This window comes from Sandarakinorhabdus sp. AAP62, from assembly GCF_000331225.1.
Lineage (GTDB): Bacteria > Pseudomonadota > Alphaproteobacteria > Sphingomonadales > Sphingomonadaceae > Sandarakinorhabdus.
Genome location: NZ_ANFY01000005.1, coordinates 1 through 57,671, shown reverse-complemented (window position 1 = coordinate 57,671; position 57,671 = coordinate 1). Strand labels below are relative to the sequence as shown.

49 protein-coding genes, 1 tRNA gene and 1 pseudogene (1 of these 51 running past the window's edge) are annotated in these 57,671 nt (G+C 66.0%); 20 read left to right on the top strand and 31 right to left on the bottom strand.

Going from position 1 to position 57,671, the window contains the following annotated elements; all coding sequences use genetic code 11:
- Together D619_RS0104850 and D619_RS0104845 are read right to left on the bottom strand one after the other, a co-directional pair.
- Positions 1-642: the 5' portion of an aspartate carbamoyltransferase catalytic subunit gene (locus tag D619_RS0104850; protein WP_051033455.1), read on the bottom strand. Its footprint begins 348 nt before the window's first position; 642 of the gene's 990 nt are visible here — the first part of the coding sequence; the start codon lies at positions 640-642; the stop codon falls past the left edge of the window.
- 41 nt (positions 643-683) lie between these two features.
- Positions 684-1,952 (bottom strand): DUF4010 domain-containing protein, encoded by a 1,269-nt coding sequence (locus tag D619_RS0104845; RefSeq protein ID WP_017667444.1) that lies wholly within the window; start codon positions 1,950-1,952, stop codon positions 684-686.
- A gap of 62 nt (positions 1,953-2,014) precedes the next feature.
- Here D619_RS0104845 and D619_RS15605 point away from each other — a divergent pair, with 62 nt between their 5' ends.
- The 3 genes from D619_RS15605 (at position 2,015) to D619_RS0104830 (ending at position 5,443) form a co-directional block, all read left to right on the top strand.
- On the top strand, positions 2,015-2,815 hold the full coding sequence (locus D619_RS15605) for a glycosyltransferase family 2 protein (RefSeq protein ID WP_017667443.1): 801 nt from the start codon (positions 2,015-2,017) through the stop codon (positions 2,813-2,815).
- A 43-nt stretch (positions 2,816-2,858) separates the two neighbouring features.
- Entirely contained in the window at positions 2,859-4,163 is a 1,305-nt protein-coding gene (locus tag D619_RS0104835) for an ectonucleotide pyrophosphatase/phosphodiesterase (protein ID WP_017667442.1), read from the top strand.
- A gap of 71 nt (positions 4,164-4,234) precedes the next feature.
- On the top strand, positions 4,235-5,443 hold the full coding sequence (locus D619_RS0104830; RefSeq protein ID WP_017667441.1) for an acyl-CoA dehydrogenase family protein: 1,209 nt from the start codon (positions 4,235-4,237) through the stop codon (positions 5,441-5,443).
- A 4-nt stretch (positions 5,444-5,447) separates the two neighbouring features.
- Here the strand turns inward: D619_RS0104830 and D619_RS0104825 are convergent, their stop codons facing one another.
- From D619_RS0104825 to D619_RS0104810, 4 genes are all read right to left on the bottom strand, one after another.
- Complete coding sequence (locus D619_RS0104825) at positions 5,448-7,508, bottom strand: alpha-galactosidase (RefSeq protein ID WP_017667440.1); 2,061 nt, start codon at positions 7,506-7,508, stop codon at positions 5,448-5,450.
- A gap of 30 nt (positions 7,509-7,538) precedes the next feature.
- Positions 7,539-7,859 (bottom strand): hypothetical protein, encoded by a 321-nt coding sequence (locus D619_RS0104820; RefSeq protein WP_026090725.1) that lies wholly within the window; start codon positions 7,857-7,859, stop codon positions 7,539-7,541.
- Positions 7,860-7,922: 63 nt separating this feature from the next.
- Positions 7,923-8,708: an enoyl-CoA hydratase/isomerase family protein gene (locus tag D619_RS0104815; RefSeq protein WP_033372977.1), complete on the bottom strand. Its 786-nt coding sequence runs from the start codon at positions 8,706-8,708 to the stop codon at positions 7,923-7,925.
- Positions 8,709-8,710: 2 nt separating this feature from the next.
- On the bottom strand, positions 8,711-10,054 hold the full coding sequence (locus D619_RS0104810; protein WP_017667437.1) for an L-serine ammonia-lyase: 1,344 nt from the start codon (positions 10,052-10,054) through the stop codon (positions 8,711-8,713).
- Between the two features lie 118 nt (positions 10,055-10,172).
- On the opposite strand from D619_RS0104810, the gene D619_RS17555 reads away from it, so the two are divergent.
- Positions 10,173-12,059, top strand: coding sequence for an acyl-CoA dehydrogenase family protein (locus D619_RS17555; protein WP_017667436.1), 1,887 nt, complete (start codon positions 10,173-10,175; stop codon positions 12,057-12,059).
- A 204-nt stretch (positions 12,060-12,263) separates the two neighbouring features.
- Entirely contained in the window at positions 12,264-13,064 is an 801-nt protein-coding gene (locus D619_RS0104800; RefSeq protein WP_017667435.1) for a crotonase/enoyl-CoA hydratase family protein, read from the top strand.
- Here D619_RS0104800 and D619_RS0104795 read toward each other — a convergent pair.
- From D619_RS0104795 to D619_RS0104760, 8 genes are all read right to left on the bottom strand, one after another.
- Positions 13,051-13,452, bottom strand: a complete 402-nt coding sequence (locus tag D619_RS0104795; protein WP_152417305.1) for a hypothetical protein — start codon at positions 13,450-13,452, stop codon at positions 13,051-13,053. The genes D619_RS0104800 and D619_RS0104795 overlap by 14 nt on opposite strands.
- Positions 13,453-13,517: 65 nt before the next feature.
- Positions 13,518-14,693 (bottom strand): CoA transferase, encoded by a 1,176-nt coding sequence (locus D619_RS0104790; protein WP_081587055.1) that lies wholly within the window; start codon positions 14,691-14,693, stop codon positions 13,518-13,520.
- 254 nt (positions 14,694-14,947) lie between these two features.
- Positions 14,948-16,144: an acetyl-CoA C-acetyltransferase gene (locus tag D619_RS0104785; protein ID WP_017667432.1), complete on the bottom strand. Its 1,197-nt coding sequence runs from the start codon at positions 16,142-16,144 to the stop codon at positions 14,948-14,950.
- The gene (locus tag D619_RS0104780) at positions 16,144-17,289 is read right to left on the bottom strand and encodes an acyl-CoA dehydrogenase family protein (RefSeq protein WP_017667431.1); all 1,146 of its coding nucleotides are present in this window, start codon (positions 17,287-17,289) and stop codon (positions 16,144-16,146) included. Before D619_RS0104780 ends, D619_RS0104785 begins: the two co-directional genes overlap by 1 nt.
- Before the next feature lie 4 nt (positions 17,290-17,293).
- Entirely contained in the window at positions 17,294-18,094 is an 801-nt protein-coding gene (locus tag D619_RS0104775; protein WP_017667430.1) for a hypothetical protein, read from the bottom strand.
- The gene (locus D619_RS0104770; RefSeq protein ID WP_017667429.1) at positions 18,091-19,299 is read right to left on the bottom strand and encodes a CoA transferase; all 1,209 of its coding nucleotides are present in this window, start codon (positions 19,297-19,299) and stop codon (positions 18,091-18,093) included. The genes D619_RS0104775 and D619_RS0104770 overlap by 4 nt, the downstream gene beginning before the upstream one ends.
- 22 nt (positions 19,300-19,321) lie before the next feature.
- Positions 19,322-20,575 (bottom strand): acetyl-CoA C-acetyltransferase, encoded by a 1,254-nt coding sequence (locus D619_RS0104765; protein ID WP_017667428.1) that lies wholly within the window; start codon positions 20,573-20,575, stop codon positions 19,322-19,324.
- A 73-nt stretch (positions 20,576-20,648) separates the two neighbouring features.
- On the bottom strand, positions 20,649-21,791 hold the full coding sequence (locus tag D619_RS0104760) for an acyl-CoA dehydrogenase family protein (RefSeq protein ID WP_017667427.1): 1,143 nt from the start codon (positions 21,789-21,791) through the stop codon (positions 20,649-20,651).
- Positions 21,792-21,880: 89 nt separating this feature from the next.
- Between D619_RS0104760 and D619_RS15595 the strand changes: the two genes are divergently transcribed.
- On the top strand, positions 21,881-22,723 hold the full coding sequence (locus D619_RS15595) for a hypothetical protein (RefSeq protein ID WP_017667426.1): 843 nt from the start codon (positions 21,881-21,883) through the stop codon (positions 22,721-22,723).
- Positions 22,724-22,837: 114 nt separating this feature from the next.
- Here the strand turns inward: D619_RS15595 and D619_RS0104750 are convergent, their stop codons facing one another.
- Positions 22,838-23,413 (bottom strand): DUF1080 domain-containing protein, encoded by a 576-nt coding sequence (locus D619_RS0104750; RefSeq protein ID WP_017667425.1) that lies wholly within the window; start codon positions 23,411-23,413, stop codon positions 22,838-22,840.
- Positions 23,414-23,535: 122 nt separating this feature from the next.
- Here D619_RS0104750 and D619_RS0104745 point away from each other — a divergent pair, with 122 nt between their 5' ends.
- Complete coding sequence (locus D619_RS0104745; protein WP_026090723.1) at positions 23,536-24,123, top strand: carboxymuconolactone decarboxylase family protein; 588 nt, start codon at positions 23,536-23,538, stop codon at positions 24,121-24,123.
- Here D619_RS0104745 and D619_RS0104740 read toward each other — a convergent pair.
- Entirely contained in the window at positions 24,120-24,686 is a 567-nt protein-coding gene (locus tag D619_RS0104740) for a hypothetical protein (RefSeq protein ID WP_017667423.1), read from the bottom strand. The genes D619_RS0104745 and D619_RS0104740 overlap by 4 nt on opposite strands.
- A gap of 102 nt (positions 24,687-24,788) precedes the next feature.
- Here D619_RS0104740 and D619_RS0104735 point away from each other — a divergent pair, with 102 nt between their 5' ends.
- A complete protein-coding gene (locus D619_RS0104735; protein WP_017667422.1) occupies positions 24,789-27,185 on the top strand; it encodes a zinc-dependent metalloprotease in 2,397 nt (798 codons plus the stop codon).
- A 7-nt stretch (positions 27,186-27,192) separates the two neighbouring features.
- The gene (locus tag D619_RS0104730) at positions 27,193-27,936 is read left to right on the top strand and encodes a class I SAM-dependent methyltransferase (protein WP_017667421.1); all 744 of its coding nucleotides are present in this window, start codon (positions 27,193-27,195) and stop codon (positions 27,934-27,936) included.
- Positions 27,937-27,946: 10 nt separating this feature from the next.
- On the opposite strand, the gene D619_RS0104725 is transcribed toward D619_RS0104730, so the two are convergent.
- The 5 genes from D619_RS0104725 to D619_RS0104705 form a co-directional block, all read right to left on the bottom strand.
- Positions 27,947-30,727, bottom strand: a complete 2,781-nt coding sequence (locus tag D619_RS0104725) for a M14 metallopeptidase family protein (RefSeq protein ID WP_017667420.1) — start codon at positions 30,725-30,727, stop codon at positions 27,947-27,949.
- A gap of 133 nt (positions 30,728-30,860) precedes the next feature.
- Entirely contained in the window at positions 30,861-32,444 is a 1,584-nt protein-coding gene (locus D619_RS0104720; RefSeq protein WP_026090721.1) for an amidohydrolase, read from the bottom strand.
- A 25-nt stretch (positions 32,445-32,469) separates the two neighbouring features.
- Positions 32,470-35,367: a TonB-dependent receptor gene (locus D619_RS0104715; protein ID WP_017667418.1), complete on the bottom strand. Its 2,898-nt coding sequence runs from the start codon at positions 35,365-35,367 to the stop codon at positions 32,470-32,472.
- A 239-nt stretch (positions 35,368-35,606) separates the two neighbouring features.
- Positions 35,607-36,083 (bottom strand): DUF6702 family protein, encoded by a 477-nt coding sequence (locus D619_RS0104710; protein WP_017667417.1) that lies wholly within the window; start codon positions 36,081-36,083, stop codon positions 35,607-35,609.
- The gene (locus D619_RS0104705) at positions 36,080-38,479 is read right to left on the bottom strand and encodes a M1 family metallopeptidase (protein WP_026090719.1); all 2,400 of its coding nucleotides are present in this window, start codon (positions 38,477-38,479) and stop codon (positions 36,080-36,082) included. The genes D619_RS0104710 and D619_RS0104705 overlap by 4 nt, the downstream gene beginning before the upstream one ends.
- 164 nt (positions 38,480-38,643) lie before the next feature.
- Between D619_RS0104705 and D619_RS0104700 the strand changes: the two genes are divergently transcribed.
- From D619_RS0104700 to D619_RS15590, 5 genes are read left to right on the top strand one after another with little or no spacing between them, the layout of a single operon-like run.
- Positions 38,644-38,940 (top strand): hypothetical protein, encoded by a 297-nt coding sequence (locus D619_RS0104700; RefSeq protein ID WP_017667415.1) that lies wholly within the window; start codon positions 38,644-38,646, stop codon positions 38,938-38,940.
- Positions 38,927-39,619 (top strand): ATP-binding cassette domain-containing protein, encoded by a 693-nt coding sequence (locus D619_RS0104695; protein ID WP_017667414.1) that lies wholly within the window; start codon positions 38,927-38,929, stop codon positions 39,617-39,619. The genes D619_RS0104700 and D619_RS0104695 overlap by 14 nt, the downstream gene beginning before the upstream one ends.
- Entirely contained in the window at positions 39,616-40,839 is a 1,224-nt protein-coding gene (locus D619_RS0104690; protein ID WP_017667413.1) for an ABC transporter permease, read from the top strand. Before D619_RS0104695 ends, D619_RS0104690 begins: the two co-directional genes overlap by 4 nt.
- Positions 40,840-40,848: 9 nt before the next feature.
- Positions 40,849-41,322: a DUF3299 domain-containing protein gene (locus D619_RS0104685; protein ID WP_017667412.1), complete on the top strand. Its 474-nt coding sequence runs from the start codon at positions 40,849-40,851 to the stop codon at positions 41,320-41,322.
- Positions 41,319-42,794 carry a serine hydrolase domain-containing protein gene (locus D619_RS15590; RefSeq protein ID WP_017667411.1) on the top strand — a complete coding sequence of 492 codons (1,476 nt, stop codon included), beginning with the start codon at positions 41,319-41,321 and terminating at the stop codon, positions 42,792-42,794. Before D619_RS0104685 ends, D619_RS15590 begins: the two co-directional genes overlap by 4 nt.
- Here D619_RS15590 and D619_RS15585 read toward each other — a convergent pair.
- The 5 genes from D619_RS15585 to D619_RS0104655 are packed head-to-tail and all read right to left on the bottom strand — an operon-like array spanning position 42,791 to position 46,306.
- Positions 42,791-43,354, bottom strand: a complete 564-nt coding sequence (locus D619_RS15585) for a hypothetical protein (RefSeq protein WP_020480386.1) — start codon at positions 43,352-43,354, stop codon at positions 42,791-42,793. The two genes, D619_RS15590 and D619_RS15585, sit on opposite strands and share 4 nt — an antisense overlap.
- Positions 43,355-43,408: 54 nt before the next feature.
- Positions 43,409-43,960, bottom strand: a complete 552-nt coding sequence (gene mauA, locus D619_RS0104670; RefSeq protein WP_017667409.1) for a methylamine dehydrogenase (amicyanin) small subunit — start codon at positions 43,958-43,960, stop codon at positions 43,409-43,411.
- Positions 43,961-43,994: 34 nt separating this feature from the next.
- Positions 43,995-44,600: a hypothetical protein gene (locus D619_RS0104665; protein WP_017667408.1), complete on the bottom strand. Its 606-nt coding sequence runs from the start codon at positions 44,598-44,600 to the stop codon at positions 43,995-43,997.
- A gap of 12 nt (positions 44,601-44,612) precedes the next feature.
- On the bottom strand, positions 44,613-45,143 hold the full coding sequence (locus D619_RS0104660; RefSeq protein ID WP_017667407.1) for a MauE/DoxX family redox-associated membrane protein: 531 nt from the start codon (positions 45,141-45,143) through the stop codon (positions 44,613-44,615).
- An 8-nt stretch (positions 45,144-45,151) separates the two neighbouring features.
- Positions 45,152-46,306 (bottom strand): amine dehydrogenase large subunit, encoded by a 1,155-nt coding sequence (locus D619_RS0104655; protein WP_017667406.1) that lies wholly within the window; start codon positions 46,304-46,306, stop codon positions 45,152-45,154.
- Here D619_RS0104655 and D619_RS18020 point away from each other — a divergent pair.
- The gene (locus D619_RS18020) at positions 46,299-46,520 is read left to right on the top strand and encodes a hypothetical protein (protein ID WP_017667405.1); all 222 of its coding nucleotides are present in this window, start codon (positions 46,299-46,301) and stop codon (positions 46,518-46,520) included. The two genes, D619_RS0104655 and D619_RS18020, sit on opposite strands and share 8 nt — an antisense overlap.
- A gap of 7 nt (positions 46,521-46,527) precedes the next feature.
- Here the strand turns inward: D619_RS18020 and D619_RS0104645 are convergent, their stop codons facing one another.
- Positions 46,528-47,118, bottom strand: a complete 591-nt coding sequence (locus D619_RS0104645) for a TetR/AcrR family transcriptional regulator (protein WP_243442605.1) — start codon at positions 47,116-47,118, stop codon at positions 46,528-46,530.
- Positions 47,119-47,392: 274 nt separating this feature from the next.
- On the opposite strand from D619_RS0104645, the gene D619_RS0104640 reads away from it, so the two are divergent.
- Positions 47,393-47,857 carry a cytochrome c gene (locus tag D619_RS0104640; protein WP_026090716.1) on the top strand — a complete coding sequence of 155 codons (465 nt, stop codon included), beginning with the start codon at positions 47,393-47,395 and terminating at the stop codon, positions 47,855-47,857.
- Here the strand turns inward: D619_RS0104640 and D619_RS0104635 are convergent.
- Positions 47,850-49,925 carry a sulfotransferase gene (locus D619_RS0104635; RefSeq protein ID WP_347574768.1) on the bottom strand — a complete coding sequence of 692 codons (2,076 nt, stop codon included), beginning with the start codon at positions 49,923-49,925 and terminating at the stop codon, positions 47,850-47,852. The two genes, D619_RS0104640 and D619_RS0104635, sit on opposite strands and share 8 nt — an antisense overlap.
- Before the next feature lie 208 nt (positions 49,926-50,133).
- Between D619_RS0104635 and D619_RS0104630 the strand changes: the two genes are divergently transcribed.
- Positions 50,134-52,788 (top strand): TonB-dependent receptor, encoded by a 2,655-nt coding sequence (locus D619_RS0104630; RefSeq protein WP_017667401.1) that lies wholly within the window; start codon positions 50,134-50,136, stop codon positions 52,786-52,788.
- A 132-nt stretch (positions 52,789-52,920) separates the two neighbouring features.
- Here the strand turns inward: D619_RS0104630 and D619_RS0104625 are convergent.
- Positions 52,921-52,997: transfer RNA gene (locus D619_RS0104625), tRNA-Pro, on the bottom strand.
- A gap of 36 nt (positions 52,998-53,033) precedes the next feature.
- The gene (locus D619_RS0104620; RefSeq protein WP_017667400.1) at positions 53,034-55,316 is read right to left on the bottom strand and encodes a hypothetical protein; all 2,283 of its coding nucleotides are present in this window, start codon (positions 55,314-55,316) and stop codon (positions 53,034-53,036) included.
- A 29-nt stretch (positions 55,317-55,345) separates the two neighbouring features.
- On the opposite strand from D619_RS0104620, the gene D619_RS0104615 reads away from it, so the two are divergent.
- The 3 genes from D619_RS0104615 to D619_RS0104605 are packed head-to-tail and all read left to right on the top strand — an operon-like array spanning position 55,346 to position 57,052.
- Entirely contained in the window at positions 55,346-55,894 is a 549-nt protein-coding gene (locus D619_RS0104615; protein WP_206536339.1) for a phage tail protein, read from the top strand.
- 6 nt (positions 55,895-55,900) lie between these two features.
- Entirely contained in the window at positions 55,901-56,392 is a 492-nt protein-coding gene (locus D619_RS17140; protein WP_081587041.1) for a phage tail protein, read from the top strand.
- A 57-nt stretch (positions 56,393-56,449) separates the two neighbouring features.
- The gene (locus D619_RS0104605; protein WP_017667397.1) at positions 56,450-57,052 is read left to right on the top strand and encodes a glutathione S-transferase family protein; all 603 of its coding nucleotides are present in this window, start codon (positions 56,450-56,452) and stop codon (positions 57,050-57,052) included.
- Here D619_RS0104605 and D619_RS15575 read toward each other — a convergent pair.
- A pseudogene (locus D619_RS15575) lies at positions 57,049-57,671 on the bottom strand (TonB-dependent receptor); the annotation flags it as partial. The gene D619_RS0104605 and the pseudogene D619_RS15575 sit on opposite strands and share 4 nt — an antisense overlap.

Here is a 57,671-nt window from a genome sequence, read left to right as displayed (position 1 = left end):
ATCAAGGCCGTCGGGCAGCAGCGTGGCCGGCGCGACGGCGCGCACTTCGGCGCCCAGGCTGGCCAGCAGCTGGAAATTGGATCGGGCGACCCGGCTGTGCAATATGTCGCCGCAGATCGCCACTTTCAGCCCGGCGATGCGCCCCTTGCGGCGGCGGATGGTGAGCGCGTCGACAAGCGCCTGGGTCGGGTGTTCGTGGCGGCCATCACCGCCATTCAACACCGGGCAATCGACCTTTTCCGAAATCAGCTGCACCGCGCCCGACGCGGCATGGCGGATGACGATCATGTCCGGGTGCATGGCATTGAGCGTCAGCGCGGTATCAAGCAGCGTCTCGCCTTTCTTCACGCTGGAGCCGGCGACCCCCATGTTGACGACATCGGCCCCCAGCCGCTTGCCGGCGATTTCAAAGCTCAGCAGCGTGCGGGTGGAGTTTTCAAAGAAGGCGTTGATCTGGGTCAGGCCCCGCAACCGCTCATCATGCTTGGCGGCACGCGCGCGGTTCATTTCCACCCATTGTTCGGCTTCATCCAGCAGGAAGGCAATTTCCCACGGTTTCAGATGGGCGATGCCAAGCAGATGGTCGTGCGGAAACGGGTGCGCACCGTCTGCCAAGGCTGGATGGGAGGGAGTGCGCGCCATGAGGCCCACCCCTAATGGCAGGGGGCCTGCCAATCAACCCATCACGGCAGCAGCGCCGGCACCACCAGCGCATAGCCGGCCAGCATCGCCAGCGCCGCCAGCGCCAGCGACAGCCCGGCCCGGCCGCCGGGCCGACCGGCGGTGACCAGCACCACGCCCAGTTTCAGCAGCGTGTTGAGCAGCACCGGTAGCGCAAGGATCGCCCCGGCAAGATCGGGCGCGATGCTGCCGCGCGGCAACGCCCGCAGCGCGACAATGGCGGCATCCACATCCATCGCGCCGGCCAGCGCCAGGGTGAAGGCCACACCCCGATCACCATAGCGCGCCTGCATCCAGTGCACGACCAGTTGCACCAGCGCCACCAGCAGCGCAAAGCCCAGCGCCGGCAGCAGCGCAAAGGGATTGCCACTGGGCGCTGCGCCGGCCGGGGCCGCGGCCGCCCGCCGGGCCAGCAGCCAGGCCAGGCCCAGCGCCACCAGCGCCGCCGGCCCCACCACCCTGGCAAAGCCCAGGAACGCCATCGGCACCAGCAGCGCCACCAGCAGGCTGACGCGGGCGAACATCACGACACTGGCAATGGCAATGCCGGCGGCCAGTCGCGGACGGCTGTCCGCTTCTGGCCCGATGCGCTGGGCCAGGGCCGCCGTGACCGCCGTGCTGCTGTAGATGGCCCCCACCGCCGCCGTGACCAGCAGCCCCCTGCCCGGCCCAACCCTTGAATCCAGCCGCCGGCCCAGCGCATAGCCGGCAAAACCGATCGCGCACACCACCACCACCACCAGCCACAGTTCACGCGGGTTCCAGGCGTTCATCGGCCCCATGGCGCGATCCGGCAGCACCGGCCACAGCGCTCCGGCGATCACGGCAAACAGCACGACCGCGTGGAAATCGGCTTCGGACAGCCCTTCGATCCAGGCATGGAGTCGTTGCCGCTGCGCCAACAGGAAGGCGGTGACCACCGCCAGCGCCAGCGCCGGCACCGGCAGGCCATGCCCGGCAAGCCAGCCCAGGCCCAGTGTGACCAGCGCGGCGGCTTCGGTGGTGGCGCTGGGGGATTTGTCGCGCCGATAGCCGATGATCACCAGCGCACAGCCAGCCAGAAGCAACACGGCGGAAACCGCCCAGCCGGCCGCGGCATCGGCGACAAAGCCGGCCAGCCCGCCGATCAGGCCGAACAGGCCAAAGGTGCGCAGGCCCGCCACCCGGCTGCCGGGCCGGGCGGTGCGCTGCTGCCAGCCGCGCTCCAGCCCGATCAGCAGGCCAATGGCCAGCGGCATCACCAGCCGCGCCAGATCGGCATTTTCCAGCATCGCCCGCCAGCGTGGCGGTGCAGCGCTTGCCGGTCAAGCAGGCGCGCCGTAAGGCAAGGGCCATGCAAGCCGCGTTCCGCCCCAAATGGGTTATCGTCATCGCCTTCTACAACGAGGCGAACTATATCGCGCCCACCGTGCAATGTGCGCTGACGCAGGATCGCGACGACATCTGCCTCGTGTGTGTGGACAATGCCTCCACCGATGCCAGCCCGCAGATCGTCGCCGATGCGATCAAGGGCAATCCGCGCGCCATATTGGTCACCGAAACCAACCAGGGCCATACGTTTGCCTTGCGCCGCGGCCTCGCCATCGCGCAGGAACTCGGCGCCGAAAACATCGCCTTCTGGGATGCCGACACCTTCTACCCGCCGCACTATATCAGCCGGGCTGACGAACTGCTGGGGAAGGATCCGGGCGTCGTGGGCGTCCAGGCGTTCGACATCTATGGCCCCTACGACAGTTTGAAGAACCGCATCGTCCGCCATCGCATGGCGCTCACCGCCAGCCTGCTCACCGGCCAGGGCCACACCGGCACCTTCGGCCAGTGTTTCCGTATCGCGCCGCTGGTCGCCTGCGGTGGCCCCAAGAGCGATGCGTGGCCGTTCGTGCTGTACGACCATGAACTGATCCACCGCATCCTGAAACAGGGCCGGCTCACCCACGCTGCCGATCATGTCTGCTGGCCCGCGCCGCGCCGGCAGGTGAAGGGCCATGTGCGCTGGAATCTGGTCGAACGGCTGACCTATGCGCTCACCCCCTATGCAGTGAAGGACTGGTTCTTCTACGCCTTCCTCGCGCCCCGGCTGCGCGCCCGCGGCATGTTCGAAGCGGGCCTGCGCGTGCGCGACTGGGAACAATGACTGTCACGTGCGCGCAACATCGGCGCGGCATGGGCAGTACATCATGACGCTCCGCACCCTGATCGCCGCCGCCCTGCTGGCGGCCCCTGCCAGCGCCGCGCCGGTGCTGATGATCGCCATCGATGGCCTGCGCCCGCAGGAATGGCAACGGCGCGACAATGGCCTGGCGCTGCCGGCGCTGCGCGGATTGGCGGCGGCCGGCAGCAGCGCGGCGGTGACAGGCGTGCTGCCCACCGTCACCTACCCCAGCCACACCACGCTGATCACCGGAGCCGCCCCGCGCCGCCACGGCATTGCCGACAATCTCACCTTCGATCCGCTGCGCCAGAACGCCGAGGGCTGGTACTGGTATGCCAGCGACATCAAGGCCGACACACTGTGGCAGGCGGCCAGCCGCGCCGGGCGCTCGGTGCTCAACGTGCATTGGCCGGTCAGCGTGGGCGCCGCCGGCATCACCGCCAACCTGCCGCAATATTGGCGCACCGGCATGCCCGATGACGACAAGTTGCAGGCGCTCCTCAACACGCCGGGCCTGCCGCTGGCCGAAGCCGGCCCCTACCCCACCGGCAAGGACGAGACCATCGCCGGCGACGAGGGCCGCACCGCCCAGGCCGTTGCGCTCATCCAGCGGCTGAAGCCCGATTTCAGCACGGTCTACCTGACCGGGCTTGACCATGAGCAGCATGAATTCGGCCCGGATTCACCCGCCGCCCGCGCCGTGCTGGAGCGGATCGACGCCGCCGTGGGCCGGCTGGTGGCCGCCGCGCGCGCCGTCGATCCGGCGACCACCATCGTCATCGTTTCCGATCACGGCTTTGCGCCGACGACGCGCACCACCAACCTGTTCGTGCCCTTCATCAAGGCCGGGCTGATCCGGCTGTCTGCCGATGGCCAGTCCATCGCCGGCTGGGACGCGATCCCGTGGACGGCCGGCGGCAGCGCCGCCATCGTGCTGGCCCGGCCCGACGATGCCGCGCTGAAGGCGCGCGTTGCCGCCGTGCTGGCGCAGACCGCCGCCGATCCTGCCGCCGGCATCGACCGCGTGCTGGACAGCGCCGCCATCGCCACCGCGGGCGGCACCGCCGATGCCGCCTTCTGGGTGAACTGCAAGACGGGCTGGACGATGGGCGACGCGCTGGGCGGCGGACAGGGCGAGCCCACCGCAACCAAGGGCATGCACGGCTATTTCCCCGACGTGCCGGCGATGCGCGCCAGCCTGATCGCCAGCGGCCCCGGCATCGCCGCCGGGCGCGACCTGGGCGTGATCGACATGCGCAGCATTGCGCCGGCGGTCGCCGCCCGGCTGGGCGCGGCGCTGAAGGACGCGGAGAAGCCAGCCGCCTTCTGACCCGCCTCCCCAAAAGCGGCGGTTTCACCCCATGCCCACAAAGGCCAAGGTGAACGGCAGGGAGACACGCGATGCAATTGGCCTGGAGCGCTGACGATCTGGCTTTCCGTGACGAGGTGCGGGCGTTCCTCGCCGCCGAGCTGACGCCCGAACTCAAGCTGGCTGCGGCAGGCATGACCAGCGTCTATGCGCCGCCGGATGTGGCGCTGGCCTGGCAGAAGAAACTCCACGCGCGCGGCTGGGTGGCGCCATCATGGCCGGTGGCGGCCGGCGGCTGCGACTGGTCGGTGGCGAAGCGCTACATCTTCGCCCGCGAGACCACCGAAGCCGGCGCGCCGCCGCTGTCCCCCATGGGGCTGGGCATGTGCGGGCCGGTGCTGCTGCACTATGGCACCGAGGAACAGAAGCGCCGTTTCCTGCCGCCCATGCTGGCTGGCGATGAATTCTGGTGCCAGGGCTATTCGGAACCGAATTCGGGATCAGACCTCGCTTCGCTGCAGATGAAGGCGGAGCGCGATGGCGATCACTTCATCTGCACCGGCCGCAAGATCTGGACGACGCACGCCCATTATGCCGATTGGATCTTCTGCCTGGTGCGCACCACAAGGCTGGAAAAGCCGCAGCTGGGCATCACCTTCCTGCTCATTGACATGAAGACGCCGGGCGTTTCCGTGCGCCCCATCGTCTCGCTGTCGGGTGAGCATGTGCAGAACGAAGTGATCTTCGATGAAGTGCGGGTGCCGGTGGCCAATGTCGTCGGCCGCATCGATGATGGCTGGACGGTGGCCAAGTACCTCATGGAGTTCGAACGCGGCGGCCACGCCTATGCGCCGAGCCTGGTGAAGCGGGTCGATACGCTGGTCGTGCATCTGGCCGAAACCGGCCAGGCGATGCCGGGGCGCATTGCCGCCTTGCGCACCGAGATCGAGGCACTGGATGCGCTGGAACTGCAATTCAACGCCGGCCTGTCCAATGGTGCCGCGCCGGGGCCGATGGCCAGCGCGCTGAAGATTTTGGGCACCGAATTGAGCCAGCGCCTGACCGAGCTGGAAGTGGAAGCCGCCCTGCCCTGGGTGGAAGCCTATCAGCCGCACCTCACCCTGCCCGGCGGCCCGGTCCCCGGCTTCACCGCGCCCGCCGATGGCCTGGGCGTCGGCCCGGCGTGGGCGGCCAAGGCGTTGCCGAAATATCTCAACGACCGCGCCGGCTCCATCTATGCCGGCACCAACGAGATCCAGCGCGGCATCCTCTGGCAATATCTGGCGCGGCGGAACAGCTGAGCCGTCACGCCTTCAGGTGAAACACCGCCACGCTTTCGGCCAGCAGCGGTGGCATTGGCAGGCCGGCATGGGCCAGCCAATCGGCCGGGAAACGCACCCCTTCGCCTGACAGCGCGGCCCGCAGTTCCGGTTCGCCAAAGCCCCGGTGCGGCGTGCTGCCGGCACGGGCGAGCAGTCGGGCGTGGACGGGGCCAGCGCCGGCCAGGAACGGCAGCAACAGTGGCTGCGGCCGACGATCCTGCGGTGGCGCGATGCGGGTGACAAGCACCAGCCAATCGGCACCATCACCGCTGGCCTGCCACAGCAATCCGTCAGGCCCCTCGCCCATCACCAGCGTCTGACCGTGCAGCAGATGACGCCACTGCTTGTGGAAGGCGATCCAGCCGGCCAGTTCGGCGCGCTCGGTTTCGGGCAGCTTCGCCGGGTCCAGCTCAACCCCGAAATGGCCGGGCAGCGCCACGCCGGCGCGGAAGCCCAGCGTCTGGCGGCGGCCGGTGGCGTGGGCCGGGCTGGCGCCGACATGCGTGCCCATCACCTCGGGCGGGAAGAAGGCCTGGAATCCGCGCTGGATGGTCACGCGCGACACGGCATCAAGATTGTCGCTGGTCCAGAAACGGTGGGTGAACTGGGCAATGCCGGCATCGATCCGCCCACCGCCGCCGGCACAGCTTTCGATTTCCACATTCGGATGCGCCGCGCGCAGGCGGGCGAGCAGGCGGTAGAGGCCCTGCACCTGACCGATGCCGCCCGGCGGCGCCAGATCGCGATTGTGATCCCATTTCAGATAGGCAATCGGCACCTCACGCAGCAGCGTGTCGAGCGCGGTGAAGAGATAATCCTCGACCACGGGCAACGACAGGTTCAACACCAGCTGGTTACGCGCCGTGGGCTGCGGCGCACCCGGCACATGCAGCGCCCAATCGGGGTGCGCGCGGTACAGATCAGAGTCGGGATTGACCATTTCCGGTTCGACCCACAGGCCGAATTCGAGGCCCAGCGCGTTCACGGCATCGGCCAGCGGCTTCAGCCCATCAGGATATTTGGCCGGATCGGCCGTCCAGTCGCCCAGCCCGGCACGGTCATGATTGCGGCCGAGGAACCAGCCATCATCAAGGATGAAGCGCTCCGCCCCGATGGCCGCTGCCGCCTGCGCCAGTTCGAGGATGCGGGCCTGATCGTGGCCGAAATAGCAGGCCTCCCAGCTGTTCAAGTGCACCGGGCGCGGGCGCATTGTCCCTGAGGGCCAATCCAGCCGCGCTCGCACCAGGCCATGCATCTGCTGCATCGCGCCGTTGCGGCCCTGCCCGCTGATCGCCAGCAAAAGCGGCGGCGCAGCAAAGCGTTGACCGGGTTGCAGGGTAAAGCCATCTGCCATGCCCGCCGACAGCAAATACCGGCCCTCGTCATCGCGCTCCACCGCCAGCGCAGCATCGCCCGACCACGCCAGTTGCGCCGCCAGCACAAGGCCCTGATCCCAGCCGGCGCACTGCCCCAGCAGATAGAGGCCGGGCGGGCCGCCATGGCCGGGCAGACCGCGCCGGCTCTCCCGCCGCCACTGGTGGGCGGGCAGCGGCTCCACGCATTCCACGAATTCGGCGGCATGGCGGCCGCGCCAGCTGAGGATGCGGTCCAGCCCGGCGGGCAGCGGCAGCAACGCACCGGCCAGATGATCGATCGCGATCGGCACCGGGCCATCATTGCCCAGCGTGGCGCTGATCTCGAAGCCGCCGTGCACGGCGCGAAATCCTTGTTCGAGGATCAGCCCGGTATCGGCATCGGTCACTGTCACGCGCAGCGTATCCGCATCCGCTGCGACATCGGTCACCGCCCAGCGCAGCACCTGCCCCGCGATTCCCACCGCCAGCGGCCCGAACCAGCCGAGGCCGGGCGCGCTGGCAAAGGGCACGTCTGCATCAAGGCTGAAGGTCGCCGCGCCGCGCGTGCTGGCCAGCGGCGGCAGGCCTTCCACATCCAACTTCAGACCCAGGTGCCGCCACAGCAGCGCATTGCCTGACTGTTCAAGGACCAGACTGGCTTCGGGGCTGTGCAGGGCAAAAATCGTCACCGCGCCAGATTGGCGGCGTGGCGGCGCGCGTCAACCCACCAGCAACGTGCGCACGTCCTTGCAGCGGAAACTCTGCACGAACAGATAGACGGACAGGAACATCGCACCGCCCAGAAAGGCCACCACAGCCAGCGCCAGCCCGGCCGGCGTGCCCCGGTGTCGCCAGCCGACATACAGGCCCGACAGGGTGAGCATGAACAGGAAATCCAGGTTGAACTGCCCCTGCCAGCCGCCGCCGGCAATCGCCCCGAAAAAGGCCGGGAACAGGTTGGGTTCCGCCAGCAACACCGGCGCGGTGTAGACGCTCAGGCTGGCAAAGATGACGACGCAGAGCAGGCGGATGAGCAGCATGAAGATTTCCCCGTGATGGCTCAGCATCAGGCGCGGAGGGAGGTGTGGCAATTACCAACGAAGTCAATTTCCCGTGAAATTGCCGGCGCGCTTCTCCCGAAACGCCGCCAGCGCCTCGGCAAAATCCGCGCCTTGTGTCGCCAGCAGCCATTGATCGGCATCGGCGTGCAGCACGGCGGCGTGGAGCGCGCCCGACACGGCATTGATGCTGCGCTTGATCATCTGCACGGCCAGTGGCGGCAGCGCGGCATATTCGGCGGCCAGCGCCAGCGCGCGGGCATCCTCAGTGCCGGCCGGCACGATCGCGTCGATCAGGCCCCAGCGCTCCAGCGTCTCCGCGTCAAACAGCGCGCCCGTCATCACCATGCGCTTGGCCCGCGCCGGGCCAACCAGCTCAATCAGCGGCCCCAGCGCGTTCCACATCAGGTTGATGCCGATCTTCACCTCGCCATAACCGAGCCGCGCGCCGGCCGCCGCGATGCGGAAATCGCAGGCGGTGGCGATGCAGGTGGCGCCGCCCGTGGCCACGCCCTTGAGCGCGCAGATGGTCGGCTGATCAATGCCCTGCACCGCCCGCATCACCCGCGCGCCCAGCTGCGCCGCCCGCCGCGCTTCCGCCAGCGCCGCCGGGTTGGCAAGCCGGCCTTCCATCTCGCCGATATCGGCCCCCACCGAAAAATCCGTCCCCTCCCCGCGCAGCACCACGGCGCGGACATCGCCGGCGCCCCGTAGGCTGTCAGCCAGCCGTTCCAGTTCGGCCAGCATCGTCTGGCTCAGCGCATTGCGCTTTTCCGGGCGATTGAGAGTGATGGTGGCGATGTGATCGGCAACGGACAGCGTGACGCTCATCTTCAGCACTCCACCACGTTGACGGCCAGGCCCCCTTGGCTCGTCTCCTTGTATTTGTGGCTCATGTCGATACCGGTCTGGCGCATCGTCTCGATCACCTGGTCGAGGCTCACGCGGCTCAGCCCCGTTCGATGCAGCGCCAGCCGGGCGGCGTTGGCGGCCTTCACCGCGCCGATGGCGTTCCTTTCAATGCAGGGGATCTGCACCAGCCCGCCAACGGGATCGCAGGTCAGGCCAAGATTATGCTCCATGCCGATTTCGGCGGCGTTGGCGACTTGGGTGGGCGTGGCATTCCACACCGCCGCCAGCCCCGCCGCCGCCATCGAGCAGGCCACCCCGACTTCGCCCTGGCAGCCCATTTCAGCGCCGGAGATCGAGGCGCGCTGCTTGTAGAGCAGGCCGATGGCGCCCGCCGTGGCCAGAAAGCGCCGGCGTTGCTCCGCCCCTTCGCAATAATGCTTCATCACGGCGGGCAGGATGCCGGCCGCGCCATTGGTGGGCGCTGTCACCACCTGGCCACCGGCGGCATTTTCCTCGTTCACCGCCATGGCATAGACGTTGAGCCAGTCGAACAGCCGCTCCGGCTCATTGGCGCTGCGGCCCTGCTGCAACTGCTGCCATAGCGCCGGCGCGCGCCGTTCCACCTTCAGGCCGCCGGGCAATATGCCGTGGGTGTGCAGCCCGCGTTCGATGCAGGCCAGCATGACGGCCGCGACATGATCGAGGCCGGCGATGGTCTCGCTGCGCGGGCGAACAGCGTCTTCATTGGCCAGCACGATGGTTTCGAGGCTCTGGCCGGTGGCTTCGGCAATGGTCAGCAGTTCGGCCGCGCTGCCGAAAGGGTGCGGCACCGCATGGCCGGTCGCCACCTGATCGGCCGGCGCAGCCTGTTCCAGTTGGCGGCGGCTGGCGATGAAACCGCCGCCGGTGGAGAACCACTCCTCTTTGGCCAGCACCGCATCGCCCGCCACCACCGCCAGCCGCATGGCATTGGGGTGGAGCAGATCGCGGGTCTCGTAATCGAGGCGGATATCGGTGGCGGGATCAAAGGCAAGGCTACTCAGCTGCCGCCTCTGCTCCAGCGCAGCCAGATCGCGCTCGGCCTGCGCCGCATCGAACGTCTCCGGCGCATGGCCCAGCAGCCCCAGCGTCACCGCGCGCAATGTGCCGTGGCCATGGCCCGTGAAGGCGAGGCTGCCTTGCAGCGTCACCACCACCCGCGCGCCTTCCGGCCAGCGCCGCCGCGCCAGCTGTTGGCCATAGCGCAGGGCGATGCGCATCGGCCCCACCGTGTGCGAGCTGGATGGGCCAACACCCACACGAAACATGTCGAGCGCCGAAAGCATGGTGCAATCGTGGACGAGCCGGCGCAGCGGGGCAATGGGGGTCCGCAATGGCAGGCTGCAATGGCTGGCGGAAACTCCAGCCTGTGCGCAGACGAAAGCTGCGCCTAAGCTGCCCGCCATGGATGATGTGCTGATCGATCAGGTGAGCCGGCTGCTCGCGCATGAAGCGACGGACGCGCGCTTGCGCGCGGCGCGTGCAGGCGGCCGAGCGGACGGGTGGGACGCCATCACCGCCGCCGGCCTGCCACTGGCGCTGGCCAGTGAGGCGGCGGGCGGCCTGGCGCTGGATGCGGCGACCGTGCTGGCCATCGCCCGCGCGCACGGCAAGGCCGGCGCGCCGTGGCCGCTGGCCGCAGCGATGATCGACGCGGCCCCAGAGTGTCCGGCCGAATTGTGGGCGCCGGCGCTGGCCACCGCCGAGATCGCCGGCCTGTGCGAAGCCGTGCTGGCGCTGACCCTGGAGTGGACCCAGACGCGCCAGCAGTTCGGCAAGCCGCTGTCGAAGAACCAGGCGGTGCAGCACTGCCTGGCGCAGATGGCGGCGGAAACGGCGGCCGCCGGCGCCGCCGTGGGCCTGGCAGGATTGGGGCTGGCGGGTGAAAACTGGGCGCTGGTCGCGGCAGGCAAGGCCCGCGCCGGCGAAGCGGCCGGCGTGGTCGCGGCGCTGGCGCACCAGTTGCACGGCGCCATCGGCGTGACGGCGGAACATCGCCTGCACCTGTTCACGCGTGCGCTGTGGCAGCGCCGCGATGTGGCCGGCAGCGAACATGATTGGCACACACGGCTGGGCGCTGACGTGCTGGCGCGCGGCAGCCTGTGGCGGCTGGCGACGGATGAACCGCTGCTCGATCTCGCCGAACCGGCCACGGCCAGTGATCGCTTTCGCTTTCCGGTGGTGACCGAAACCGCCGCGCGCGCCGATTTGCGCAGCGACGTGCGGGATTTTCTGGCCGAGGAGCTGGCTGCCCTGCCTCCGGACGTCCGCGCCCACAGCTGGAACGGCCACAGCCCGGATTTCAGCCGCAAGCTGGGCGAACGCGGCTGGCTGGCAATGACCTGGCCGAAGGCGGTGGGCGGGCACGAGAAGAGCGCGCTCGACCGGCTGGTGGTGATCGAGGAATTGCTCGCGGCCGGCGCGCCCGTGGCGGCGCATTGGATCGCCGATCGGCAGACCGGGCCATTGTTGCTCAAGTTCGGCACGCTGGCCCAGCAGGCGGCCTATCTGCCCGCCATCGCGCGCGGCGAACTGTTTGCCTGTATCGGCATGAGCGAGCCGGGGGCGGGATCGGACCTGGCCGCGCTCACCAGCCGCGCGCAGCCGGTGGACGGCGGCTGGCGGGTGAGCGGCACGAAATTGTGGACCACCTATGCCCACAAGGCGCACGCCATGCTGCTGCTGTGCCGCACCGGAGCCGGCCAGCGCCATGAAGGGTTGAGCCAGTTGCTGGTGCCGATGGACTCCGCTGGCCTAACCGTCCGCCCGATCATCGATCTGATGGGCGAGCATCATTTCAACGAAGTGCATTTCGATGATGTGTTCGTACCCGCCGATGCGCTGGTCGGCACCGAGGGCAATGGCTGGGCCCAGGTGATGAGCGAGCTGGCCTATGAACGCTCCGGCCCCGAACGCTTCCTGTCGACGCTGGTGCTGGCCGAGGAACTGGTCGCGGCGCTGCCCGAGGATGCGGTTGCCGCCCATGCCCCCATCGGCCGGCTGGCGGCGCACCTGATGGTGCTCAGGCTGATGGCACGCGGCATGGCGGCCCTGCTGGAAGCCGGTGAAGACCCGGCACTGGAAGCCGCCATGGTGAAGGATCTGGGCGCCACTTTCGAACAGGCCATCCCCGAAATCGCCCGCAGCCTGATGCCGCTGATCCCCGATCCGCCCGCATCGCTGCTGGCCACGCTGCACGCCACGGTGCAGATCGCGCCGATGGTGAGCTTGCGCGGCGGCACCCGCGAGATATTGCGCGGCATCATCGCGCGCGGGCTGGGGGTGCGGTGATGGCCTGTCCTACACGGCCGGATCCTGTCATCATGGGATTGGCCGGGCCGCTGGCGGGTGCGGATTTCTGGCCGCTGCGCCGGTTGAAAACCCACAAGATGCGGAAAAACTGTCAAAATTGCAGACCGACAATCAGGCCGCCCTGGCCCAAGGCAGTGGCACAGACCGCCATGACCGCCACAAAGGCGGATCCGGGAGAGTGAAATGACCGAGCATGTCCTTTACGAACGCGATGGCCACATCGTTACGCTCACGCTGAACCAGCCGGAACTGCGCAACCCGGTTTCGGATGATGACATGGTGGATGCGATCCTGGCGGCGCTGGTGCGACTGGAGAATGATCCGGAAGCGCGGGTGGCGATCCTTACCGGCGCCGGCAGTGCCTTTTCCTCAGGCGGCAATCTCAAGAAGATGGCCAGCGGCGACGGGCTGGCCAGTGCGTCGCCGATCAAGACCCGCCGCAACTATCTCACCGGCATCCAGCGCCTGCCCCGGGCGTTCGCGGCGCTGGAAGTGCCGATCGTGGCGGCGGTGAATGGCCCAGCCATTGGCGCCGGCTGCGATCTGGCCTGCATGTGCGATATCCGCGTGGCGGGTGAGAGTGCGAAATTCGCCGAGAGTTTCGTCAAGCTGGGCATCATCCCCGGCGATGGCGGCGCCTGGCTGCTGCCGCACGTCGTCGGCCATGCCAAGGCCGCTGAAATGGCGCTGACCGGCGACATGGTGGACGCCGCCGAGGCGCTGCGCATCGGGCTGGTGAGCAAGGTGGTGCCCGATGCCGAACTGCTCGATGCCGCCCGTGCCTATGCGGCCCGTATTGCCGCCAACCCGCCGCAGGCCGTGCGCATGACCAGGCGACTGCTGTGGGAAGCGCGTCAGGCCAGTCTGGAAACCGTGCTGCAGCTTTCGGCGGCCATGCAGGCGCTGGCGCACACCACGGCTGACAACAAGGAGGCGATGACGGCGTTTCTGGAAAAGCGGCCGCCGAATTTCACGGGGTCGTGAAGGCCTGGCGGTGCAGACTGGCCATGCCCATCACCACCAGGACGGGCTGCATCACGAAAATGGCAAAGCCCGCTGTTGTGGCCATGCCGGTCGGCCCGGCAATCGCCTGCCACGCCACTTCCAGGCCCAGAATGACGGCGGCCAGAAACAGCGCATCGGTTGAAATGCGGTGCAGGCGCAGGCTGGTCAGGCCCCAGTCCAGCAACGTGCGCGCCAGGCAGTAGAAAATCAGCAACCAGCAGATATTGCCGGCGAGATGGCTTTCATCCCAGGCGCCGAGAAAACTGCCAAGATGGCCCTGCACCACCAGCCACAGGGCCGCCATCACCAGAAAGGCGCGCTGCACCCAGACAACGCCACCGACGTTGGTATCACGATCTTCAAACACGCTCGCCACCCGCAACTACGCATCCATTACGGGTGTTATTGTCGCTGTTTTGCGTAAAAGTCCGGTTAACTGCCCAGCCAATCGGCCAAAATACTTTGCTCGTCTTCGCCGACGCGCGGTGGCGGGCGGCGCATGGTGGCCGGTGTGGCACTCAACTTGCCGGGAAAAGCGACGCTGGGGATATGGGCGCCGTCGGCCCGCACGAAATCATGCACGACGTTGCGGGCGGCGATGAAGGGATCGGCGAACACCTCGCTCACTTTGTTCACCGGCCCGGCCGGAACCCCGGCGGCGGCCAGCCGGTCGATGAGTGGCAGGCCGGGCTCGTTTGCCACCAGCCGCTGCACTTCGGCTTCGATGGCGTCGCGGTTGATCAGGCGGGCGCGGGCGGTGACGAAGCGCGCATCCTGCGCCAGCTGCGGCACCCCCATCAGCGTGCAGAAAGCGCGGAACTGGCCATCATTGCCGATGGCGATGATGATGGTGCCATCGGCCACATCGAACGTCTTGTAGGGCACCACCGTGGGATGGCGGTTGCCCAGCCGGCCGGGATCGACGCCGCCCACCAGCCAGTTCATCGCCTGGTTGGCGAGGCAGGCAATCTGGGTGTCGAGCAGGCTGATGTCGATCTGCTGGCCCTCCCCGGTGCGCTCGGCATGGCGCAGCGCGGCGAGGATGGAGATGGTGGCATAGAGCCCGGTCGTCACATCGGCCATGGCGACCCCGGCCCGCAAGGGCTGGCCGCCCTCCTCGCCGGTGATGGCCATGAAGCCGCCCATGCCCTGCGCCACGAAATCATAACCGCCGCGCGTCGCATAAGGCCCGGTCTGCCCGAAACCCGTGACCGAACAATAGACGAGATTGGGTTTCACCACCCGCAGGCTCTCCCAATCGAGGCCATATTTCTTCAGGCCGCCCACCTTGAAATTCTCGATGACGATATCGGCCTTCATCGCCAGCTCGCGCAGAAGGGCGGCGCCAGCGGGATCGGCAAAATCCACGGCGATGCTGCGCTTGTTGCGATTGGCGGCCAGATAATAGGCGGAGGTACCGATCTCGTCCTGCCCGTCCGGCCCCTGCAGGAACGGCGGGCCCCAGGCGCGGGTATCGTCGCCTTTGCCGGGCGCTTCCACCTTCACCACATCGGCGCCCAGATCGGCCAGGATCTGCGTGCTCCACGGCCCGGCCAGTACGCGCGACAGATCAAGCACACGGATGCCGGCCAGCGCGGCGGGAGCGATCGTTTCAGTCATGATCCGGGGGTAGCCGGAAAAGGAAAACGGTGCCAGCCCGCAAGGACTGGCACCGCTCCTAGCCCCCGACCGGGGTTAGCCGTTGCTGTAGGGCGATTGCCCCGATCTGGAGGAATGTGCCGCGATCGTGACGATAAGCCCCCGGACGCGACTGACTCCCCCGAATCAAACTCAAGCCTCTGTTACCAAACTATGAAGGCTCAAGAAAGCGGAAAGAAGTTAACAACTTGGCACAGAGATGATCAGACTCTTTCGAAGATGGCGGCCAGTCCCTGACCGCCGCCGATGCACATGGTTTCCAATCCAAAGCGGGCCTTTCGCCGCTGCATTTCGTGGCACAACGAAGCCAATATGCGCCCGCCAGTTGCGCCGATGGGATGGCCAAGACTGATGCCTGAACCGTTGACGTTCAGCTTGTCGGGATCATGCCAACCCCAGCCCTTCAGCACCGCCAATACTTGCGGCGCAAAGGCTTCGTTCAATTCGACCAGATCAATATCATCCCATTTCATGCCGGTGCGCGCGAACAACCGCTCCACCGCCGGCACCGGGCCGATGCCCATGCGCGAGGGATCGCAGCCCGCTGCCGCCCAGCCATGCAGCCAGGCCATGGGTTCGAGGCCCAGCGGTTCCAGCAGTTCTTCGGCCACCACCAGGCACGCCGACGCGCCATCATTCTGCTGGCTGGCGTTGCCGGCGGTGACGACACCATCCTTCTCGATGGACTTCAGCAGCGCCAGGCTTTCCGGCGTCGCATCGGCGCGGATGCCCTCGTCGGCGGCAAAGACGGTGGGCGGGCCTTTCTTCTGCGGGATCTCCACCGGCACCAGTTCATCGGCGAACTTGCCATCGGCCCAGGCCCTGGCGGCGCGCTGGTGGCTAAGCGCCGCATAGGCGTCGCATGCCTCGCGGCTGATGCCATAATCCTTGGCCAGATTGTTGGCGGTTTCGATCATTCCGGAAATCACGCCGTAACGGCTGATCGGCTGGCTCATCACCCGGCCGCGCACCAACCGGTCGTGGAAGGTGGTGCTGCCCATGCGCGCGCCACCCCGATGATCGATGCTGTAATATTCGACCTGGCTCATGCTTTCGACACCGCCGGCCACGACGATATCGGCAGCGCCCGTCGCCACCCGCATCGATGCGTCGATCACCGCCTGCAGGCCCGATCCGCAGCGCCGGTCGAGCGAGACGCCCGGCACGGATTCCGGGAAGCCCGCAGCCAGCCAACTCCAGCGCGCCACGCACGGCGCTTCGCCATTGGGATAGCCGTGAGCGAACACCACGTCGTCCACGCGTTCCGGATCAATCTTGGTGCGCTCGACCAGCGCCTTCAGGATGATGGCGCCCAGTTCACCGGCCGGAAAGCCCGCCAGCGACCCGCCAAAACGGCCAACCCCGGTGCGAATGGGGGAAACAATTGCAGCCCGGCGCATCAGCTCTTCTCCCGCATCATGGACTTGGCGATGATCGTCTGCTGGATCTGGCTGGTGCCTTCATAGATCCTCAGCAGCCGCACATCGCGATAGAAACGCTCCACCTTGTATTCCGCCATGTAACCGGCGCCGCCGTGGATCTGCACGGCACGATCGGCGACGCGGCCGACGGCTTCCGAAGCGTGGAGTTTCAGCACCGAACATTCGCGGGCTGTCACCTCGCCCGCATCAAAGCGCGCGGCGGTGCGTTCGAGCAGGGCAGCGGTGGTCAACCGGTCTACCTCCATGTCGGCCAGCATCGCCTGCACCAGCTGGAAATCGCCGATGCGGCTGCCGAACTGCTGGCGTTCCATGGCGTAAGTCAGGCTCATGTCGATCAACCGGTCTGCCATGCCCAGTGCCACGGCGGCGATGTGGATGCGGCCACGATCGAGCACCTTCATGGCGGTGCGGAAGCCCTGGCCGGGCACGCCGCCGATGATGTTGGCAGCCGGCACAAGCACATCCTCCAGGATCACGTCGCAAGTCTTGGCACCACGCTGGCCCATCTTGCGATCGGGTTTGCCCAGCGAAATGCCGGGGCTGTCGGCCGGCACGATGAAGGCGCTGATGCCGGAAGCGCCCTTCATGTCGGGCTCGGTGCGCGCCATCAGGGTGAAGACGGTCGCGCGCGGGGCGTTGGTGATGTAACGCTTGGTGCCGTTGATCCGATAATGATCACCTTCGCGTACCGCCGAACAGCGCAAGGACGCCGCATCGGAACCCGCCCCCGGCTCGGTCAGGGCAAAGCTGGCAATGGCTTCACCGGTGGCAAAGCGAGGCAGCCATTCGGCTTTCTGCGCCTCGGTGCCATCGATCATGATGCCCTGGCTGCCGATGCCGACGGTGGTGCCGATCAGGCTGCGGAAGGTGACGCTGGCGCGGGTGAGGATGCGCACCAGCTGCGACTCCTCGCTCATGGTCAGGCCCAGCCCGCCATAGTCTTCCGGCACCGACAGGCCAAACAGGCCCATCTCCTTGAATTCATGCACGATATCAGCCGGGATATCGTCGATGTCCTCGACCATGTCCTCGGCCGGGATCAGCCGCTCCTCGACATAGCGGCTCAACTGGTCCTTCAGCAGGCCGAAGGTTTCGCTGTCCATTGCCTCACCCCGCGTTTGCGCTCATCGCTACCGTGCCGTCACAGCGGACCGCCTGCAAGCCATCATCGCTTGCTGCCAGTGCGATCGGCTGGCCGGCAAACAGCGGCGCCTGCGCCCGGAAGGCAAAGCGCTTCGCCGGCCCGTGCCGCCGTTCCCACAGGCCAAGCAGCTGCGCCGCCACCAGCGGGCCGTGGACGACAAGGCCGGGATAGCCCTCCTCGCCTTGCGCATAGGCCAGATCATAATGGATGCGGTGGGCATTGGCCGTGGCAGCGGAAAACAGGAACAGCTGCACCGAGCCGGGGGTGAACGCGGCATCACCGATCGGCAGAGGGCTGGCCGGCACGGGCAATGGCAGCGGCGGGCCATCGTCGCGCCAGACGATGGTCTGCACTTCCTCCAGCGCTTTTTCGCCTTCCTGCCAGATCTCGACCCGCACCGTGCCCAGCAGCAGCGTCCCGGTCTTGCCGGTTTTGGGCGCGAGGCTTTCCAGCACCCGCATCTGCATGGCCGGCATGCCGGCGATCAGCGGGCGATGAAAGCGATAGTCCGCGCTGGCAAACATGCGGCGCGGCAAGGAAACCGGCGGGAAGAAGCCGCCACGCACTGGATGGCCATCAACCCCACGTGGGCCCGGTGGCGGCAGAAACAGCGCCAAATGGCCAAGGGGCGGCCAGCCCAGCGCCTCCACGTCCCAGTTCAGCGCTTCGGCCAACCGCACCACATCGGGGCCGTTCAGCACCTCCTCGCGCCATTCCGGCTTGGCACGCCAGCTCTGCCAGTGGGCGATGTCGTCGGGCGTCATGCAACCAACCCTTCATCGTGCAGCTTGCCGATGGCGCCACTGGCAAGGCCTAACACTTCGGCCAGCACCGCGTCGGTATCCGCACCAAGCTGCGGCGCCGGCCGCACGGCCCCGCGCGCTTCGCCAGCAAGCGTCGCCGCCGGACCGGCAGCGGGATAGGTGAGGCCGGATTTGTGCTTCACGGTCTGGAACTGCGGATTGGCGGTGAACAGCCGCGCATCGCCATGCACGGCCTCAGCCAATGTCTGATACGGCCCCCAGGTCACGCCGGCAGCATCGAGCCGAGGCGCGAGATCGGCCAGGCCCTGTTTCGCCATCGCGCCCTCGAACAGCGGAAACAGCTGCGCCCGATGGGTGAAGCGCGCGCCCTCATCCCTGGTAAAATCGGCCCCGGTCGCCGCCTCCACCGCTGCCACCGCGTCGGCCAGCCCCAGCGCCGCCACCAAGCCGCGCCATTGCTTCGGCGTGATGGCGACAAGGTAAATGCGCTGGCCATCGGCCGTCGCGAAATCCCGCCCGAACGCGCCAAACAGATCATTGCCCAGCCGGCCGCGGTCGCCCTGCAACAGCGCCTCAGCGGCAAAACCGAGATGGGACAGCGAAGTGGCAGCCAGATCGGAAAGCGGCACCCTTATGTCCGCGCCCTCCCCCGTCTGCCGGCGGCGGTGTAGCGCGCTGACCATGGCGAACGCTGCCCAGCTGCCACCAAGCAGATCCCAGGCCGGCAGGACCGCGTTGACCGGGCGATCATCACCCACCGGCCCGGTCATCGCCGGCACGCCGACAGCCGCATTCACCGTGTAGTCCAGCGCCGGCTTGCCATCGGCCCAGCCCATGATACGGGCGGTGATGATGTCTGGCCGGCGCGCGGCAAGATTGGCGTGGCTGAGGAAACCCTCCACCGGAAAATTGGTCAGGAAAAGGCCGGCTTCGTCCCCCGGCGCCGTGGCCAATTCAATGGCCAGTTCACGCCCCTCTGGCCGCGAAAGATCGATCTGGATGGAGCGTTTGGCCTTGTTCAGCCCTTCCCAATAGAGGCTGTCACCAGCTTCGGTCAGCGGCCAGCGCTTGTAATCCGGGCCGCCGCCAATCTGGTCGATCCGGATCACCTCGGCGCCCATCTGGGCCAGATACAGGCCGCCAGTCGGCCCGGCGACAAAGGCCGCCGCTTCAACGACGCGCAGGCCGGAGAGGAGCTGGTACATCAGCCCCTCCCCCGCATTGCAATCACATGCGCTCGATGATGATCGCCGGGGCCATGCCGCCGGCCGCGCACATGGTGACCAGGCCACGCTTCAGATCGCGGCGCTCCAGTTCGTCCAGCACGGTGCCGATCAGCATCGAACCGGTGGCCCCAATGGGATGGCCCAGCGCAATCGCGCCGCCGTTCACGTTCACCTTGTCGCGGTCCAGCTTCAGATCGCGGATGAACTTTTCCGCAACCACGGCAAAGGCTTCGTTGATTTCCCACAGATCGATATCGTCCACGGTGAGCCCGGCCTTGGCCAGCACCTTGCGCGCCGCCGGCACCGGCGCATTCAGCATCAGCGTCGGGCAATCGCCCATGTTGGCCATCTGCACGATGCGGGCACGCGGTTTCAGGCCGTTCTTTTCGGCATAGGATTTGCTCGCCAGCAGCACGGCGGCCGCGCCGTCGACCACGCCCGACGAATTGCCGGCATGGTGCATATGCTCGATCTTCAGGTCCGGGTATCTGGCGTTGATCAGCTTGCGGAAGGTAGTGCCCTGGGCATCCAGCGGCATGTCGGCCAGCTTGGCAAAGCTCGGCTCCAGCTGGGAGAGGCCCTCCATCGTCGTCTGCGGACGAGGGAATTCCTCATGGTCCAGCGCCAGCGTGCCGTCTTCGCGATAGACCGGGATCACGCTCTTGGCAAAACGGCCTTCGGCAATGGCTTGCGCGGCGCGCTTCTGGCTTTCCAGGCCCAGCGCATCCACGTCGGCGCGGCTGATGCCTTCCATCGACGCGATGGCATCGCCGCACACGCCCTGGTGGCTTTGCGGGTGGTGCGCCTGCAGCCGGGCATTGCCGCTGCCCATCATCATCGGGGCCAGCCCGGCAGCACGCTCTTCCTGCGCCATCGTCGCGGTATAGCTCATCATCTCGGTGCCGCCGGCAATCAGCAGATCTTCCATGCCGCTCATGATCTGGGCGGAAGCGAGGTTCACCGAGGTGATGCCACCGCCGCAGAAGCGATCCAGCGTCATGCCGCTGGCCTTCAGATCATAGCCGGCATCCAGCGCCGCCATGCGGCCAAGGTCGCCGCCCTGGCGGCCCTTCTGGGTGGAGGTCGACCAGATGATGTCGTCCACCTCGGCGGTATTGATGTGGTTACGCTCGGCAATGGCCTTCAGCACGGCGGCGGCGAGGTGCTGCGGGTGCATGTCGGCCAGGCTGCCCTTCCCCACCTTGCCAATGCCACGCGGCGTGCGGACGGTATCGATGATATAGGCTTCGGCCATTGCAATTCTCCCTGGATTGACCGGCGCACCCTACGCTTGTGGGCACTGTCGTCGATTGCGGTTTTTGCCAGCCTCAATAGCTTTTCGGCAGGCCCAGCACATGCTCGGCGATATAGGCCAGGATCAGGTTGGTGGAGACCGGCGCCACCTGATAAAGCCGTGTTTCCCGGAACTTGCGCTCGATGTCGTACTCGGCGGCAAAGGCGAAACCACCCAAAGTCTGCATCGCGGCCTCGCCGGCCTGCCAGCTTGCTTCGGCAGCCAGCATCTTGGCCATATTGGCCTCCGCCCCGGCCACTTCGCCGGACTCATAGCGGCGGCAGGCATCGGCGACGACAAGCTTTGCGGCGTGGGCGCGGGCGTGGGCCTGGGCGAGCGGGAACTGGATGCCCTGGTTCTGCCCAATCGGTCGGCCAAACACCTGGCGTTCCTTGGCGTAACTTGTTGCCCGATCGAGGAAAAATCGGGCATCACCAATACATTCGGCGGCGATCAGGATTCGCTCTGCATTCATGCCGGAGAGGATGTAGCGGAAACCCTGTCCTTCCTCCCCAATGCGGTTGGCGGCGGGGATCTTCACATTGTCGAAGAATACCGCTGTCGTGCCATGATTCATCATGGTTTCAATCGGTTGGATCGAAAGCCCCGGGCAATCCCGCATGTCGAGCAGGAACACCGAAAGCCCCTCGGTGCGCTTCGCCACCTGGTCCTTGGGCGTGGTACGGGCGAGCAGCACCATCAAGTCACTCTGCGCGGCCCGGCTCGTCCATATTTTCTGACCATTGATCAGATAGTTGTCACCATCCCGTACCGCCGTCGTGCGCAAGGAGAGCGTGTCACTGCCCGATGTCGGCTCGGTCACGCCAAAGGCCTGCAGGCGCAGCTCGCCGCGGGCAACTGCCGGCAAATATTGGGCTTTTTGCGTCGCCGAACCATGGCGCAGCAACGTGCCCATCACATACATCTGCGCATGCGCCGCCGCGCCATTGCCGCCGCTGGCGTGGATCTCCTCCAGGATGGCGCAGGCGGCCGACAGCGGCAGGCCGGAGCCGCCAAATTCCTCCGGAATCAACGCCGAAAGCCAGCCTTCACGCGTCAAGGCCTCAACAAATTCAATCGGATAGGCATCCGCCTTGTCCTTCGCCCGCCAATATTCGCCGGGGAAGCCAGTGCAGAGTTTCGCCACGGCGGCGCGGATATCAGGCCAATCGTTCATGCCGCCATCAGGCCCCGCCGCGCCGCACTGCGCAAGCCCTCCTGATGGGCAGGGTTGCGGGCCCGACGAAGCCGGGGCAGCGTGCCGGGATGGACGCCCTGCCCCTGCTCCTCGATTGGCTGAAACCCCGGCTGAACCGCACGCCGCTGATCATCGGCCTGGCCGGCGCGCAGGGATCGGGCAAGTCCACTTTGGCGGCAGGGCTGGCGCAGCGGCTGCCGGCCGTGTCCGATCGCTGGCCGGCGGCTGGCGGCGGTGTTCCGACGGCTGGCGCCAACGCGGCGCCCGTGGCCGTCGCCGTTTCGCTTGACGATTTCTACCTGACACGCGCCCGCCGGCAGGCCCTGGCCGCAAACGTCCACCCGCTGCACGCCACCCGCGGGCCACCCGGCACGCATGATCTGCCGCTGCTGATCGACACCCTGCTGCGCGTCCGAGCCGGCCGGCCGGTGAGCCTTCCCATGTTCGACAAGCTGGCCGACGATCGCCTGCCCCCACAACACTGGCGGCACTTCGCACGGATCGACATCCTCATCCTGGAAGGCTGGTGCATCGGCGCCCGCCCGCAACCCGCTGCTCTGCTCGCCGAACCGATCAACGCGCTCGAAGCCGGCGAAGACCCGCACGCCCGCTGGCGCACCCACGTCAACCAGGCGCTGGCCGGCCACTACCAACGCGCCTGGGCGATGCTCGACACCCTCATCTTCCTCGCCGCCCCCGATTGGGCCACCGTCCCGCGCTGGCGCGCCCAGCAGGAAGCCGGCCTCTCCCGCGCCACCGGCCGGAAAGGCATGTCCCCCGCTGCCCTCACCCGCTTCTGCGCCCACTATGAACGGCTCACCCGCTGGCAACTGCTGGACACACCCCGCCACGCCAGCCTCACCCTGCGGCTGGATGGGCAGCGGCGGGTGGTGGGGGTGGAGGAGAAGTAAGAGGCCTCCGTCCCGGACCAAGTCCGGGTTGAGAGTGGAGTGGGAGTGAGAAAAGGAAAGTGGGTGCTGGGCCTCAGGCCGTGCCCGCCGGAGGCTTTTTACTTGCCTTCCAACCTAAAGCTCCCGCACCTTCACGGAGCGGAATTTCACCACGCCGGCGCCGTATTGGAGGGTGATGCGGCCGCTCATGTGTTTGGTGTCGGCCACGTTGTCCACGGTGCGCTGGCCATTGATGGTGACGGTGAAGCGGTCGCCCCTGGCGGTGATGTCCATGTGGTTCCAGCGGCCGCCGGTTTTCGGCACCGCCGCGACCGGGGCGACGCCGACGATGGCGCCGGTGGCGAAGCGTTGATCGGGGCGTTGTTCGAAGATGTTGACTTCATAGCTGTTGACCGGGGTGACCTCGGCCGGGTTGGTGCAGCGGATGAAGATGCCGCTGTTGGCGTTGTCGCTCACCCAGAATATGGCGCGGAGCTGGAAATCGGTGAAGTCTTGCGTGGAGACGAGGTAGCTGATCGGGCCGTGGTCGCAGGCGAGGATGCCGTTCTCGATGGTCCAGGCGGCATCGCCGAGCCGGGCCCAGCCATCGAGGTTGCGGCCGTTCCAGAGCGGGCACCAGCGGGCGGCTGCCCGTGCCGGCGGCGCCAGGGCGAGTGCGGCGAGGCCGCCGATGAAACTGCGTCGGTGCATGCTGCCCCCTGTGGTTCAGGCAAAGAACGCCCGGCCGGCTTCGCAGGCAGCTTAGGGGATTTCGCCGGCATTGGAAATGGCGCGGCCACGTGCCTATGATGGCAGGACAAGGGAGACACGCCATGGACCTGCCGCATCGAGTTTCCACGCCCCGCATCGCGCCGTTGGAGCCTGACGCATGGGAGCCGGCATTGCGAGAGGCGATGCTGGGCAACCGACCGGCCGAGATGGGGGCCGCCGATGCGCCGGTGTTCAACATCTTCAAGACGCTGGCCAATCACCCGAAGCTGGCGCAGGCCTTTGCGGCCTGGGGCGGGCAGGTGTTGTTCCGATCATCGCTGGATGCGCGCACCCGGGAAATGGCGATATTGCGGGTCGGCTGGCGGGCGCGGGCAACCTATGAGTGGCATCATCATGTCGCCATTGGCCGCGATTCCGCCGGGATGAGCGCGGCGGATTTCGACAAGTGCAAGGCCGGGCCGGAGCCGGGCAGTGCGGCGCCGGATGATGTGCTGCTGCGCGCGGTGGACGAGTTGATGGATGATCACTGCATCAGCGAGGCGACCTGGGCGCAGTTGGCGACGCGGTTCAGCCAGCAGCAGTTGATCGACCTGGTGTTCGCCGTGGGCCAGTACACCATGGTCTCCATGGCGCTGAACAGTTTCGGCGTGCAGCTGGAGGATGACTACAAGGTGGGCAGCGCGGGTTAGGCGCTGAAGGCCGGCGTCTCCGGCCCGTTGGCGTAGCCGGAGATGAAGGGTTTGATGCCGCCCTGCGCTGGATAGACGTGGCGGGGGTGGCGGCCGATATCGGTGCCATAGACGTGGATGCTCACCGAGACGGCGGGGTGGGCGTTGGAGACCTTGTGGATGTCTCCCACCTCTGGCCCGACCAGTTCGACGGCGCCGGGGTGGAGCGTGTGGCCATCGCCGGTGTAGCGTGGCGGGGTGGTGCCGTCGGCCACATAGTGCTGGCTGTGTTCGGCGCCGCGCAGCACGCCAACGGCGCCCCAAACGCCGTGATCGTGGATGGGCGTCGCCTGGCCGGGGCTCCAGACGAAGCTGACGATGCTGAACCGCCCGGCGGGATCGGCGTGGAGCAGATATTGCTGGTAATGATCCGGGTGCGGCTGGGCATAGGCGGGCGGCAGCCAATCGTCGTGGGCGACCAGCCGGGCCAGGGCGGCGCTCACGGCTTCGTGCGCGGCGGGCTGGGCCAGGGCGTGCTCCACCTCGGCGATGAAGCGGGCCAGGGGTTCGGGCGCTGAGATCATGACAGGGCGCAGTGTGGCGCAGGGGTGAGCCTGCGTCAAAAGCCGGCTTTCTTGTGATGCGTTCGGGTGCCACTCTGCCGGGATTGAGCAATGGGGGCAGGCATGAAGCGGTTCTTGATGGGCGCAGCGTTGGTGGCGTTGACGGGTGCAGCAACTGCAGAGGTTCGGGCGCAGGATGCGGCCTATATGCCGGTGAGCATCGACGCCGCGAAAGGCCGCGTGCTGCTGACGGTGCCGGCGCTGGATACGGATATTCTCTATTACGTCAGCCTGGCCAGTGGCGGCGGTTCGGTGGAACTGCCGTTTGATCGCGGCACGATGGATTCGAGCCTGATCCACTTCCGCCGTGTCGGCGGCAAGATATTGGTGGAGGAGCAGAATCTGGCTTTCCGCAGTCTTGCCGGCGACGCGGCGCACAAACAGGGCGTGAAGGACAGTTTCCCCACCACCATCATCGCCAGCCTGCCGATTGAAAGCGATGCCGGCGGCAAGATCGTGGTGGATGCCACCGCGCTGGTGATGCGCGATGCGGCGGGTGTGGATGCGATCATGCGCCGGGCCAACCAGGGCGCGTACAAGTTTGACGCGGGCCGATCGGCGCTGAATGCGGCGCGCACCAGGGCCTATCCGCTGAATACCGAGCTGGAGATTTTTGCCACCTTCACGGCGGACAATCCCGGTGGGCTGGTGCGCGGGGTGGCGCCGTCAGCCGAGCAGGTGACGATGCGGGTGCATCACAGTTTCCTGAAGGCCCCCACGGGTTACACACCGCGCGTGGCCGACCCGCGCATCGGGGTTTCGACGCTGCGCTTCAAGGATTTCAGCGCACCGTTTTCAGGCGGCATCGATACGGAATGGGTGACGCGCTGGCGGCTGGAGAAGAAGGACCCGACAGCGGCGCTTTCCGAACCGGTGACGCCGATCACCGTCTGGTTCGATCCGGCCATCCCGGCCCCCATCCGCCACGCCATGAAGCAGGGCCTGCTGTGGTGGAACAAGGCCTATGAAGCCGCCGGTTTCCGGAACGCGCTGGTGGCGAAGGACGCGCCGGCGGACATGGATGCGCAGGATATCCGTTACAACTACATGCAGTGGATCAACCGCGATGAGCGCGGCTTTTCATCGGGCGGTAGCTATCGCGATCCGCGCACGGGCGAGATATTGGGCGCCAAGGTGCGCATGGACAGCCACCGCATCCGCACCGTGGGCAATTATTGGGATGCCTATGCCGGCGGTCTGCCGGGCGATGGCAGCGGCGTGACGGTGGCCGATCCGGCACTGGTGAATGGCCAGTTCGATGCCATGCCGCAGGGCCAGCGCGACATGGTGCTGCTGCGCCAGGCGCTGCTGACGGCGCACGAGTTCGGCCATGCGCTGGGCTTTGGGCATAATTTTGCATCGAGCCTGAACAACCGCGCGTCGGTGATGGAATATCCGACACCGCGGGTGACGGTGAAGGGCGGCAAGCTCGACCTGTCCGAGAGTTTCCAGAAGGCAATTGGCGCATATGATGTGATGATGGCGCGATATGCCTATACGCCGCTGAAGGATGAACGGGCCGGGCTGGACGCGATCATTGCCGACATGCGCCAACAGGGCCTGCTCTATGTGCCCGACAGCGATCCGCGCTGGACCTGGTATGATGATCGGGCCACCCCGGCGGAAGGCCTGGCCGAAGCGCTGGCGGCGCGGCGGGTGATGCTGGCCAATTATGGGCCGGATTCAGTGCTGCTGCCGGGGGAACCGGTGGGCGAATTGCGCAACCTGCGGTTGTGGATGGTCTATCTCCACCACCGCTATCAGATTGAATCGGCAGTGAAATATATCGGCGGGCTCTATACCGACATCAAGGTGAAGGGCGAGCCCGGCCCGGCGACCCGCCCGATTCCGGCCAAGTTGCAGCGCGACACGCTGGCGCTGCTGCTGGAGAGTTTGAAGCCGACCGAACTGGCAATGCCGGAGAAATTGCTGGCGGAACTGACCCCCGATCCCGGCCGCAACCTGGAAGATCTGTCCGACGATCCGGTGTTCAACCAGCTGCAGGCCGCCCGCATCGCTGCCGCGCTGGTGGTGGAGCCCCTGCTCGCCCCCGACCGCGCGGCGCGGCTGGTGAGTTTGCAGGCGCGCGGGACGGACGGGGTGACCTTGCCGGAACTGATCGACGCGCTGATGGCGGCAAGCTGGAATGCGAAGGGCGGCGATGCGGCGCTGCTGCGCGTGGTGCAGAAGGCGGTGCTGGACGGGCTCATGATCCTCGGCGCGTCCACCACCACCGCGCCGGAAGCCCGCGCGCTGGCATTGCAGACTCTGGGTGATCTGGCGAAAACGCTGCCGGCAAAGGGCGGCGATGCGCTGGGGGCGGCCTTCAACAAGCAGACGGCGGCCGACATCGCGGCCTATCTCGCCGATCCGGCGGGCAAGGCGCCGAAATCGGTGGGCGTGCCGTGGGGCAAGGGCCCGCGCAGCCGCAATCCGCTGCCGCCGGGGCCGCCGCTGTAAGCCAGCCATGACTCGTTACGACACGATCGGGATCAACTATGCCGATCTGCGCATCCCCGATCCGCGGATTGCGGCAGCCATTGCGCAGGCGCTGGGGCCGGCGCGGACGGTGATCAATGTCGGCGCCGGCACCGGATCCTATGAGCCGACCGATCGCGATGTCACCGCCGTCGAGCCCTCCATCGAAATGATCCGCAAGCGCCGGCAGCCGGCTGCGGCCGTGGTGCAGGCCAGCGCCGATGCATTGCCCTTTGCCGACAAGGCGTTCGATGCGGCGATGGCGATCCTGACCATCCATCACTGGCCCGACAAGGCGGCCGGCCTGCGCGAGGTGCGGCGGGTGACGAAGGGGCGCATCGTGCTGCTCACCTTCGATCCGGCGCAGCGCCCGTGGCTGACGGATTATCTGCCGGAACTGGCGCGGCTGGATGAGGCGCAGATGCCGGCCATGGCCGATTATGCCAGCTGGCTGGGCCCCGTTCGCAGCGAGCCCTTGTGGGTGCCGCACGATTGCACCGATGGCTTTCTCTATGCCTATTGGCGGCGACCCGAAGCCTATCTCGACGCGCGCATCCGGTCAGGCAGTTCGTCCTTCTGGGCGCTGCCGGGCCTGGAGGCTGGGCTGGCCCGGCTGGCGGATGACCTCGATTCAGGCGCGTGGGATCGGCACCATGGCGAACTGCGCACGCAGCAGAGCCATGATGCCGGCTACCGCCTCATCATCGCGGAAGCGGACGGCGCGGCAGGCTGAAACGCCTGATTCAACGCGCGGCACCACCATAATGCAGCGCGTTGAACAGGAACTTGAACGTGCCATAGGCCTGGGCGCGCTGCACGATTTCGGGGCCCATCACGAACAATTTGCCGCGGCCAACATCAATGTCGGCCACGGCGATCGTGCCGGCCAGTTTTTCCTGGCCCACCGCCCAGCCGCTGCGCAGCACGGCCTTGTTCTCGAACCAGCTGACTTGCGTTGCCGTGCCTTGGCCGGCGGCCGGCACGAAGGTGGGAGAGCGATTGAAGAAGATATCCACTTCCGAGGGCAGGCCATAGGCCAGCGGCTGGCGATGATCGACCTGGGCCCGCAGCACCGATCCCGGAATGAAGAAATTCCTGGTATCGAGCGGCCGTTCCTCGCCATTCTCGATCCGGCGCTGCGCCAGCGCCAGCGGCGCGCCGAACAGCTCTGCGAAACGGGCCGAGCCGCCGATGGCGACCACGGCACCACCGCCGCGCAGGAAATCGCCCACCGCCGGAACCGTTTTCGGATCGCTGAGATTGCCGGTCATTGCCTTGAACTCGGCCGGCGTGTCCTCCGGCTTTGGCTGCGCCGCGGCGCGGTCATTGCCCCAGGCGCCCTTCCCGGGCAGCGCGCCATCGACAAACAGCAGCACATCGAAATTGCGCTTCAGGCCGCCAGCCTCGATGCGCTGCGGATAGACAAGCTCGAACGGAAATTCATATTGTTCCAGCAGCCAGCGGGTCCAGCCGGCGGTCATCAGCCCGCCATAACGGTCCACCAATCCCAGCCGGACCGGGCGCAGCCCGATGGTGGGCGAGGCCGGCGCCTTGGCAACGGCATGCGCGACCAGGCCCAGTTCGGCCACCGCCTTCCGGACCACGGCACCCGCCGCGCCGGATGCCGGCACCCAGATGGCACCGGGCGCCAGCGTTTCATTGCCCAGCGTCACGGCCTCTTTCACCCAGGCCGGCTTCACGCCGGCCTTCAGCAGCCGGTTGGTCAGGATGGCGCTGTTGTTGGTTTCGTGGCCGATCAGCCAGCCGGCATTGCCCCCTCCGGCCTTGCTGTCGCCGGTGATGCGGCCGGCGGGTGGCGCCATCAGATCGTTCACGGCGGTGAAATTGCCGGGCACATCTTCCAGCACACGATCAAAGGCCACGCCCATCTGATAGGCCAGCGTGTAACCGGCCACATCATAGGGCGCCGTGGGTGAACCGCCCGGATAGGGCACATCATTGGGATGGTCCTGCGGCTCGAACATGTCGAGCACATGTGGCCGATAGGCCTGCGCCGTGCGCACCACGAAGCTGCCGGCCGGCCAGGTCTTGCCGGCGGCCGTGAACGAGGCGGTGGCGCGTTCCACCTCCACGCCGTTCTTGATCAGCGCATTCAGGAACGTGATCGCCGTCGGCAGATCGCGCTGATCGGCGGGGATGACATAGGCGCGCGGATCCCGTTCTTCGGGTGCCTGCAGCACGCTGGCGTAGAGTTTGGGATCCACCCGCTTGGGGCCGCCGGGGCGCTGGCGGGGCTGGTCGCTGCCGTTTTCCGGCCTGAACGGCGCGGCACTGGCCAGGCGGGCGACCCTGGATGGTGTCACTGTCCAGCTGTCGCGACTGCCCTTTTCGATGCTGTTGGCGCCCATCCGCCAGATATTGAACAACAGCCGCTCACGATTGCGCGAGGCATAATCGAGCACGGCGCGGTTCAGCGTCCATTGATAGTCGAGCGTGTCCTGCAGCTTCCACGGCCGCGGACTGATCGGCAGCATGATGTCGCCGCGCGGCAGTTGCGTGGATGGCACCAGCGGAATGCTGGTGGGGGTGGGTCCGCCGATGATCTCGGTCAGCAGGCCGATGCTGTTGTGGAAATAGGCGACGCTGCGTTCCATGCCGTTGTGCCAGGTCGAATAGGGCGCCGTGCTGCGCATGCCCGAACCGGCCTTGCCTTCAGCGATCAACCGGGAATGCATGGCCGAACCCACTTCGTTCAGCGATGTCATCACGATCGGATCATAATTGTAATTGAACGGATCGCGGAACGGCGGCACGAACACCACCATGCCGTCCGGCCCGGTCTGATGCTGGTTGTAGACGATCTGCGGATACCATTGCCGGAACAGCACGCGGTTGACATTTTCCGTTTCCGGCATCTGCACCATATAGGAGTCACGATTATTGTCGTGGCCGATATATTTCTGGTAAAGCCTTGGTATCGTATCGAATTCCCGGCTTTTCGGGTCTGCGTGGCGCATGTACCAATTGCTCACCAATTCCATGCCGTCGGGATTGTCGTGGCCGAACAGGATGATGCATTCGTCCAGCATGCGCAGGGTTTCGGCGTCGTTCTGGGTCAGCATGCGGTGCAGCACCTGGATCTGCCCTTGCGCGGTGACGGTTTCGGTGGCGTGCAGGCCGGCATCGATCCACACGACTGCCTTGCCCTGCGCCGCCAGCGCCCGGGCCTGTGCCTCGTCCACGCCGCGGGCCCGCGCCAGGCGTTCGGCGATGCGGCGATATTCCTCCAGCTTCGCGAGATTGGCCGGGGTGGAAACGATCGCCACCCACATGGTGCGGCCTTCGGCGGACTTGCCGATATCGACCAGCTTCAAGCGGTCGGACTCGGTCGCCAGCTTCTTCAGATAGCTCTCATACTCGGTGTAGTTGGCCAGATAATAATCCGTGCCGGGCGGCTGCTTGAAGAAATCCCCAGGTGCAGTGGCGCGCGCGGTCTGCGCGAGGCTGGCGGCCGGCAGGGCCAGCAACGCGGCCGAAACAAACAGCCAATGCGATTTCATCATCTTCACTCTCCGCTCACGCCATGCTGGCGTGCCGCTGTGCCGTTCAAACGTCAACGATCAAACATGGGGGGCCAAAACAAGGAGGGCCGGCACCTCGCGGCACCGGCCCTTCCCGTTTGCGCTCACCAAAGGCTCACTTCACCTTGGCAAAGTCTTCGTAATTGATGCCAAGCTGTTCCAGATAGGTCTTGTACTTGGCCGGATCATAATAGAACGGCATCTGCTGCGGCCGCATCTTGGCCATGATATCGGCGTTCAGCCAGATCGCCGGCTTGTCTTCGGCCGTCAGCAGCGGGTCATACGTGTCGCTCTTGAACTGTACGTCCTGCTGATAGGCCTTGGCATCCGCAATGATCTTGGGCGTGGTGGCCAGATCGAGGATGGTCATGGCGACCGCCTTGGCGCCGACCATCACGCCCTTGTGGGCAATGGGCGTCGCCATGGCGATGGCCGACTGGCGGTTGTGGCCAATGGCGTTGGGAATGTTGGACGGGTAACGGATGGTGACGGTGGGCACCGTCCACATGATGTCGCCGATGTCATCCGAACCGCCGCCCATCGATTGGCCGCGCAGATCAGGCGTGGAAAGCGGGGCGAGCGTGGTGACCAGCGGTTCCACCTTCACCCCGTTGGCCTGCTGCATCGCCTTGGCAAAGCCCTGGTCCGCCGCGCTCCATGTCGGCAGGCCAACGGCCTTGATATTGGCATAGAGCGCCTCGGCCAGCGGCTTGTTGCCATAATTGGGCGCGGCATAGCCAAGCGTGCGCTTGGTCACCGTGGTATCGGTGGCCATGGCGGCGGCGGCGGCGATGCGGTTGCCGATTTCATAAAGGCCGCGGATCTTGGCGAAATTGCCTTCGCGGAAATAATACCAGACGCTGGCCTTTTCCGGCACGATGTTGGGCTGGCCGCCGCCTTCGGTGATCACATAATGGCTGCGCTGGGTGACGGGCAGATGCTCGCGCCGCATGTTCCAGCCGATGTTCATCAGTTCCACGGCATCCAGCGCCGAGCGGCCGTCCCACGGCTGGCCGGCGGCATGGGCGGTCTTGCCCTTGAACGTATATTCCACGCTGACCATGCCGTTGTTGCCGGCCGGGCCCCATTGCGTGCCCAGATCGCGGCCAACGTGGGCGAAGATCGACGCATCGACATCCTTGAACATGCCGGCGCGCACATAATAGGCCTTGGTGGCGAGCAGTTCTTCGGCAACGCCGGGCCACAGCATCAGCGTGCCCTTGATGCCGTTCTTTTCCATCACCTGCTTGGCGGCCAGGGCGGCGACGATCATCATCGGCATGCCGCTGTTGTGGCCTTCGCCGTGGCCGGGGCCGCCTTCCACCATCGGCTTCATCTGCACGACGCCGGGATATTGCGACAGGCCGAGCAGGCCATCGATGTCACTGCCCAGCGCAATCTTGGGGCCGGGACCGTTGCTCCACGTGGCGGTAAAGGCCGTCGGGATACCAGCGGCGCCGCGCACCACGGTGAAGCCGTTCTTTTCCAGGATGCCGGTCAGATATTCGCTGGTCTTGTGTTCCTGGAAACCGGGTTCGGCATAGCTGAACACCATGTCCACCATTTCCTGCGCCAGCTTGGCCTGCGCATCGACCAGTTCGGCGGCGACCTTCTTCTGGGCCGGCGTGGCCAGCGCGAACGCCGGACTGGCCATCACGCTTGCCGCCAGCAATGCCGCGATCATCGTTTTAGTCTTCATGGTCAAAGCCCCCCTGTTGGCTCGATCAATATTCGAAACGCACGCCCATACGGTACACGCGGCCCAGCACATCATACAAGCTGCGGTTGGTCTGCGGATAGGCCGGCGTGTTGTTGCCGGTCGGGCCGTTGCCGACCAGCACCGGATCGCTGTTCAACAGGTTGCGCACATAGAGGAACAGATCGACCTTGGAGCCGCCCAGCTTCACCTTCTTGGTGATGGAGGCATCGACATACCATTGGCCGGCGATGCGGTTGTTGTTGATGGTGCGGGCCTGCGGCGTGGAGACCGGGCAGCCGGTGGTGCATTCGATGAAGTTGTTGTCGTACACCCCATCCGAGAAGCCGCGGCCGACGAGGTTGAAGCTCCAGCTGTCGATCTCGTAATTGGCGGTGAGGCGATAGTTCCACGACGGCGTGGCATCGCCGCCGCCGGCATTCTGGCCGGCCAGATCGCGGGCAACGTCGATGCCGTTGTCGATGATGTTGTCGATATAGTGGCTGACGAGGCCGCGCAGCGTGGCCTTGCCCCCGCCCAGATCAAAGCGATAGCTGGCTTCCAGATCGATCCCGCGCACCTTCACCGAAGCAAAGTTGAACGGCACCAGCCGGATCGAGGTGATCGGGCTGGCGGCACCCGGCGTGCCGTTGAAGGTGATGAACTGGCACAGATCCTGGCGGTTCTGTTCGATGCACAGCGAGGTGATGGTCTGCGCCGAGATGGTGGAAATCGCGCCCGAAAGATCAATGTCGAAATAATCCACCGAGGCGGCAAAGCCGGGCAGGAAGCTGGGCGTGAAGACGCCGCCGATGCCCCAGGTGAGTGCCGTTTCCGGCTGCAGTGCGGTGTTGCCGGTGGTCTGTTCGAGGAACTGATCGGTGCGCTGGCCGCCGCCGGGCTGCGCCACGTTCACCGTGTTGGTGCGGGCGGTGCCAGGGGCGAAGAGTTCGTTGAGGTTGGGCGCGCGGATGTCGCGGCTGCGCACGACGCGCAGCTTGAAATCATCGATCACCTGCCAGGTGGCGCCCAGTTTCCAGGTGGTGACGCTGCCGGAGGTGGAATAATCGGTGACGCGCACGGCGCCGTTGAAATCCAGGCCCTTGGCCAGCGGCACCACGGTTTCGGCGAAGGCTTCCTTCACCGTATAGCTGCCCCTGGTGACCAGGTAGTTGCCGTAGAGCCAGCCGCTGTTGAACTGCGGATCGACCGAGCCATCCACCCGTTCCCGGCGATACTCGCCACCAAAGGCGAAGCTGACCGGGCCAGCCCAGGTGTCGAACAGGTCGTTGGTGGAGATGTTCAGCGCCGCCACGTCCTGGCGCAGGGTCTGGAAACGCTGCGGCTGCTGGCCGTTGTTGAACACATAATCGATGGCGGCCTGCGTCACGCCGCCGATGCCGATGCGGTTCAGCGGAACGCAGCCGTTGGTCGGGTTGGTGAGCGTGGAGCGGCAGACGATGGTGCCCGCCGCGATGCCGGCGGCGTTGCCGGCCGGCGCCCGCACCGCATCCTGGGCCAGGCTGACCCGGCTGTTGAGCCAGGTGTTGGTGAGCAGTTCGTTGGTGCGGGCGATACCGGCCTGATAATAGGCCGCATATTTCCAGCTGCCCTTGCCCAGTTCGAATTCGCCATCGGCGCCGGCAACGAAGCGATAGACTTCGCGGGTGTTGTTGGAACCCGCGGCCGGGAAGCCATTGTTGCTGGTGCCGATCGAGATGCTGGTGAGGCCGCGCGCTGTCATGTCGGCCACCAGCGCGGTGGGCAGGAAGGCGTTGTCGCGCTGGATGGTGACGCCAACGCTGGGCGTCTGCTGGTAGAAGCTGCGGCCGTTGTAGCCGGAATAGCTGTACTGCACGAACGGCACGAAGGCCGGGCTGACCTCAAAGCTGAGGCGGCCAAAGACGTTGCCGCGCTCTTCATCGGGCGACAGGCTGTTGGTGTTCAGATGGCCATCGCGGCTGATCAGATAATCGCCGCCGATCATCCACTGGCCGCGATTGGGGCCATAGGTGAACTGGTTCAGGCTGGCCTGGCCGTTGGTGATCTGGCCAAAATAGGTGCCGCGCAACGGGCCGGTGTTGATGATGCCGCCGGGCGTGAACTGATAGGTGCCGATGCCGCTGCCCACCAGGCGTTCGGGCTGGCCGTTGCCCTGCACGAAAGCCGGATTGTCGATCTGGAAAAAGCCGCTCTGCTGCCAGGGGCGATCATAGGTATCAACGCCCTTCTGGGTGAAATAATCGCCGGCCAGCAGCACCTTGCCGCGGCCATCGGCGAAATCGAAACCGCTGGTGATGCGGAACGTGTGGTTGGGCGTATCGCCGTAATCGGTGATGCCGAATTCATATTCGGCGCGGAAGCCCTTGAAATCGCGGTTGAGCGCGAAGTTGACCACGCCGGCGACGGCATCGGAACCATAGGCCGACGAGGCGCCGCCGGTGACGACTTCAACGCCCTTGATCAGGCCCTGCGGCACCGTCTGCGTATCGACGAAGCCCACCGGCGTGGAGGCGACCGATCGCTGCCCGTCGATCAGCACCAGCGTGCGCGCGGCGCCGAGGTTGCGCAGGTTGACCGTGGCGATGCCGGCCTGGCCGTTGGACAGCGAACCCGAGTTGGTGGACGAGCTTTGCGAGCCGCGCACCGAAGGCAGCGTGTTCACATAATCGCCGATATTGGCCTGCGGTTCGGCCTTCAGTTCAGCCTCGGTGACCACGGAAACCGGCGTTGGCGCATCATAGCCGGTACGGGCGATGCGGGAACCGGTGACGGTGATGACGCTGGTTTCTTCCGCGGCCTCCGGATCGGCATCGGCGGTCGTCGGCGCGGTTTGCGCCGCGGCCGGCATCACCATGGCCAGCGAGGCCACCCCCAGCAGGGCCAGCCAGCGAACACGATCTGCAGCGCGGTTGTTCGTCGTCATCAGTCTGGACCCCCATCATGCCCGGCCTGCACCGGGGCGAAAATTGCCGTCACTGCCGGGCCCGGGGTGCGCCTTGCCGTTGGCACGTGCCCCGATTCTGGCCTGACATTGCGCGTGACAGATGCATGACACGCAGCCGCAGGGCGTTACGTTGTTTGGCGTAGAGGGGCAGATCAGCGCCGTCGGAGCCGCCGCCGCAGCTGCGACACGTGCGCACAGGCGCAGGTTCAGGCGGGGCTTCAGTCGCTGGCGAGGTTCACCGGCTTTTCCGGATCGCCGGGACGAAACTGCAGCGTGCGGGTAAGGCCGCCGCGCCGCACATTCACCTGGGTGGAATGATCGTCCCACGTCTCGCCAAACAAGGCCCCGGCGATCAGCACGGTTTTTGGCCTGCCCTTCAAACGGCCAATGTAGCGCAGCAGCACCGTGTCGCCGGCCAATGTCTGCCCGGCCGGTGCCAGCCGCACCCCGCTGATGCGGAAACGCTGGCCGACATAGGCCACCAGCGCCTGCAGCGCATCCGGATCATCCAGACTGGGCTGGGCATCCGGCGCGATATCGACCAGCGCCGGTTCGACATCATGGGCCTGTAGATGGTGGGTGACGGAGACAGCGCCGGACCGGGCGTCAATCTCCACCACGGCCAGGCTGGCATGGCCGCGATGCGCTGCCGCTGGCACAGCCAGCAGCAGGGCGATCGCCGCCAGCAGCCTCACTTTTCGTCCTTTTTCTCGTCTTTCTTAGATGGCCGCGTTTTGGTGCTGTCCGGCGTCACTTCCACTTCGCTGTCGGCCATGCGGTTGTCGGCGCCGGCGGGTTCGTCGCGCACCTTCAGCACGGCGGGCTCGATCCGGCGCGGGAAGGCGTTGTTGCTGCGATCGGCATCCGCGGTTTCCCACAGCGGATCGACTTCGGCGCTTTTCAGCGTCTTGGGGCTCACATGCTGCCAGGTCACCGCCTTGTGGTTGCGGCGCCACAGTTCGGCCGGGATGCGGATGGTCTCGCTGGTGCCGTCGGTATAATCCAGCTTCAGGATCACCGGCATCACCAGGCCGCCGATATTGCGGAAGCAGAAGTGATAGAAATTGTCCTTGAAGCCCAGCACGGCGGCTTCCTCGGGCTCCAGCTTCTTCTGCAGGGACTCATAGTCCTTGCGGTCCTTGGCGGTCACCGTGAAGCGGTCAGTCTCGTCATAGAAGTCGCGCGTGGACGGATCGCGTTCCTTCACCGGCACCTGGGTGTTGCGCGCGGCCGTCAGCGATTGCGGCTCGGCCTTCTTGCGCTCACGATTATAGGCCTTTTCCACCTCCGGATTGCGGGTGTCGAGCCGAGCCTGCACCACCTTGTCGAGGCTGATGTCGACATGGTCGGTCGAATAGAACCAGCCGCGCCAGAACCAATCGAGATCAACACCCGAGGCCTCTTCCATGGTGCGGAAGAAATCATAGGGCGTCGGCCGCTTGAAGCGCCAGCGGCGGCTATATTCCCGGAAGGCGAAATCGAACAATTCGCGGCCCAGGATGGTTTCGCGCAGGATCACCAGTGCGGTCGCCGGCTTGGTATAGCCGTTGTTGCCGAACTGCAGCAGGCTGTCGCTGTGCGTCATCAGCGGCACCTGATCGCTGCTCACCATATATTCGACAATGTCGCGCGGTTCGCCGCGCGAGCGCGGGAATTCCGGATCCCAGCGCCGTTCGGCCTCGAATTCCAGGAAGCTGTTGATGCCTTCGTCCATCCACGTCCACTGGCGCTCGTCGCTGTTGACGATCATCGGGAACCAGCTGTGGCCGACTTCGTGGATGACGACGCCGATCAGGCCATATTTGGCGCGCTCGGTATAGGTGAGCTGGCCGGTCTTCTTGTCCTTCACCGGGCGCGGGCCGTTGAAGGTGATCATCGGATATTCCATGCCGCCCACCGGGCCGTTGACGCTCTGCGCCGTCGGATAGGGATAGGCGAAGGCAAACTCGCCATAGATATCAATGGTATGGGCGATGGCCTTGGTGGAATAGGCATCCCACAGCGGGCGGGCTTCCTTGGGATAGAAGCTCATCGCCATCACCAGCGGGTTGGACGGATCATCCTGTTTGACGCCCATCGCATCCCAGACGAACTTGCGGGACGACGCCCAGGCGAAATCACGCACGTTGCTGGCGGTAAAGCGCCAAGTGCGGGTGCCGCTGGCCGTCTGCTTTTCCGCCGCCAGCGCTTCGGCCGGGGTGACGATATAGACCGGCTCCTTCGCCGTGCGGGCCTGCGCCAGGCGCGCGCGCTGCGCCGCGCTCAGGATCTCGGGATTGGCCAGCACGCCGGTGGCCGAAACGACATGATCGGCCGGCACGGTGATCGACACATCATAATCGCCGAATTCCAGCGTGAACTCGCCGTCGCCAACGAAGGCCTTGTTGTGCCAGCCTTCATAGTCGGAATAGACCGCCGCGCGCGGGAACCACTGGGCGGCAAGGAACAGGCAATTGCCGTCCTGATCCGGCTTGGTGAAACATTCATAGCCCGACCGGCCGCCCACCACCCGGGTTTCGGGCATCGGCAGGGTGAATTCGATCTTCACGGTGGCGACACCGCCGCTGGCCAGCGCCGACGGCAGGTCGATGCGCAGCAGCGTGTCCACCACGGTGAATTTCAGCGCCCGGCCCGCAGCATCCGTCACCTTCAGCGCATTGAAGCCGCCTTCCCATTCCTTGTAGCGCATGACCTTGCGCACCTCGGTCATGCTCACACTGCCGCCCGGCGACACGGTTTCCGTGCGCTCGGCGATATGGTTGCGCTTGTAATTCTGATCGAGCAGCAGCCACAGATATTTGAGCGAATCCGGGCTGTTGTTGCGATAGGTGATGGTCTCCACGCCGCTGATCGTGCGGGTGGCCTCGTTCAGGCTGGCGGAGATGCGATAATCCACCTTCTGCTGCCAGTAACGATGGCCCGGCGCGCCGGCGGCGTTGCGATAATCGGTCGGGGTGGGCCAATCCTCGCCTTCCAGCTGGCGGAACTTGTCGACGAAAGCACCCTTGGTCTGCTCGATCGGGCTGGCCTGTGCCGTTGCCCCCAGCAGGGCGAGCGCCGCCCACATCACTACCCGTCCCAGCACGCGCATCTTGATCCCGTCCCTTGCAGCTCAATCGTTGCCCATTGCCGCGCTGGCCGGTCCTTGGCAAGCACCGCCACCGCGTCTGCGGCATTTGCCCACCGGCAGACGCGTTGCCGGGGGAGCGCGAATGTGACATTGTGTCGTGACTGAGTCGATGGGAGGGGTTTTCCATGCGCCTGATCGCCGTTGTTGCTGCCACTGCCATTCTGGCGTCTGCCGGTGCTGCCAGCGCTTGCGCCTTTGATGGCATGCCGGGTTACAGCCACTATGCGCCCGATGGCAGCGATCCCTATGCCGGTGCCTATGCCGAGGCCGCGGCCCGCATTGCCGAACAGCGCCGCCAGGAAGCCATTGAAAATGCTCGCCTTGCCATGCTGAAACGGCTGGGCATGAAGGATGATGTCGCCACTGCGCAGGCTACTGCCGGCGCAGTTGGCGCTGTAGCCTTGGCCAATGTCCAACCCTGATACGCTGACCAATTCGAAGACCGCGCAAGGGCCCCTGGTGGAAGCCAGGGGCCTTTCGCATGAGCGCGATGGCCGCACGGTGATGGCCATCGGCGATTGGCAGCTGCAGCCCGGCGCCCACGCCCTGCTGCTGGGGCCATCGGGTTCAGGGAAAACCACTTTCATCAACATCGTCACCGGCCTGCTCACCCCCAGCCACGGCGCGATCAGCGTGGCGGGCGAGGTGATGAGCGCCCTGCCGCCTGTGGCCCGCGATGGCTTGCGCCGCCGCACCATCGGGCTGGTGTTCCAGACGCTGCGGCTGATCCCGGCCTTGAGCGTGACCGACAATCTGGCCCTGGCCCAGCAACTGGCGCTGGGCCATGTTGATCGCGCTGCCATTGCCGGCATGATCGACCGGGTTGGCCTTTCGCATCGCGCTGCTGCCCGGCCACGCCAGCTTTCGCAGGGCGAAGGCCAGCGCGCCGCCATCGCCCGCGCACTGATCACCCGGCCGCGGCTGGTGGTCGCCGACGAGCCGACCAGCGCGCTGGACGATGCCAACGCTGCACGCATGATCGATCTGATGTTCGACGTGGCCGATGCCACCGGCGCGACGCTGCTGGTTGCCACCCATGATGGCCGCATCGCGCCGCGCTTTGCCAACCGGCTCAACCTGATGGCGCCGGTGGCGGCATGATCGGGCTCAGCCTTGCGTACCTCAGGGACCGCGGCCTCAACACCGCGCTCAACATCCTGTTGCTGGCGCTGAGCGTGGCCAGCCTCGTCATCCTGCTGCTGTTCTCCAGCCAGCTCGAAAACCGCTTCGATCGCGATGCGCAAGGGGTGGACATGGTGGTGGGTGCCAAGGGCTCGCCGCTGCAGCTGATCCTGAGTTCGGTCTATCATGTCGATATCCCGACCGGGAATGTGCCGCTCGAAACGGTCGACCTGCTGCGCCGGCAGCTGGGCGTCGCCGAAGCCATCCCGCTGGCGCTGGGCGACAGTTTCCGATCGTTCCGGATCGTCGGCACCGAACCGGCCTATCCGGCGCTGCTGGGCGCATCGCTGGCCGATGGCCGCATGTTTGCCGCGAAGATGGAGGCGGTGATCGGTGCCGATGTGGCGGCGCGCACGGGTGCCAATCTCGGCCAGCGTTTCGTGGGCGGCCACGGCATGAGCAGCGGAGAGGATGGCCCCCGCCACGAGGAAACGCCGTTCATCGTGGTGGGCCGCCTGCAACCCACCGGCACGGTGATCGACCGGCTGATCCTGACCCGGGTGGACAGCGTGTGGGAAGTGCACGGCATCGAGCGCCCGGACGCGCATCACGACGATGAAAGCGAGGCGGAGCACGAGGCCCATGCCGGTGCAGCCGAAGTCACCGCCGTGCTGGTGCGCTTCGGCAGCCCGATTGCGGCGGTGCGCCTGCCCGGCTTCATCAACCGCCAGACCAATCTGCAGGCCGCGGTGCCGGCGGTGGAAGTCTCCCGCCTGCTGGCACTCGTCGGCGTTGGGCTGGATGCGGTGCGCGCCTTTGCCGTGCTGCTGATGCTCACCGCCGGCCTGTCCATCTTCGTGGCGCTGCTCACCGCGCTGAAGGAGCGGGAGGGGGACATGGCGATGCTGCGGGTGATCGGTGCCAGCCGCGCGGCGATCATCGGGCAGGTGGCCAGCGAGGGGCTGATATTGGCCAGTGCGGGGGCCGCCCTGGGGCTGTTGCTGGGCCATGGCGTGATCGGGATGGCGGCGGCCAGCATCGAACAATTGCGTGCGCTGGGGCTGAACGCGCTGGCCTTCCACCCCGGCGAAGCGCTGATTGTCGCCGCCGCACTGGGGATCGGGCTGATTGCCGCCTTGATTCCCGCGCTCAGGGTGCTCAAGACTGATATTGCCGAAACGCTGGCAAACGCCCGCTAGGAGGGACAAATGCTCGCCCGTCTGTTGATCGCCATCGCCCTGCTGTTCACGGCCCCCGCCGCCGTGGCGCAAACCGCGCTGAAGCCATCGGAATCGGTCTGGAAACCGGCCCCTACCCCGCCCGGCGGCGTGCCGTGGGCGGTGCTGGAAGCCGCCAGGGAAGACCCAGCCGCCGCCAAGGCCGGCGCGGTGAAGCCGGTCTATCCTGCCACGGTGAAGTCGCTGGCCGGCAAGCGGGTGAAGATCAACGGTTACATGCTGCCGCTGGGCAAGGGCGCCAGCCAGAGCCATTTCGTGCTGCTGGCCTATCCGCCCGATTGCCCCTTCCACCTCAATCCCGGCCCACAGCAGTTCATCGAGGTGAAGGTCTCCAGCGCCGTGCCGATGAATTATGATGTGCGCACCATCGAAGGCACGCTGGAACTGGCCGGCGGCGATGGCGCCGGCGTGTTCTACAAGATCAGCGACGGGAAAGAGATGTGAGGGCGTTTCTGGCGCCGCTGGCCTTTGGGGCGTTGCTGGCGGCACCTGTCAGCGCGGCCCCCCTGCCCGCCGATCTGGCCACCCGCATCGATGGCAGCATGCGCGAATGGGCGCAGGCCAATCAGGTTCCCGGGCTGACCTGGGGGATCGTCAAGCGCGGCGAAGGCCTGGTGCATTCGGGCGTATCCGGCCTCGCCGATGTCACCAGCGGCCGCCCGGTGGAGCCAGACACGCGCTTCCGCATCGCCAGCATGACCAAGGCGTTCACCGCGCTGACCCTTTATGACCTTGCCGCGGAAGGCAAGTTGCGGCTGGACGATCGGCTGGCAGTGCATGTGCCCGAAGTCGCCGGCTGGGGCGACGGTCTCACCGTCACCGATCTGGTGCATCACATGGCCGGCTTCGTCACCGATGATCCGTGGGGCGATCGCCAGACGCCGCTGCCGGAAGCGGACTTCACAGGCTTGCTCAAGGCCGGCGTGCCGTTCACCCGCGCCACCGGCCTGACCCACGAATATAGCAATCTGGGCTATGCCCTGCTGGGCCGCACCATCCGCAACGTGAGCGGCCAGCCCTTTGAAGCCGAGATCGCCCGCCGCCGGTTCCAGCCGCTGGGCATGACCAGCACCACCTTCAACGTTGCCGACGTGCCGCGCGCCAAGCTGGCCACCGGCTGGCGCTGGGAAGATGGCACCTGGAAGGCGGAGCCCGAGATGGGCCCCGGCACCTTCGGCGCCATGGGCGGCGTGATCACCACCGGGCCGGACTATGCGCGCTGGATCGATCATCTCCTGTCGGCCTGGCCGGGGCAGATCGGCGAAACCGGCCCACGCGTGACGGTGCGCTCGCTGCTGCGCGGTGAAGGCTCACCGCGCCGGGTGATGCGACCGACCATGGCCGCCAATTCGCCCTGCAGCATCGCCGTGGTTTATGGCGGCGGGCTCAGGGTTGGTGATGATTGCACGATGGGCCGGGTGGCGTTCCACGGCGGCGGCTATCCCGGCTATGGCAGCCACATGATCATCGCGCCGGAAAGCGGCTGGGGCATCTTCGTGCTGACCAACCGCACCTATGCCGGCCCGTCGGCACCGGCGTGGGACGCGCTGATCGCGATGCACGATGCCGGACTGGTGCGCACCGACGTGGTGCCACTGTCGCCTGCCCTGGCCCAGCTGGTGATCCCGGTGCACAAGGCGCTGACCAGTGGCAGCGTCGGCAGCATGGCGCCGGCGGTGAACCTGCTGATGGATCGCGATGCCGCCCACCGCAATGCCGATATCGCGGCGATCAAGGCCAGGGCCGGCAACTGCCCGACGCCGCCCGGCGTGCGTGCCATGGGGGCGCTGGAAGGCGAATATCTCTGGAATTGCGAGCGCGGCATGGTGATCGCCTATGCCCTGCTGGCACCCACGCCGATGGCGCAGGTGCAGGCGCTGGAATGGCGCTGGCAACCAGCGCCGGCCAAGCCCTAACCCGCCTTGCGGGCCCTGCCGGCTAGCGGAAGCGCCGTGCGCACGGCGTCGGGCGGATACATCAGTCGCAGCGAGGCGGGGGCGCCGCATTTCTGGATCACCTTGTCGACGATCTGCGCCCGCACCTTGATGAGGCTGACCGAGGTGTAGGCCGTGGTGCGCCCCGCGGCCACTTCGGCGGCCGTGAACGGCCTGGTGCCGGCGGGCGTGGATTTGCCGCCCAGGCCAAAGACCATGAAATTCAGCAGGTCCGCCATCTGCTTGTGATCGCTGATGCGGCTGCGCGCGACATTGGGCAGCCGGGTGAGATAGGCGCGGCCTTCGGGCAGGCACATGAACCAGCCGACACGGCCCTGCAGATTGGGCAGATCGGCCGGCGCGGCATTGCCCTTGATGCCGTGGCAGCCGCCGCATTGTTCCACATAATCCGATTGGGCCAGGTTCATGTCGGCCGGGAAACTGGCCGGCAGGCCACTGACATCGCCCACCACCGAGAAGGAGGTCACCGGCCCGCTGGCATAGGGGTCTTCAGCCGGCGGGGCAGCGGCGACCAGCAGCATCAGGCCGGCAAGCGCGGTTGCCGCAGGCCAGACCCGGTGCCCGATCACGCCGCCTCAGCTGGCCTTGCCGACCAGCACGGCGGTGGAGCAGTGATACTCCATGCTCTTGGTGCCAAAGCACCAGATCACGTTGTTGTTGAGCTGCGGCATGTACAGCTGAGTTTCGCGATCGGTGTTGTCGCAACCGCACTGGCCGCATGCCGATTTGCCGCAGCAATCGCGATAGGCGATCAGATAGGCCTTGCCGTCATCGGGATTGATGCAGGTGCCGACCCACGACACCGGCGACGGTTCAGCGCCGGGCGGGCAGCTCGACATGCCGCCGCCGCAGCAGGAGCACAGGCTGCCATCGATGGCGCAATAGCGCCAGTAATCGCACTTGGTGTCGTCCTTGGTCTGGGCGTTGCGGGCAAAGGCGGTCTTGGCTTCGGGCGACCGGTCCGGCTTGGACGGTTGCGCCTGGGCGCGGGCCACCGGCAGCAGCGGGAAGGCCGGTGCGGCCACGATGGTTGCCCCCAGCTTGCTGAGGAACGAGCGGCGCGAGCTGTTGCCGGCAAAATTGCGCAGCAGCTTTTCACCAAGGCCGTCAAAATCGAAACGCTTCATGCCTCTTCCCCCATAACTGCTGCGCTGCGGCCGGTCATGCGTCCACCTTTGCCGGTGTCGGCAGGCCAGCGATATAATCCTGTACGCTTTTCACGCCCATTTCATGGCTGATGATCAGGCTTTCCAGATGCTCCCGGCTGTTGACCAGGCCCTTGGCCAGCACCACGCCCTGCCCATCGAGCAGCACGGCGTGGGGCAGCTTGTCCACCTCGAACTGGCGGCCAATGCTGTCATCATTGATGAACGGGAAGCCGGCGAGGCCCTGCTTTTCCACCAGCGATGCCTGCACCGCCGGATCATCATCGCCGATGAACACCAGGCTCACCCGTTCGGCGGCGGCAAAGGATTTGGCCACCGGAATCAGCGTCTTGCACATCGGGCAGGCCGCAGAAACGAACATCAGCAGTTGCAGACCGGGCGCAGGGCCACCGATCAGGAACGGCCGGCCTGCCAGCGTGGTTACCGGCAGCACCGGCGCCTTGTCGCCCACGGCCGGGCCGCGATTGGCATCCAGCGCACCGGCCGGGGCCACGCGCACATGCAGCACGCCCACCTGCCGCGCCAGCGCCAGCAGGGCGACCAGCAGCGCGCCCAGGGCCAGCCATTGCAGCGCTTCGTTGATGATCAGCAAGGTCGACATCGCCACTCTTTCCTATCCACGCCCGGGCGCTGAAATGTTCAACGCTCCCAGCGCGGAGATCATCAGCATGAACAGATAGAGCACCACCCCGGCCGCCATGGCCACCGCCAGATCAGCCGCCCCCAGGGCGGCGCGATCGGCCAGCAGCGCCGGCAGCAGCGCCGCCGCCAGCACCAGGTTGCGCAGTACCTGCCCCCAGCCCAGCGACTGGCGCAAGCCAGCATGGCCGCAACCGCAATCGATATGACGACGGCCGCGCCCGATATTGATGGCCATCGCCGCTGCAAAGATCAGCAGCAGCGCGATCGCCGCCAGCGGTGCGATGGGCGCCATTCCCAGCAGCAGCCCGGCCGCCACCGCCAGCTCCGCCACCGGCAGCGCAAGCGCCGCCGGGGCCACCAGCGCGTCCGGCAGCAGACGATAGTTGGCGATCACGCCGGGCAGCAGATCACGGCGACGCAGCTTGTCGATGCCGGCAACCGCCAGCAGCAGGGCCACGGCGACACTGGCCGCGACACAAGCCAAGGCAAGGACAAGCGCCACGCCGCGCCTCAGTCGATATCCGGCGTGGCAATGACGCCGCCACCGCCACGCTCGATCGTGTGCTTGATCTCGTAGGTGGCGGCATCCATCACCTGCAGCAGGCCTTCATCGCCCGACAGGAAAATCAGCGGCTTGGCGTCCTGGGTCACTTCGATATTGCCGGCTTCCTTCTTCAGCGGCACGCGCTTGACGACCTTGCGGGTCGCCATGTCGACCACCCACAATTCTTCGCCGGGGGCCTTCTGCGTCCAATATTCGCCGCGGTGCATCAGCACATAGAGCATGCCGGTGGCGCGGTGCAGCGTCATCGCCTGCCGGCCGCCGGGGAACCAGTTGATATCCAGTGGCTTCGTATCACCCGGGCGCACGCCAGCGGCGGCCTGGATCGAGAAAGCCTCGCCAATCACCGGCGTTGCGCCCAGCTTCACGGTCCGCACGAGGCCGGTATAGGTGAGGGTGACGATCTCGCCCTTGGTGCGATCATACGCATAGAAATCGAACACACCGTCTTCAGCGGCCTTGAAGAAGGGCTGGCTGTTGGTCACGGTCGACGTCTTCGGGCCCACGGTGACCGTGGCCAGCGTGCCATCCGAGCAGAGCGCCGAAAAACCGATACCCGCCACCGGCACCAGGCTGGCGCAGCCCGGCAGTTCGACGACCTGGGACAGCTTGCGCTTTTCCAGATCGACCACGTTCACCGAGGAAGCCGGGCTGAAATTATAGACAAAGCCGGTCTTGCCATCATCGCTGATGACGAAGTTGTTCTTCATGGCGCCGATGATCAACCGGCCCGGCAGCGGGATTTCCGCCAGCAGCGCCATGTTGACCGGATCATAGACCGAGATCATGTCCTGCCGCGTGCCGCGGTTCACCTTGGTCCAGATGGTTTCGGCGACATAGATGAAGCGCCGCTTGGGATCGAGGGCCAGATCGGACCAGCGCCCGGTGGCAACAAGGCCCAGCATCTTGCCGGTATCGCCGTTCCAGATGCGGGTGCCGCCATTTTCCCAGCCGCCGCGCACGAAGCCCCAGTGCGGCGACCATTCCGGCAATTTGTGGGTGAAAGGCTCTTCCGGTTCGACCGGGGCCCTGGTGGCGGCTGCTGTGGCGGCGGCCGGTGCCGGCGTTTGTGCCCAGGCCGCGCTGCCGGCGCTGATGGCCAACGCCGAGATCAGGGAGGCGCACGCCAGCCTGCTCAGCCTTGCCGTGATGGATGCACTGATCATGCTTGCCAAAGCCCTTTCCCCCATTTCCCGTTTTCGGAAATCACCCATCGGCGACTCCAAGCCGGCGACCGACTGCCCAGCGCCAATCGGAAGCATGCTGGACGTGTGTCAAATATTCGTCAAGACCGATGCGCAGGCCATGCGCGAATGACGTAGGGTCAGGCCAGGCCCGGCAGTTCGTCGGGATGGAGCGTGCTGGCCAAGTGCAGCATGGAACGCACCGCCAGCAGCTTCAACTGCGGCATCTCGTTGGCCCAGGGCTTGCCATGGCCGGCAAAGATGGTGGTGCCTTCCAGCGTGGCGCTGACAAAACGGGCCACCACATCAACCTGCGCCGGCGACAGCGCCGGATTGAGCGGCGCGATCGCCGCCGCCAGATTGGCATGGGCGCGCCGGTAAAAGGCCGCCACCCGTTCCGCCACCACCGGATTATGGTTGGAAAGGGCCCAAAGCTCGGTGAAGACATGGGTGGTGCGCTTGCTGCCGATATCATCGAGCACCAGGCCGATCATCCGGCGCAGCTGTTCTTCCGGATCGAGATGCGGCTGGCGCACGCTTTCATCGAGCAGGCCCTCGTAGAAATCGAGCAGATCATCCAGCAGCAGCTGGATCAGCAATTCCTTGCGCGCGAAATGATAGGATAATTTGCCGACCTGCATGCCGCAGCGCGCCGCGATGCGGCGCAGGGTGAAGGCCGCCGCGCCTTCATCCACCAGCACGTCGAGCGCGGCCGTCAGGATCAGATCCACCGTTTCGGTGCCACGCCCGTACACACCCGGACGGAGCGGGGCTGTTCCTGCCGGCTTTGCGCCTGTCTTTGCCATCGATCAGGGCTTACCGCAGCACTGTTCCGGCGTCCAGAAGCGCGCTGCGCGGCTGGCAGAAGCGCGCAGCCTTTGCACGAAGCTGCGCCGTTTGACCCATGCCGAGCGGGTTGACGCCCCCTTGATGACTGTCCAGTATTTGACCATGAGCGGTGACCGCGCGCGAGCGCGCGCAGGCTGCAATGGCAAGGATGATGGCATGAATTTCAATCGTTGGTCTGCGGCACTGCTGGTTGTTGCCGGGCTGGCTGCTCCAGTGGCTGCCGAACCGCGCGCGGCCTTTGTCGCCCGCTGCGCCATGTGCCACCAGGCCAGTGGTTCCGGGCTTGCCGGCCAGTTTCCCCGCCTTGCCGGCCGCGCCGCCACCATCGCCCAGAGCCCGGAAGGGCGGCAATATATGGCGCGGGTCGTGCTTTATGGCCTGACCGGCCCAATCACCGTCGACGACAAGCCGCTGATGGGCGTGATGCCCGGCATGGCCACCATGTCGGATGCCGAAATTGCTGAAATCCTGAGCCACGCCGTCACGCTGGGCAAGCCGGCCAAGCCGGTCAAGCCGTTCAAGCCGGCCGAAATCGCGGCCGTGCGCGGCGCTGGCCGGGTGAGCATGGCGGAGAACGGCGCTCTGCGCGCCAAGCTGGTCGCAGACGGCTTGATCAAATAGGCGTCAGACTGGCCGGCACCGCCGGATAATCCGTCACCACATCACCCAATGTTTCGGTCAACGGGCCAAGCCACGGTGCAAAGGCCTTCCAATGGTCCACGCCATCCGTGAAGATCGGCTGGCGCACCTGTTCGGAACTGGCGGTGCGCACCGCACGATCGTTACGCCAGAATTCGAGACAGGCCGGTTCGAACGCCAGTCCGACCGCGCCGAGCAGCCGGCGCACCTGGTTCTCCGTATCGGCCACCATTTCCTCATAGATGACCCGGGTGACAGCGCCGGGATCAACCGCATCGAAATGTGCCATCAACCGGACATAATCCCGATAATAGCGCCCCACTTCGACGAGATCGTAGGAAAAGCTCTGGCCCCGGGCGAAATGTTGTTTCCAGGCGGAAAAACAGCAGCCCATCGGGTGCCGGCGGGCATCGATAATGGTGGCATTCGGCAGGATCAGGCGGATCAGCCCGGTGTGCTGCCAATTGTTGGGCATCTTGTCGATGAAGCGCGGCTTGTCAGATTTGCGGTGAATGCGGGTGCGTTCGAGATATTCCTCGCCCAGCCGCCGGCGATCCGCCGGGGTGAGCGCCGCCATCATCGCACCGAAATCGGCGAACTCGCCGGCCTCGACGCGGGCCGCCAGCCGGCTGGCGATCATCATCATGTCGGGCAGTTCCATCGTGCCTTCCACCTGGCTGTGGCTGGCCAGGATCTGCTCGATCAGCGTGGAGCCTGACCGCGGCAGGCCAACGATGAAGATGGGATCGGGCGCCGGGCAGCCGCCATCGCGGCGGGACGCCAGAAAGGGCGCGGTGAAAACGCCCGTGGCGGCATCGATCTCGGCGGAAAAGGCATCCGCATCATGGGAAATGCCGGCGCGGCGCTGGCGATTGCCCTCCAGATAATGGCGAAAGGCCGCTTCGGCCTGGCCCAGATCCTCGTGCGCCTTGCCCAGTGCAAATTGCAGGTGGAACAGATCTTCGGCGCGCGGGCTGGCCTCGCCCGCCAGCGTTGCCAGCGCCGCCTGCATGGCGGCGATGTCGGCCGCACCCAGCTTCACCGTCTTCAGATTGGCCAGGCTCCACCACGCCTCGCCCAGCGTCGGCTGGCGGGTGACGGCCTCGCGATAGGCAGCCACGGCACCGGCCTGTTCGCCCAGCGTCTTCAGCACATGGCCCAGGTTCTGCCACACCTGCGGCTGGTTCGGGGTCTTGGCCAGCAGGCCTTCATACAGGCCGCGCGCACGGCCCTGCTCACCCAGGTGCACCAGCACCGAGGCCAGGATCAGATCGTGGCCGGGGTTCTGCACCGGCGACGTCGCCAGCAGTTCGGCATGCGCCAGCGCGTCCGGCAGCCGGTTGGACTGCACCAGCAGACGGATCAGGAATTCGCGCGCCATGTCATAGCCGGGGGCCTGTTCCAGCACCGCTTCCAACCCGGCAATGGCCGCCGGCATGTCGCCCTGGCGCCAGCGGATTTCGGCGGCCAGCCGGCTGGCCGGTGGATCGCCACCAGCACGCGCCTGCCGCGCCACCAGCATGGCCGCAGCCTGATCCAGCTCGCCCTGCTGCATGGCCAGCGCCGCCTTCAGCAATTCCGGATCCTGCGTGGATGCCGCCACGCCGCGCAGATCGGCCTTCCAACCATCTTCGCTGCGGCCGGCCGCCCGATACTGGCGGCCGAGCAGGAACCAGCCGCCCGGCACCGCCGGCAACTGCCGGGTGAGTTGTTCCAGCGCCGTGATTGCCGTTTCCGGCTGGCCGGCGGCGGCGGCGGCCTGCGCCAGTTCCCAGCGCACGGCAGGCACCTCGGGCGCCAGCACCGCCAGCGCCGAAAGCCGCGCCACCGCTTCCTCCAGCCTGCCAAGCCGGAAAAGCGCCTGACCAGCCAACAGCTGCGCCGGCAGCAGATCGGGCGCTTCGGCCAGCAAGGCGATGGCCGCAGCCAGGGCGGCGGCGGGTTCGCCGGCCAGACGCGCCGTGGCAGCGGCCAGTGCCCTGGCGTGGGCATCGGCATCATGCGGCCTTGATTGCGTGCTGCCCGAATGCATGTCGCTCCCCCTGGTCATGGCCCAACGCTAGGCGTCAATCGCCCGCCAGACAATCGGTCGCGCACCGCCCCGGATGGGGGAAATGGCCCATATACGAACGGTTCCGATTGGTGATGATCACATTACACAAAGATGACGAGTAAAGCGCCGCGAAAAGGCGTATGGGATTCGCAGCTGTGGGTGTTGGGGAACATCCAGGCAGATTTATCACAGGGGAAATAATCACATGACACGCACGCAGGAGCGTCACTCGGGCAGCAACCGGGCAGGCTTCATCCGGTTGTTGGGCATCACCACCATGCTGGCTGGCATGGCGTCTCCGGCACTCGCCGCCGATGATCAGGCCACGGCCGCCGCGGAAGAGGAAAAGGGTTTCGAGGAAATCATCGTTACCGCCACCCGCACGGCCACCAGCATCCAGAAGGTGCCGATCTCCATGCAGGCGCTCAGCGCCGATACGCTGCAGCAGCGCAGCGTGAAGGGCCTGACCGATTTTGCCCAGCTGATCCCGTCGGTGTCGTTCGCCGGCCTCGGGCCGGGCCGCACCGAAGTCTATTTCCGCGGCATCGTGCCGGCCGGTGGCGCCTATCCGGCGACCGGCTATTATCTCGACGATATCTCGATCAACGTGAACGGCCTGCCCGATGTCCACGTCTATGACGTGGAGCGCATCGAGGCGCTGTCCGGCCCGCAGGGCACGCTGTTCGGCGCCGGCTCGCTGGCCGGCACCATCCGCGTCATCACCAACAAGCCGAAGATCGGCGAGTTTTCGGGCGGCATGGACCTGGAAGCCAACAAGTTCGGCAAGGGCGATTACGGCGGCCAGGCCCAGGGCTTCATCAATATCCCCATCAGCGAAACGCTGGCGATCCGCGCCATGGGTTATTACCGCAAGGAAGGCGGCTATGTTGACAATGTGCCGAACAACGGCCTGTTCAACGATGGCCGGCCCGCCGTGCTGGCACTGGGCGATGATAACCCGCTGACCAGCTTCACGTTGAACAATGCCCGCCAGGCGAAGAACAATTACAACAGCATCGATGAAGTGGGCGGCCGCCTGTCGCTGCTGTGGGAGCCGGTCGAGGGCTGGTCCTTCAACCCGCAGATCACTGCGCAGCGGCAGATCTCGCTGGGCTATTTCGGTTTCGATCCCAAGGTTGGCGACCTGCAGGTGCATGATTATGACGACACCCGCCAGGACGACAAATGGTACCAGGCCCAGGCCACCATCAACGGCCATATCGGCGATTTCGACGTGGTCAGCGCCACTGGCTATTTCCGCCGCAACATCAAGCTGTTGAACGATTACACCTATTACACCGTGGCGTATGACAGCTTTGGCCCCGGCTATGAATCCTATCTGCAGTTCTTCGACAAGTCGGGCTGCACCGGCTCGGGCGCGACGCTGCGTTGCTCCAAGCTGCTGAACCCGACCCAATATTACAGCGGCAACCGCAACGAATATATCTTCACCCAGGAACTGCGGTTCAAGACACCGTCGAGCTGGCCGGTCGATATCACCTTCGGCGGTTTCTACCAGTTCCAGAAGAACGAGATCAACGACAACTATGCCACGCGTGGCCTGGGCGATGTCGCTGGCTATACCGAATCGGGTGGCGGTGACCGCGCCGATTTCGCCACGTCGTTCGGCGTGCCGGTCGATCAGGGCGGCAGCATGATCCTGGGCACGCCCGCCGTGAAGGGCGAAGCCTTCTACCTCGCCGAACAGGACCGCAGGACCCGCGACTATGCCCTGTTTGCCGAGGGCCATTACAACATCACGCCCACACTGAAGCTCACCGGTGGCATCCGTTATTTCTGGACGGAACTGAATGTGGTCGGCTTTGCCGGTGTGGCCGCATCGGCGCAGAACGTGCGCAGCTCGGTGGCGGCAACGCTGCAGCCGGGCGGCTGCCCTACCCCGCTGTCGGCCACGGAGCGTTTGACCTGCTTCAACACCAACTTCAGCCGGCCGGACCACCAGCTCATCTATCGTGAGCAGGGCGAAACCCACAAGGTGGCGCTGGATTGGCAGGTGGCGCCTGGCAAGATGGTCTATGCCAACTATTCCACCGGTTTCCGCCCCGGCGGCCAGGGCCGGCCGCTGCGCATCGGTGGCCAGGTCTATGCCGTGGCGCCGTTCCGGTCGGAAGATCTGACCAACTTCGAAATCGGCTTCAAGACGACGTGGAACAACATCTTCCGCTTCAACGCTGCCATCTACCTCGAAAAGTGGAATGATCTGCAATATTCGGTGGTTGTCGCCGGGGCCCAGGGTGCCGGCATCACCGGTAACGCCGGCAACGCCGAAGTGAAGGGGATCGAGTTCGATGCCGATCTGCGGCTCGGCAAGTTCACCATCTCGACGTCGGGTTCCTATAACGATGGCAAGCTGAAGGGCAATTTCTGCAACTTTGCCGCCAATGCCACCAATCTGACGATCGGCCAGCTGGCGGACTGCCAGATCGGCGAGTTCGTGCCCGGCAACCCGCCGACGCCCGAAGTTGCCGCAGCCGATGGCACCCGCCTGCCGCGCCAGCCGAAGTTCAAGGGCACCACCCAGGTGCGCTATGACACGACGTTCAGCAAGATGGACCTTTATATCCAGGGTGCCGCCAATTATCAGACCGGCGCCACCCAGGATCTCAACACCGATCTCAACGATCTGCTTGGCAACAGCGCCGGCTTCGTGTCGTTCGATTTCTCGGCCGGCATCAAGAAGGACAAGTGGACGGTTGACCTGTTCATCCAGAACGCGTTCGACCGGCGCGGTATCCTGACGACGAACACCTTCTGCTCGATTTCGATCTGCTCGGGCTCGTCGCGTAACTTCCCGATCCGGCCGCAGTTCTTCGGGATCAAGTTCGGCCAGCGTTTCTGACACTGCGCCAGACCTGAACGGAGAAGGCCCCCGCGTATCCACGCGGGGGCCTTTTTCATGCCCGTTGAAGTGGTCGGGGAGACAGGATTAACGTCGTTGATCCTGTAACCAGAGCCGCTGTGCGGCGTAACATGGTCGGGGAGACAGGATTCGAACCTGCGGCCCTCTGCTCCCAAAGCAGATGCGCTACCAGACTGCGCCACTCCCCGACGCGTGGGATGCCTTGCCGATTTGTGCGGGCGCGGTCAACCAGCGAGGGCTCTGGCCATGGCGGTGATCACGGCATCCGTATCAAGGGCGAAGGCGGCATAGAGATCGACGAGGTCACCGGTCTGGCCGAAACGATCGACGCCGAGCGGCACGACGGGGTGGCCGTGGACGCCGCCCAGCCACGACAGGCTGGCCGGCGCGGCATCGCACAGGGTGACGAGGCGGGCGCCCGGCCGCAGCGGGGCGAGCAAGGCTTCGACATGACTGTTGCCAGCCCGCCAACCCCGGTGCAGCATATCGGGGCTGGTGACGGCGAGCAGGCCAAGGCCGGGGATATCCTCCCTGAGCGCCTCCCAGGCGGCGATCGCTTCGGGCATCACCGCACCCATGGCAACAATGGCGGCTTCTGCGCCCAACGAAGGCGTGCGCAGCCAATAGCCGCCGGCAATGGCCCCGGCCTGCCAATCCGTGTCGGTGCGCTGCACCTGCGCGATGCTGCGGGTGGACAGGCGGAAATAGACGCTCTCCCCATCGGGTGCCTGCACATGGCCGAAGGCATGGCTCAGCAGCAGCGCCAGTTCATCGGCATAGGCCGGCTCATAATGGGTGAGGCCCGGCTGGCCCATGGCGATCAGCGGCGGGTTGATCGACTGGTGGGCGCCGCCCTCCGGCCCCAATGTGACGCCGGACGGCGTGGCGACGAGGATGAAGCGGGCATCCTGGTAACAGCCATAATTCAGCGCATCGAGGCCGCGGGCGATGAACGGATCATAGACGGTGCCAATCGGGATCAGCCGCGTGCCGAACAGTGGCGCGGTGAGACCAGCGGCGGCGAGCACCAGGAACAGATTATGTTCGGCAATGCCCAGTTCCACATGTTGCCCGTTGCCCTGCCCTTGCCATTTCTGAGGGCTGGGGATTTTCGCGGCGCGGAACACATCGGGCATCTGCTGCCGCCGGAACAGCCCGCGCGCATTCACCCATGGCCCCAGCCCGGTGGACACGGTGACATCAGGGGAGGTGGTGACGATGCGATCGGCCAGCGGTCCGCCGGCCTTGGCCAGATCGAACAGGATGCGGCCAAAGGCGGATTGGGTGGATTGCTCCTCGCCCATCGGCGCGGGAATGGCGGGCACCGGCACCGCATCAAACGCCCGGTCGCGCGGCAGGGAGGCGGCGGGGCTGGCGGCGACGAAGGCCTGAAGGGCGGCGGCCTGGTTGTCGCCAAGGCCAGCCCATTTGTCCCACTCCGCCCCGGCCGGGATGCCCAGTTGGTCACGCAGCCCTTCGATCTGGGTGGGGGTCATCAGGCCGGCGTGATTGTCCTTGTGGCCGGCGAACGGCAGGCCGCGACCCTTGATCGTATAGGCGATGATCAGGCAGGGCTGATCATCGCTGGCGGCCTGTGCATAGGCATCGAGCAGGGAAGCCATGCAGTGACCGCCCAGATCGGTCATCAACCGGGCCAGCGCCTCATCGTCGTGCATGGCGAGGAGGGGGGCCACGGCGTCGCCCAGATCGGCGATCAGCCGCGCCCACCACGCCGCCCCGCCCTGGTAGGTGAGCGCGGCATAATCGGCGTTGGGGCAATCATCGAACCATTTGTCCAGCGCCGCCCCGCCCGGCCCGGCCACCGCGGCGGCCAGCCGGCGGCCGTGCTTCAACGTGATCACCCGCCAGCCGCAGGTTTCGAAGATATCGTCAAATCGGCGAAACATGCGGTCCGCCGTGGTGTGATCAAGGCTCTGGCGGTTGTAATCGACGATCCACCACAGGCCGCGAATATCGTGCTTGTAGGCCTCGATCAGCGCCTCATAGATATTGCCTTCGTCCAGCTCGGCATCGCCCATCAATGCGATCATGCGGCCGGTATCGGCGGGGGCCAGCCTTCCGTGCGCGACAAGATAATCCTGGAACAGCGAGGCAAAGGCCGTGATGGCCACGCCCAGGCCCACCGAGCCGGTTGAGAAATCGACCGGGATCACGTCCTTGGTGCGGCTGGGGTAGCTCTGTGCGCCGCCGAAACCACGGAAATTCTGCAGTTTATCAAGGCTCTGGTTGCCCATCAGATAATGGATGGCGTGCAGCAGCGGCCCGGCGTGGGGTTTCACCGCCACGCGATCATTGGGACCCAACGCTGCGAAATAGAGGCTGGCCATGATACTGGACATGCTGGCACAGCTGGCCTGGTGGCCGCCCACCTTCACGCCATCGCGGCTGGGGCGCAGGTGATTGGCGTTGTGGATCGTCCACGCGGCCAACCAGCGCAGCCGCGTATCGAGCGCTTCAAGCTGGGCGATGATCTCCGGGCTGTGCATGGCCGGCCCTTGCCGCGAAAGCGCCGCGCGTGCAACGTCTGCGCCACCGGCTCAGGCTCGCAGCATGGCTGAACAGCAGGGATACTCTGTCGGTTGCCAATGTTCACGTGCGGACGGAGATGAACATGACGGGTGAAACGCAGAATACCGCCTGGCCTCTGCCGAAATTCCATTTCTCGGTGACAGGCATGCCGGGCAATCCAGTGTTCCAGGAAGTGTCTGGCCTGGAAACGGAAGCGCAGGTCATCGAATATCGCGCCGGCAGCAGCGGTATCTTTGCACCCATCAAGATGCCCGGACTCGCCAAGGTCGGCAACATCACCCTGAAGAAGGGCATCTTCGTTACCGACCAGCAGCTGTGGACCTGGTTCAAATCGATCACCATGAACAGCGTCGCGCGATCGACAATCGTGGTGAAGCTGCTGGATGAGACCGGCAAGCCGCAATACACGTGGCAGTTGAACAACGCCTTCCCGATCAAGCTGAGCGGCACCGACATGAAATCGGATGGCAATGAAATTGCGGTTGAGAGCCTCGAAATCGCCTTTGAGACGATGTCGATGTCCGTTGGCGGATAGTCGATCATGTCATCAACGCAATATTCCCCGCCGCCAGCGTTCGCCTTTTCGGTCGGGATTTCCACGTCAGCATCTTCGGTGTTCGCGGACAGCATCGATGCCAGTTTTCAGGAATTGTCGGGAGTCGACTCCAAGGTGGACATTCAGGTGGAGACCGAAGCCGGCCTGAATGCCTATGTGCACAAGCTGCCGGGGGTGACCAGACATGCAAATCTGGTGCTCAAACGCGGCCTTGTTACGCAGAAATCCGCCCTGGCGGACTGGGCGGCGCAATCGGTTGGATCTACCTACGGATCGCCGATCAAGACCCAGACCATCATCGTGGTTCTGTTCGATTCCCATGGCAAGGCCCAGCTGGCCTGGACATTTCTGAACGCCTATGCGGTGAAGTGGGACGTTGGTCCGTTCGATCCGGGCAACAGCGGCAAGATTCTCACCGAGTCGCTGGAAATCTGCTATTCCACCGCCAGCAGGGCCCTGATCCCGGGATCGACATAGGCGTTGGCCATGCTGCGAAAGCGCAATGCCTGCGGTGATAATTGGGGAGAAACGACGATGCTGCTCTGGTCTGCGCCTGATCCGGCGCCCAATCCGCGCCGGGTGCGGCTGTTCCTGAAGGCCAAGGGCATCACCCTTGAAGAACGCATGGTCTCGCTGCAGGCGCGCGAGCATAAATCGGATGCAGTGGTGGCGCTGAACCCGCGCGGGCAGGTGCCGTTCCTGGAGCTGGACGATGGCCGGGTGATCGCCGAAACCATCAGCATCTGCCGCTATCTCGATGAACTCCATCCCGAACCACCGTTGATCGGCACGACGCCGTTTGAACGGGCAGAGACAGACATGTGGATCCGGCGGGTCGAAACCGGCTTCGGCACACCGGTCAGCCTGTTCTGGCAGCATGGCCATCCCTACACCGCCAAGCTGATCAACCAGATTCCGGCCATGGGCGAGGCCGCCAAGGTGCAGGCGACGGCGATGCTGGGCTGGTTTGACGGGCAGCTGGCGGGTCGGGCGTGGCTGGCCGGCGAGCGCTTCACGCTGGCCGATATCGCGCTGCTGTCGATCGTGGATTTTGCCGGCTGGATCGGGATTGCCCTGCCCGCCGATGCCAGCCATCTGCAGGACTGGCATCAGCGGGCAACGGCGCGAACCGCTTAGAAGAACAATTTCCGCAAGCTGAGTGTCACCGTGCGGCCGAGCGGATCAAGCTGGTCGCGCTGGAAGCCGATGGGTTCGGCGCCCAGGCGGTTCTTCACGTTGATGCGGTCGTTGAACAGATTGTCGACGCGCAAGGACACGCGGCTGCCGCGCAGCCACGGCATTTTCAGCAGCACATCCTGGCGCTGGCCAAGATCGACGAACAGCCGCAGATTGGCGACGGTGCGCGGCGAGAAGAACAGATCGTCCGGCGACTGCGACGCACCAGACGGATCGACCAGCACCGATGTGCCCGATTGCCAGTTGACGCCGATGCTGCCGCCAATGCCGCGCCGGCCGCCACCCAACCGGGTTTCGATCTGGTGACGCGGCGCACCACCGTTGGAGCCGACCGCCGAGCCGCCCAGCAGATCGAGCACCGGTACGCCGGGGCGGATGCCGATTTCGTTCCGGAACGTCCAGGTGTGGAAGACGGTGAGCTGCAAGCGGCCATCGAGGAAGCCGCCGCGACCGCCACCACCGCCGCCGCCACGGAAGCCGCCACCGCCAAAGCCGCCACCCCCCGCAGGCGGGCCACCGGCCGCAGGCGCACCTGCGGGCGGGCCACCGGCGGGCGGCG

Excerpts from the sequence above, each read along its gene's own strand:
- D619_RS0104845 (WP_017667444.1), bottom strand. The coding sequence starts at position 1,952 with ATGCTGGAAAATGCCGATCTGGCGCGGCTGGTGATGCCGCTGGCCATT.
- D619_RS15605 (WP_017667443.1), top strand. The coding sequence starts at position 2,015 with ATGCAAGCCGCGTTCCGCCCCAAATGGGTTATCGTCATCGCCTTCTAC.
- D619_RS0104835 (WP_017667442.1), top strand. The coding sequence starts at position 2,859 with ATGACGCTCCGCACCCTGATCGCCGCCGCCCTGCTGGCGGCCCCTGCC.
- D619_RS0104830 (WP_017667441.1), top strand. The coding sequence starts at position 4,235 with ATGCAATTGGCCTGGAGCGCTGACGATCTGGCTTTCCGTGACGAGGTG.
- D619_RS0104820 (WP_026090725.1), bottom strand. The coding sequence starts at position 7,859 with ATGCTGCTCATCCGCCTGCTCTGCGTCGTCATCTTTGCCAGCCTGAGC.
- D619_RS0104815 (WP_033372977.1), bottom strand. The coding sequence starts at position 8,708 with ATGAGCGTCACGCTGTCCGTTGCCGATCACATCGCCACCATCACTCTC.
- D619_RS0104810 (WP_017667437.1), bottom strand. The coding sequence starts at position 10,054 with ATGCTTTCGGCGCTCGACATGTTTCGTGTGGGTGTTGGCCCATCCAGC.
- D619_RS17555 (WP_017667436.1), top strand. The coding sequence starts at position 10,173 with ATGGATGATGTGCTGATCGATCAGGTGAGCCGGCTGCTCGCGCATGAA.
- D619_RS0104800 (WP_017667435.1), top strand. The coding sequence starts at position 12,264 with ATGACCGAGCATGTCCTTTACGAACGCGATGGCCACATCGTTACGCTC.
- D619_RS0104785 (WP_017667432.1), bottom strand. The coding sequence starts at position 16,144 with ATGCGCCGGGCTGCAATTGTTTCCCCCATTCGCACCGGGGTTGGCCGT.
- D619_RS0104780 (WP_017667431.1), bottom strand. The coding sequence starts at position 17,289 with ATGGACAGCGAAACCTTCGGCCTGCTGAAGGACCAGTTGAGCCGCTAT.
- D619_RS0104775 (WP_017667430.1), bottom strand. The coding sequence starts at position 18,094 with ATGACGCCCGACGACATCGCCCACTGGCAGAGCTGGCGTGCCAAGCCG.
- D619_RS0104770 (WP_017667429.1), bottom strand. The coding sequence starts at position 19,299 with ATGTACCAGCTCCTCTCCGGCCTGCGCGTCGTTGAAGCGGCGGCCTTT.
- D619_RS0104765 (WP_017667428.1), bottom strand. The coding sequence starts at position 20,575 with ATGGCCGAAGCCTATATCATCGATACCGTCCGCACGCCGCGTGGCATT.
- D619_RS0104760 (WP_017667427.1), bottom strand. The coding sequence starts at position 21,791 with ATGAACGATTGGCCTGATATCCGCGCCGCCGTGGCGAAACTCTGCACT.
- D619_RS15595 (WP_017667426.1), top strand. The coding sequence starts at position 21,881 with ATGGACGCCCTGCCCCTGCTCCTCGATTGGCTGAAACCCCGGCTGAAC.
- D619_RS0104750 (WP_017667425.1), bottom strand. The coding sequence starts at position 23,413 with ATGCACCGACGCAGTTTCATCGGCGGCCTCGCCGCACTCGCCCTGGCG.
- D619_RS0104745 (WP_026090723.1), top strand. The coding sequence starts at position 23,536 with ATGGACCTGCCGCATCGAGTTTCCACGCCCCGCATCGCGCCGTTGGAG.
- D619_RS0104740 (WP_017667423.1), bottom strand. The coding sequence starts at position 24,686 with ATGATCTCAGCGCCCGAACCCCTGGCCCGCTTCATCGCCGAGGTGGAG.
- D619_RS0104735 (WP_017667422.1), top strand. The coding sequence starts at position 24,789 with ATGAAGCGGTTCTTGATGGGCGCAGCGTTGGTGGCGTTGACGGGTGCA.
- D619_RS0104730 (WP_017667421.1), top strand. The coding sequence starts at position 27,193 with ATGACTCGTTACGACACGATCGGGATCAACTATGCCGATCTGCGCATC.
- D619_RS0104725 (WP_017667420.1), bottom strand. The coding sequence starts at position 30,727 with ATGATGAAATCGCATTGGCTGTTTGTTTCGGCCGCGTTGCTGGCCCTG.
- D619_RS0104720 (WP_026090721.1), bottom strand. The coding sequence starts at position 32,444 with ATGAAGACTAAAACGATGATCGCGGCATTGCTGGCGGCAAGCGTGATG.
- D619_RS0104715 (WP_017667418.1), bottom strand. The coding sequence starts at position 35,367 with ATGACGACGAACAACCGCGCTGCAGATCGTGTTCGCTGGCTGGCCCTG.
- D619_RS0104705 (WP_026090719.1), bottom strand. The coding sequence starts at position 38,479 with ATGCGCGTGCTGGGACGGGTAGTGATGTGGGCGGCGCTCGCCCTGCTG.
- D619_RS0104700 (WP_017667415.1), top strand. The coding sequence starts at position 38,644 with ATGCGCCTGATCGCCGTTGTTGCTGCCACTGCCATTCTGGCGTCTGCC.
- D619_RS0104695 (WP_017667414.1), top strand. The coding sequence starts at position 38,927 with ATGTCCAACCCTGATACGCTGACCAATTCGAAGACCGCGCAAGGGCCC.
- D619_RS0104690 (WP_017667413.1), top strand. The coding sequence starts at position 39,616 with ATGATCGGGCTCAGCCTTGCGTACCTCAGGGACCGCGGCCTCAACACC.
- D619_RS0104685 (WP_017667412.1), top strand. The coding sequence starts at position 40,849 with ATGCTCGCCCGTCTGTTGATCGCCATCGCCCTGCTGTTCACGGCCCCC.
- D619_RS15585 (WP_020480386.1), bottom strand. The coding sequence starts at position 43,354 with ATGCTGCTGGTCGCCGCTGCCCCGCCGGCTGAAGACCCCTATGCCAGC.
- mauA (WP_017667409.1), bottom strand. The coding sequence starts at position 43,960 with ATGAAGCGTTTCGATTTTGACGGCCTTGGTGAAAAGCTGCTGCGCAAT.
- D619_RS0104665 (WP_017667408.1), bottom strand. The coding sequence starts at position 44,600 with ATGTCGACCTTGCTGATCATCAACGAAGCGCTGCAATGGCTGGCCCTG.
- D619_RS18020 (WP_017667405.1), top strand. The coding sequence starts at position 46,299 with ATGGCCAACGCCGAGATCAGGGAGGCGCACGCCAGCCTGCTCAGCCTT.
- D619_RS0104640 (WP_026090716.1), top strand. The coding sequence starts at position 47,393 with ATGAATTTCAATCGTTGGTCTGCGGCACTGCTGGTTGTTGCCGGGCTG.
- D619_RS0104635 (WP_347574768.1), bottom strand. The coding sequence starts at position 49,925 with ATGACCAGGGGGAGCGACATGCATTCGGGCAGCACGCAATCAAGGCCG.
- D619_RS0104630 (WP_017667401.1), top strand. The coding sequence starts at position 50,134 with ATGACACGCACGCAGGAGCGTCACTCGGGCAGCAACCGGGCAGGCTTC.
- D619_RS0104620 (WP_017667400.1), bottom strand. The coding sequence starts at position 55,316 with ATGCACAGCCCGGAGATCATCGCCCAGCTTGAAGCGCTCGATACGCGG.
- D619_RS17140 (WP_081587041.1), top strand. The coding sequence starts at position 55,901 with ATGTCATCAACGCAATATTCCCCGCCGCCAGCGTTCGCCTTTTCGGTC.
- D619_RS0104605 (WP_017667397.1), top strand. The coding sequence starts at position 56,450 with ATGCTGCTCTGGTCTGCGCCTGATCCGGCGCCCAATCCGCGCCGGGTG.